This is a genomic window from Flavobacteriales bacterium, assembly GCA_020635395.1.
Lineage (GTDB): Bacteria > Bacteroidota > Bacteroidia > NS11-12g > UBA9320 > UBA987.
Genome location: JACJZV010000004.1, coordinates 172,212 through 229,882 on the forward strand (window position 1 = coordinate 172,212; position 57,671 = coordinate 229,882).

Annotated in this window: 50 protein-coding genes (2 of these 50 cut by a window edge); 27 read left to right on the forward strand and 23 right to left on the reverse strand. The window is 39.6% G+C overall.

All coding sequences use genetic code 11. From position 1 onward, the window contains the following. The 8 genes in view from H6607_11940 to mraZ are tightly spaced (at most 36 nt apart) and all read right to left on the reverse strand, a layout consistent with a single transcriptional unit that may run on beyond the window. Nucleotides 1-797, reverse strand: partial view of an FtsW/RodA/SpoVE family cell cycle protein gene (locus H6607_11940; protein ID MCB9263076.1) — the 5' portion only. It extends 346 nt beyond the left edge of the window; 797 of the gene's 1,143 nt are visible here — the first part of the coding sequence; its start codon is at nt 795-797; the stop codon falls past the left edge of the window. A 36-nt stretch (nt 798-833) separates the two neighbouring features. Then, entirely contained in the window at nt 834-2,174 is a 1,341-nt protein-coding gene (gene murD, locus H6607_11945; GenBank protein ID MCB9263077.1) for a UDP-N-acetylmuramoyl-L-alanine--D-glutamate ligase, read from the reverse strand. After that, nucleotides 2,174-3,433, reverse strand: a complete 1,260-nt coding sequence (locus H6607_11950) for a phospho-N-acetylmuramoyl-pentapeptide-transferase (GenBank protein MCB9263078.1) — start codon at nt 3,431-3,433, stop codon at nt 2,174-2,176. The genes murD and H6607_11950 overlap by 1 nt, the downstream gene beginning before the upstream one ends. A 4-nt stretch (nt 3,434-3,437) precedes the next feature. Then, a complete protein-coding gene (locus H6607_11955; GenBank protein ID MCB9263079.1) occupies nt 3,438-4,898 on the reverse strand; it encodes a UDP-N-acetylmuramoyl-L-alanyl-D-glutamate--2,6-diaminopimelate ligase in 1,461 nt (486 codons plus the stop codon). Next, the gene (locus H6607_11960; protein MCB9263080.1) at nt 4,895-6,988 is read right to left on the reverse strand and encodes a transpeptidase family protein; all 2,094 of its coding nucleotides are present in this window, start codon (nt 6,986-6,988) and stop codon (nt 4,895-4,897) included. Before H6607_11960 ends, H6607_11955 begins: the two co-directional genes overlap by 4 nt. Beyond that, nucleotides 6,985-7,317 carry a hypothetical protein gene (locus tag H6607_11965; GenBank protein ID MCB9263081.1) on the reverse strand — a complete coding sequence of 111 codons (333 nt, stop codon included), beginning with the start codon at nt 7,315-7,317 and terminating at the stop codon, nt 6,985-6,987. The genes H6607_11960 and H6607_11965 overlap by 4 nt, the downstream gene beginning before the upstream one ends. Next, nucleotides 7,314-8,213 (reverse strand): 16S rRNA (cytosine(1402)-N(4))-methyltransferase RsmH, encoded by a 900-nt coding sequence (gene rsmH / locus H6607_11970; protein ID MCB9263082.1) that lies wholly within the window; start codon nt 8,211-8,213, stop codon nt 7,314-7,316. Before rsmH ends, H6607_11965 begins: the two co-directional genes overlap by 4 nt. Further along, the gene (gene mraZ, locus H6607_11975; protein ID MCB9263083.1) at nt 8,206-8,667 is read right to left on the reverse strand and encodes a division/cell wall cluster transcriptional repressor MraZ; all 462 of its coding nucleotides are present in this window, start codon (nt 8,665-8,667) and stop codon (nt 8,206-8,208) included. The genes rsmH and mraZ overlap by 8 nt, the downstream gene beginning before the upstream one ends. 276 nt (nt 8,668-8,943) lie before the next feature. On the opposite strand from mraZ, the gene H6607_11980 reads away from it, so the two are divergent. Further along, entirely contained in the window at nt 8,944-9,447 is a 504-nt protein-coding gene (locus H6607_11980; GenBank protein MCB9263084.1) for a UpxY family transcription antiterminator, read from the forward strand. 49 nt (nt 9,448-9,496) lie between these two features. Here the strand turns inward: H6607_11980 and H6607_11985 are convergent, their stop codons facing one another. The 5 genes from H6607_11985 to H6607_12005 all read right to left on the reverse strand — a co-directional run bounded on the left by H6607_11985 (nt 9,497) and on the right by H6607_12005 (nt 13,380). Further along, nucleotides 9,497-10,630, reverse strand: a complete 1,134-nt coding sequence (locus H6607_11985; GenBank protein MCB9263085.1) for an OmpA family protein — start codon at nt 10,628-10,630, stop codon at nt 9,497-9,499. Between the two features lie 24 nt (nt 10,631-10,654). Continuing rightward, nucleotides 10,655-11,338: a hypothetical protein gene (locus tag H6607_11990; protein ID MCB9263086.1), complete on the reverse strand. Its 684-nt coding sequence runs from the start codon at nt 11,336-11,338 to the stop codon at nt 10,655-10,657. 68 nt (nt 11,339-11,406) lie between these two features. Beyond that, nucleotides 11,407-11,733, reverse strand: coding sequence for an iron-sulfur cluster assembly accessory protein (locus tag H6607_11995; GenBank protein ID MCB9263087.1), 327 nt, complete (start codon nt 11,731-11,733; stop codon nt 11,407-11,409). A 3-nt stretch (nt 11,734-11,736) separates the two neighbouring features. Beyond that, complete coding sequence (iscU, locus tag H6607_12000) at nt 11,737-12,135, reverse strand: Fe-S cluster assembly scaffold IscU (protein MCB9263088.1); 399 nt, start codon at nt 12,133-12,135, stop codon at nt 11,737-11,739. A gap of 27 nt (nt 12,136-12,162) precedes the next feature. Next, complete coding sequence (locus tag H6607_12005) at nt 12,163-13,380, reverse strand: IscS subfamily cysteine desulfurase (GenBank protein MCB9263089.1); 1,218 nt, start codon at nt 13,378-13,380, stop codon at nt 12,163-12,165. 162 nt (nt 13,381-13,542) lie between these two features. Between H6607_12005 and mce the strand changes: the two genes are divergently transcribed. The 14 genes from mce to H6607_12075 all read left to right on the forward strand — a co-directional run bounded on the left by mce (nt 13,543) and on the right by H6607_12075 (nt 34,755). After that, nucleotides 13,543-13,956, forward strand: a complete 414-nt coding sequence (gene mce, locus H6607_12010; GenBank protein MCB9263090.1) for a methylmalonyl-CoA epimerase — start codon at nt 13,543-13,545, stop codon at nt 13,954-13,956. Between the two features lie 15 nt (nt 13,957-13,971). Beyond that, nucleotides 13,972-15,159, forward strand: a complete 1,188-nt coding sequence (locus H6607_12015; protein ID MCB9263091.1) for an amidohydrolase — start codon at nt 13,972-13,974, stop codon at nt 15,157-15,159. Next, a complete protein-coding gene (locus tag H6607_12020) occupies nt 15,156-15,524 on the forward strand; it encodes a YraN family protein (GenBank protein MCB9263092.1) in 369 nt (122 codons plus the stop codon). Before H6607_12015 ends, H6607_12020 begins: the two co-directional genes overlap by 4 nt. 576 nt (nt 15,525-16,100) lie before the next feature. After that, on the forward strand, nt 16,101-20,960 hold the full coding sequence (locus tag H6607_12025; protein ID MCB9263093.1) for a DUF2341 domain-containing protein: 4,860 nt from the start codon (nt 16,101-16,103) through the stop codon (nt 20,958-20,960). A gap of 18 nt (nt 20,961-20,978) precedes the next feature. Next, entirely contained in the window at nt 20,979-22,976 is a 1,998-nt protein-coding gene (locus tag H6607_12030) for a PorP/SprF family type IX secretion system membrane protein (GenBank protein ID MCB9263094.1), read from the forward strand. Nucleotides 22,977-23,155: 179 nt separating this feature from the next. Further along, nucleotides 23,156-25,417: an aconitate hydratase gene (locus tag H6607_12035; protein ID MCB9263095.1), complete on the forward strand. Its 2,262-nt coding sequence runs from the start codon at nt 23,156-23,158 to the stop codon at nt 25,415-25,417. Between the two features lie 443 nt (nt 25,418-25,860). Next, nucleotides 25,861-26,283, forward strand: coding sequence for a hypothetical protein (locus tag H6607_12040; GenBank protein ID MCB9263096.1), 423 nt, complete (start codon nt 25,861-25,863; stop codon nt 26,281-26,283). Between the two features lie 152 nt (nt 26,284-26,435). After that, the gene (locus H6607_12045; GenBank protein MCB9263097.1) at nt 26,436-27,953 is read left to right on the forward strand and encodes a peptidylprolyl isomerase; all 1,518 of its coding nucleotides are present in this window, start codon (nt 26,436-26,438) and stop codon (nt 27,951-27,953) included. Between the two features lie 78 nt (nt 27,954-28,031). Next, nucleotides 28,032-28,784 (forward strand): hypothetical protein, encoded by a 753-nt coding sequence (locus tag H6607_12050; protein MCB9263098.1) that lies wholly within the window; start codon nt 28,032-28,034, stop codon nt 28,782-28,784. Nucleotides 28,785-28,896: 112 nt separating this feature from the next. Beyond that, nucleotides 28,897-30,135: an ABC transporter permease gene (locus H6607_12055; GenBank protein MCB9263099.1), complete on the forward strand. Its 1,239-nt coding sequence runs from the start codon at nt 28,897-28,899 to the stop codon at nt 30,133-30,135. A 136-nt stretch (nt 30,136-30,271) separates the two neighbouring features. Then, on the forward strand, nt 30,272-31,504 hold the full coding sequence (locus H6607_12060; protein ID MCB9263100.1) for a DUF5103 domain-containing protein: 1,233 nt from the start codon (nt 30,272-30,274) through the stop codon (nt 31,502-31,504). Between the two features lie 40 nt (nt 31,505-31,544). After that, on the forward strand, nt 31,545-32,648 hold the full coding sequence (gene dprA / locus H6607_12065) for a DNA-protecting protein DprA (GenBank protein MCB9263101.1): 1,104 nt from the start codon (nt 31,545-31,547) through the stop codon (nt 32,646-32,648). Nucleotides 32,649-32,668: 20 nt separating this feature from the next. Continuing rightward, on the forward strand, nt 32,669-33,850 hold the full coding sequence (locus H6607_12070) for an S-adenosylmethionine:tRNA ribosyltransferase-isomerase (GenBank protein MCB9263102.1): 1,182 nt from the start codon (nt 32,669-32,671) through the stop codon (nt 33,848-33,850). Between the two features lie 35 nt (nt 33,851-33,885). Next, nucleotides 33,886-34,755 (forward strand): pirin family protein, encoded by an 870-nt coding sequence (locus H6607_12075; protein MCB9263103.1) that lies wholly within the window; start codon nt 33,886-33,888, stop codon nt 34,753-34,755. A gap of 1 nt (nt 34,756) precedes the next feature. On the opposite strand, the gene H6607_12080 is transcribed toward H6607_12075, so the two are convergent. Continuing rightward, nucleotides 34,757-35,143 carry a type II toxin-antitoxin system VapC family toxin gene (locus H6607_12080; GenBank protein MCB9263104.1) on the reverse strand — a complete coding sequence of 129 codons (387 nt, stop codon included), beginning with the start codon at nt 35,141-35,143 and terminating at the stop codon, nt 34,757-34,759. Next, on the reverse strand, nt 35,143-35,349 hold the full coding sequence (locus tag H6607_12085) for a DUF2281 domain-containing protein (GenBank protein ID MCB9263105.1): 207 nt from the start codon (nt 35,347-35,349) through the stop codon (nt 35,143-35,145). The genes H6607_12080 and H6607_12085 overlap by 1 nt, the downstream gene beginning before the upstream one ends. Before the next feature lie 161 nt (nt 35,350-35,510). Between H6607_12085 and H6607_12090 the strand changes: the two genes are divergently transcribed. Together H6607_12090 and H6607_12095 are read left to right on the forward strand one after the other, a co-directional pair. Further along, the gene (locus tag H6607_12090; protein ID MCB9263106.1) at nt 35,511-35,828 is read left to right on the forward strand and encodes a thioredoxin family protein; all 318 of its coding nucleotides are present in this window, start codon (nt 35,511-35,513) and stop codon (nt 35,826-35,828) included. Further along, on the forward strand, nt 35,828-36,070 hold the full coding sequence (locus H6607_12095; protein MCB9263107.1) for a hypothetical protein: 243 nt from the start codon (nt 35,828-35,830) through the stop codon (nt 36,068-36,070). The genes H6607_12090 and H6607_12095 overlap by 1 nt, the downstream gene beginning before the upstream one ends. A 48-nt stretch (nt 36,071-36,118) precedes the next feature. Here the strand turns inward: H6607_12095 and H6607_12100 are convergent, their stop codons facing one another. The 4 genes from H6607_12100 to H6607_12115 form a co-directional block, all read right to left on the reverse strand. Continuing rightward, nucleotides 36,119-37,099, reverse strand: a complete 981-nt coding sequence (locus tag H6607_12100) for a CPBP family intramembrane metalloprotease (protein MCB9263108.1) — start codon at nt 37,097-37,099, stop codon at nt 36,119-36,121. Nucleotides 37,100-37,111: 12 nt separating this feature from the next. Then, nucleotides 37,112-37,555: a GatB/YqeY domain-containing protein gene (locus H6607_12105; protein ID MCB9263109.1), complete on the reverse strand. Its 444-nt coding sequence runs from the start codon at nt 37,553-37,555 to the stop codon at nt 37,112-37,114. Between the two features lie 91 nt (nt 37,556-37,646). After that, nucleotides 37,647-38,249, reverse strand: coding sequence for a hypothetical protein (locus H6607_12110; GenBank protein MCB9263110.1), 603 nt, complete (start codon nt 38,247-38,249; stop codon nt 37,647-37,649). Nucleotides 38,250-38,259: 10 nt separating this feature from the next. Then, the gene (locus H6607_12115) at nt 38,260-38,769 is read right to left on the reverse strand and encodes a hypothetical protein (GenBank protein ID MCB9263111.1); all 510 of its coding nucleotides are present in this window, start codon (nt 38,767-38,769) and stop codon (nt 38,260-38,262) included. 118 nt (nt 38,770-38,887) lie between these two features. On the opposite strand from H6607_12115, the gene dnaE reads away from it, so the two are divergent. Together dnaE and H6607_12125 are read left to right on the forward strand one after the other, a co-directional pair. Continuing rightward, nucleotides 38,888-42,427 (forward strand): DNA polymerase III subunit alpha, encoded by a 3,540-nt coding sequence (gene dnaE, locus H6607_12120; protein ID MCB9263112.1) that lies wholly within the window; start codon nt 38,888-38,890, stop codon nt 42,425-42,427. A 470-nt stretch (nt 42,428-42,897) separates the two neighbouring features. Beyond that, nucleotides 42,898-43,809, forward strand: a complete 912-nt coding sequence (locus H6607_12125; protein MCB9263113.1) for a hypothetical protein — start codon at nt 42,898-42,900, stop codon at nt 43,807-43,809. 175 nt (nt 43,810-43,984) lie between these two features. Here the strand turns inward: H6607_12125 and H6607_12130 are convergent, their stop codons facing one another. Continuing rightward, nucleotides 43,985-45,394, reverse strand: coding sequence for a flotillin family protein (locus H6607_12130; protein ID MCB9263114.1), 1,410 nt, complete (start codon nt 45,392-45,394; stop codon nt 43,985-43,987). A 21-nt stretch (nt 45,395-45,415) separates the two neighbouring features. Then, a complete protein-coding gene (locus H6607_12135) occupies nt 45,416-45,994 on the reverse strand; it encodes a hypothetical protein (GenBank protein ID MCB9263115.1) in 579 nt (192 codons plus the stop codon). A gap of 254 nt (nt 45,995-46,248) precedes the next feature. Here H6607_12135 and rpsO point away from each other — a divergent pair, with 254 nt between their 5' ends. The 6 genes from rpsO to H6607_12165 all read left to right on the forward strand — a co-directional run bounded on the left by rpsO (nt 46,249) and on the right by H6607_12165 (nt 53,675). After that, a complete protein-coding gene (gene rpsO, locus H6607_12140; GenBank protein MCB9263116.1) occupies nt 46,249-46,518 on the forward strand; it encodes a 30S ribosomal protein S15 in 270 nt (89 codons plus the stop codon). Nucleotides 46,519-46,620: 102 nt separating this feature from the next. Then, on the forward strand, nt 46,621-48,939 hold the full coding sequence (locus H6607_12145; protein ID MCB9263117.1) for a polyribonucleotide nucleotidyltransferase: 2,319 nt from the start codon (nt 46,621-46,623) through the stop codon (nt 48,937-48,939). A 72-nt stretch (nt 48,940-49,011) separates the two neighbouring features. Continuing rightward, complete coding sequence (gene murQ, locus H6607_12150; protein MCB9263118.1) at nt 49,012-49,815, forward strand: N-acetylmuramic acid 6-phosphate etherase; 804 nt, start codon at nt 49,012-49,014, stop codon at nt 49,813-49,815. A gap of 34 nt (nt 49,816-49,849) precedes the next feature. Further along, nucleotides 49,850-50,542 (forward strand): methyltransferase, encoded by a 693-nt coding sequence (locus tag H6607_12155; protein MCB9263119.1) that lies wholly within the window; start codon nt 49,850-49,852, stop codon nt 50,540-50,542. Nucleotides 50,543-50,631: 89 nt separating this feature from the next. After that, on the forward strand, nt 50,632-53,022 hold the full coding sequence (locus H6607_12160) for a hypothetical protein (GenBank protein MCB9263120.1): 2,391 nt from the start codon (nt 50,632-50,634) through the stop codon (nt 53,020-53,022). Then, on the forward strand, nt 53,019-53,675 hold the full coding sequence (locus tag H6607_12165; GenBank protein ID MCB9263121.1) for a phospholipase: 657 nt from the start codon (nt 53,019-53,021) through the stop codon (nt 53,673-53,675). Before H6607_12160 ends, H6607_12165 begins: the two co-directional genes overlap by 4 nt. Here the strand turns inward: H6607_12165 and nadC are convergent. Together nadC and H6607_12175 are read right to left on the reverse strand one after the other, a co-directional pair. Further along, nucleotides 53,653-54,504: a carboxylating nicotinate-nucleotide diphosphorylase gene (gene nadC, locus H6607_12170; protein ID MCB9263122.1), complete on the reverse strand. Its 852-nt coding sequence runs from the start codon at nt 54,502-54,504 to the stop codon at nt 53,653-53,655. The genes H6607_12165 and nadC overlap by 23 nt on opposite strands. An 18-nt stretch (nt 54,505-54,522) precedes the next feature. Beyond that, a complete protein-coding gene (locus H6607_12175; GenBank protein ID MCB9263123.1) occupies nt 54,523-55,281 on the reverse strand; it encodes an SDR family NAD(P)-dependent oxidoreductase in 759 nt (252 codons plus the stop codon). Nucleotides 55,282-55,376: 95 nt separating this feature from the next. Between H6607_12175 and H6607_12180 the strand changes: the two genes are divergently transcribed. Together H6607_12180 and H6607_12185 are read left to right on the forward strand one after the other, a co-directional pair. Further along, nucleotides 55,377-56,288 carry a ribonuclease Z gene (locus H6607_12180; protein ID MCB9263124.1) on the forward strand — a complete coding sequence of 304 codons (912 nt, stop codon included), beginning with the start codon at nt 55,377-55,379 and terminating at the stop codon, nt 56,286-56,288. Nucleotides 56,289-56,371: 83 nt separating this feature from the next. Next, on the forward strand, nt 56,372-57,671 hold the 5' portion of the coding sequence (locus H6607_12185) for a DNA translocase FtsK (protein MCB9263125.1). 1,124 nt of this gene lie beyond the right edge of the window; the window shows 1,300 of its 2,424 coding nt (coding positions 1-1,300); its start codon is at nt 56,372-56,374; the stop codon falls past the right edge of the window.

The window sequence follows — 57,671 nt, forward strand, 5'->3', positions numbered from 1 at the left end:
AATGCCAATGGCAAAAAGTTACGTTGATCGCTTTTGCCCGAGCCTTTGCCGATAAGTTTTCCTTTGGCAATGGCAATATTGGCTTGCTCGTTTTGATAACTCAGGGTTTTATCCTTTCCCTGAGCAAAATCAACGTAGTTTTCAATTCTCGATTTCCAAGTGGCAATCCGACCACCCTCGTATTTTGTATTGAGCAACACCACAATTATTAATGCGAGCACCACCGACCCCACACCAAACAACGCCCCAAGATATTTCATAGGTATTCTTCCTATAAAAAGTAGCAACAAGGAGGTGGCAAACAAAACTACTGCAGTGGACAAGTTGGCCACACCAATAAATCCGCATACCAACACAATTACAATGAGTACGGGCAAAAATGTTTTCTTAAAACTACCAATATTCTCTTGCCGTTTTGACAGAAAATGAGCGATGTACATTATTAGAGTAAGCTTTGCGAAATCGGATGATTGAAAGGTAAGGCCAACACCCGGAATGGTTATCCAACGTTTTGCCGAATTGACACCAACTCCAAAAACTAATGTATATATGAGCAGCAAAATGGCAGGATAAACCAAAAACTGAGCCGGACGTGAGTAATACTGAAAATCGACCAAATGTGTGAGCCACATCAAAAAGAAACCCATAAATAAAATGCCGCAATGCTTTATCAGAAAATACTCTGTATTGCCTCCCTGTTTGATGTATGCCAATGCACTGGTAGAGCTATAAATAGCCAACACACCCCACAAAGAAAGGGCAGTAACGACCAACCAAATTATTCGGTCGCCTTTGATATTTTCTTTAAACCATTGAAACACTTTTTATGGTTCTTAAAGATTTCTAACTTCGTATTTAAACTGACGGCCACGGTCTTCGTAGCTCTCAAACAAATCGAAACTGGCACAGGCTGGAGATAGCAGAACAACTTCATCGCGTTTTGCCAAACCGTTGGCCATTTGTACCGCTTCTTTGGCTGACAGGGTGTTTACTACCATATCCACATGTTTTGAAAAGGCCTGATGCAAAGCAATGTTATTTTTGCCCAAACAAATCAAAATGCGAACCTTGTCTTTTACCAATGGCAAAAGCAAATCATAATCATTCCCTTTGTCGATGCCACCGGCAATCCAAACAACAGATTTTTTCATGCTCTCCAAAGCATACCATGCCGAATTAACGTTGGTGGCCTTGCTGTCGTTGATATAATCAACGCCTTTTACCGTTGCCACATACTCCAAACGATGTTCAACGTTTTTAAAATCCATCAGACTCTCCCGAATCACTTCGTTTCTGATGAGTAAAGAGTTGGCAACAATAGAAGCCGCCATTGAGTTGTAGGTGTTGTGCTTACCACTAATTGTAAGTTGATTCAAATCCATACTAAAACTAATTTTTGGTTGATATAAATTGATGTGAAATGCTATGTCGTCGGCCCATGCTCCCGGATTGTGCTGTGTGTTGAGCGAAAAAGGAATGCATTGTGCCTTTAGGTTTGTTTTGGAGAAATAATTCATCAAATCTTCTGAATCAGAACAATAGATAAATCGGTCATCTTCCGTTTGATTTTGGGTAATTCTAAATTTGGATTTTATGTAATCATCATACGTAGCGTATCGGTCGAGATGGTCAGGCGTAATATTCAGCAACACTGCATAGTTTATGCGGGTTTCGAACATTAAATCAAGCTGAAAACTGCTTAATTCAATAACATAATGGGTAAAATCATTTTGAGCTACCTGTCTGGCCATGCTTTGTCCTACGTTTCCGGCCAATCCCACTTTTAATCCGGCTTTTTTCAGCAAATGGTAGGTCAACATGGTGGTGGTCGTTTTCCCGTTTGTTCCAGTAATACCAATAAGTATCGCGTTGGTGTTTTTGGCTGCAAACTCTATTTCCGAAATCATCGGGATTCCTTTGGAGATAATAGATTGAATTATTGGAGCTTTTGGCGGAATACCGGGGCTAACAATAACCACATCTGCGTTTAATATTTTTTCTTCGGTATGCGTTCCAGACTCAAACTCGATGTTGTTTTGGTTTAACTCGGAAGTATACTTATCTTTGATTTTCCCAAAATCAGAAACAAAAACCGAATGTCTCAAATGCTTGGCCAAAATCGCTGCTCCTGTTCCGCTTTCGCCTGCTCCCAATATGACGGTTCTTGTGGTCATTATCTTAGCTTAAAAGTTATGATGGTTAATGCCGCCAGCATAATGCCCACAATCCAAAATCGGGTAACAATCTTGGGTTCGGCATAGCCTTTTTTCTGAAAATGATGATGAAGCGGAGACATCAGGAAAATGCGTTTTCCTTCCCCGTATTTTTTCTTGGTATATTTAAAATAGCCCACTTGTAGCACCACGCTCAAATTTTCGGCTAAAAAGATTCCGCAAAGAATAGGGATGAGCAATTCTTTGCGAAGCATGATGGCAAAAACAGCAATGATACCTCCCAATGCAAGGCTACCCGTATCGCCCATAAAAACTTGTGCCGGATAGGAATTGTACCACAAAAAACCGATGCACGCCCCAACAAATGCCGCCCCAAAGATGACAAGCTCGCTTTGGAATGGAATGAACATTACTTTTAGATAATCGGCAAAAATGGCATTGCCCGATATGTAGGCCAGCACCACCAGAGTCAGCCCAATAATAGCACTGGTTCCCGCTGCCAAGCCGTCTATTCCGTCGGTTAAATTTGCCGCATTGCTAACAGCAATAATGATGAAGGTGACAATGAGTACATAGACAATCCATGCGTATTTTTTTGCTGTTTCTTTGTCAAGAAAAAACAGTATTTCGGCATAATCGAATTGATGGGTTTTAATAAATGGAATGGTCGTGGCAGTTGATTTTTGATCGAGCACATAAATGGTTTGACCGAGCTCGTTTTGTGTGGTATGGCTTGCATTTTCAATTATTTGAGGGGTAGCATTTCGCTGATTGACAAATTCACGCACCACCACCTCGTCATTGAAATAAAGCGTTAACCCAATAATCAACCCCAACCCAAGTTGGCCTATAATTTTAAACCTTCCGGCTAAGCCTTCTTTATCTTTTTTAAATACCTTTATATAATCATCTAAAAACCCAATAAGACCCAACCAAACAGTGGAAACAAGCATAAGAATGATGTAAATATTCCTGAATCGGGCAAAAAGTAGGGTTGGAATAATGATGGCCGCCAAAATGATTAGCCCGCCCATTGTGGGTGTACCTTTTTTAGTATTTTCTCCCTCAAGACCCAACTGTCTGATGGTTTCACCAACTTGTTTTTTATGCAAAAGGGCAATCAGCCTTTTGCCGTAAACCAAACTAATGGTTAAAGAAAGCAGTATAGCCAAAATGGCTCTAAAAGAACTGTATTCAAAGGCTCCGGCACCGGGAATATGAAATGAATTTTCGAGGTATCTAAACAAATAATACAGCATATTTTTAAGACATTAGGGTTGCATTTTTTATGAAAATCTGACGGTCGTCGAAAGGGTATTTCACACCTTTTATTTCCTGATAGGTTTCGTGCCCTTTCCCAGCTAATAGAATGATGTCTCCAGCTTTGGCAAGACTTATGGCCGTTTTTATGGCTTCCTCCCTATCCGTTATTTTAAGTGTTTTTTTATAGTGTTGAGGTTCTACCCCGGTTTGCATATCGGCCAAAATTGCCTCGGGGTTTTCATTTCGGGGATTGTCGGAGGTTAGAATGACCTTATCTCCCAATTCGCAAGCCACTTTGGCCATTATAGGTCTTTTTTCATGGTCGCGATTTCCCCCACAACCAACTACAGTAATCAGTTGTTCGTTTTTGCTTCGAATGGCATTTATGGTTTCCAACACATTTTGCAAAGCATCGGGTGTATGGGCATAATCCACCACTCCAATTATTCCTTGAGGAGTTTTGATGTATTCAAACCTACCAGAAACAGCATGCAACAAGGTAAGTGTGGTTATGATTTCTTCCGAAGATTTGCCTAACAAAAAGGCAACACTGTACACCAACAACAAGTTGTACGCATTAAATTTTCCCACCAAATGATACCACGCCTCTTTGTTGTCGATTTCTAACAACATTCCATTAAAGTCATGTTCTATAATTCGAGCCTTAAAATCGCTGGCAGAGTGTAAAGAGTAACTGTATTTAGCAGCCCGACAATTTTGAAGCATGAATAATCCATTTTTGTCGTCCTTATTGGTAATGGCAATGCTATCGGCGGCCAAACCATCAAACAACTGCTTTTTGACATTTCGGTAGTTTGCAAAATTTTCGTGATAATCAAGGTGGTCGTGGGTAATGTTTGTAAAGGCTGCCAACTTAAACTTTAGCCCTCCTACCCTATGCTGATGAATGGCGTGCGAACTAACCTCCATAAACACATATTGGCAACCCTGCGAAACCATTTCAGCCAAAAGCCGATTGAGTGTTATGGCATCAGGCGTGGTATGCGTTGCCGGAATTGTTTGTTCGTTTATTTTATTCTCGACCGTGCTTAGCAAGCCCACCGAGTGTCCAAAAGTTTTAAATAAATTAAATAAAAGGGTAGCCACAGTTGTTTTTCCGTTCGTGCCAGTTACCCCCACCAATTCTATTTTCTCGCTCGGATTGTCAAAATAATTGGCAGCCAACTTGCCAAGAAACAACCCAGAATCTGCACAAACAATATAGGTAACCCCTTTCTCAATGTTTTCAGGCAACTGCTGACAAACAATGGCTTTTGCCCCCTTTTCTACGGCTGTTTTTATGTAGCCGTGTCCGTCGGTAAGGCTACCAACCACAGCCACAAAAACATCTCCTGCAGAAATCTTTCGCGAATCAAGCTCGAGGTTATTAATTTCTATATCGCTGTTTCCAACAATGTCAAAATCAATTTCTTTGGGCAATATTTGTATTAACTTTTTCATGGCTTCACTCTAAGTTTTACATAAACATTTTGCCCTTTTATGAGTGCTGTACCTTCATTAGGCCATTGCTCATAAACCTTTCCGTAGCCTGAAAAATTTAGCTTAAAACCCTCATTTTCAAACAAAACGAGGCAGTCTCGCAAACTCATTCCTTCTATATTTGGCATCTTATTGCCGTTAAACTGAATGGCTCGTTCTATCAATTCATCCGTATCGGGTTTAAGAATGATAAACTCTCTATTTTTTGAATCAAAATCGGCATCCAAATCAAATAGGGAGGTCACTTCTTTTAGCTCCCTTACCGTTCCGCAAAGCATTTTGGGCAAAGCCCCTGTGTCTGCCTTTGGCAATGGTTCGCGAACAGCATTTGCATAAATATTTTTAGCTATTTCCTTAAAAACCGGAAGTGCCACAGCAGCACCATAGTATCTGCCTTTAGTGGGCCGGCTTACCAAAACCAACAGAGTATATTGAGGCTTATCGGCAGGAAAATACCCAATAAAACTACTGTTGTATGCATTTTTTTCATAACCTGCAGCTCCCGAAATTCGGGCTGTTCCGGTTTTGCCTGCCACGGTAAAGGGCAGATTTTTGAGGTCGGTTGCTGTTCCATTTTGAACAACGCCCTCCAACAAAGCTCTCAAATCCTTTAGGGTAGATGACTTACATATTTTTGATTCAATAACGGTTGGTTCAAAGGTGGCATCCACCATACCCAATGAGCCGATTTTTGAAATGAGGTAGGGTTTCATCATTTTGCCATTGTTGGCCACGGCATTGTAAAGCATTGCCACATGCAGCGGACTCATTGCCACGGAATAGCCAATGGAGGTTGACGGCACTCCCATGCCAGACCACCCAGGTTTGCCGGGTCGCAATATTTTGGGATGGGCCTCGCCATTCATGCCGGTTTCAAGAGGGGTGGTTAGATGCAACTCATCAAAATATTCTATAAATTTTTCTGGCGATTTACCAAAAACATCGTACGCTGTTCGAGAAATACCCACGTTTGACGATTTCTCAAATACTTGGCGATAGGTCAATTTTTTGAAGCTACCATGTCCCACATCCTCTATTTCATCTCTACCAAAAAACTTATACTTTCCGTAGTTTACTTCAACAGAATCTTCCAGTTCTACCCCACCATTATCTAAACAGGCCAATGCAGAAACTAATTTTATAGTACTTCCAGGTTCGTAGTTTGTGCCAATAGCATGATTAAACCGTTCAAAAAGTCCTTCGGGTGTCTGATTTATATTGCTTATTGCCTTTATTTTTCCAGTAGAAACTTCCAACAATATGGCGGTTCCAAATTCGGCACCGTTGGCCAAAATACTGTTCGATAAATTTTCGGAAACAATATCCTGCAAGTGAATATCAATGGTTGTGTATATATCCTTCCCATTCTCAGGTTTTATGCTGAATTCATCCTCCACCGGCTCGTATCCTCCAACAATTCTTCGCACGTATTGCTCGCCATCTACACCCGAAAGAACCGAATCAAAACTGGCTTCTATACCCGCCCCATGATGATTTTCATTTACAAAACCTATGGTTCGAGCCATCAAATCGAGATACGGTTTTTTTCGTTTGGTTTCTTCTTGCACAATAAGTCCACCTTTATTTTTTCCATTTAAAAAAATAGGCCAGCCCCGCATTTCCTTTACCTGAATGAAACTGGCATTTCTGATGATGGTTTTATAGCGAGTGGTAGCTCGATAGCCTTTGGTTAAAATATCTAAATATTCTTCATAAGTCCTGTTTTTCAGCGTGTTGCAAAGATTTTTTGCCAAAAGTGGTTTGTATTGTTCAAATGAGTCTTTGTGAAATTCTTTGATTACCCCGAAATCAATAGACACCTGATAAATAGGAACAGAAGTGGCCAACAGGCTTCCATCTTCTGAATAAATACTGCCTCTTATGGCTGGCACTTTTAGCATCTTTTGATGCAGGCTATCATCTAAATCGAGCCAATAATCTCCTTTGCCATACTGAATTTTAACTGTTGAATACAAAATGGCAGCAGCCAAAAAGACAAGCATAAAAATGCTGACCAACACACGCCACAATATGTCTTTCTTTACATTCACCTTTTCTTATCATTCAAGTCTATGGGCGATTTTGAAAGCGGCTCTATTTGCCGGTCTTTTAACCTTTTTGCTACATCCGATTGTTTATTTTGCCCAACCAATTCTGATTTTAGGGTTATAAATTCCGCTCGTAGCTCTTTCAACTCTTCCTTTAGTGCCTCCACTCTTCTCAACTTTTTGTCCGATTGATGCGATATGTAGATATAGGGAAGCCCCATCAAGAGCAAAACCAACAACACCTGAAAGACATTAGATAGAGTTAACTCTTGTTTTTCAGCATTGGCAGCCCCCTCAGTCGCGGTGTTTATATTCTCTTCTTCCTCTTTCATAATCTTTCGGCTATTCTTAATTTGGCACTCCTCGACCTCGGATTTTCGGCCTGTTCCTGTTCGTCTGCCACAATGGGTTTTCGGTTCACAGCGGCGAATGGCTTATCAACATTTCCAAAACTATCAGAAACCACATCACCCTCAATGTTTCCACAATTGATGAAGTTCTTCACCATTCTATCTTCCAAGCTGTGATATGACATCACCACCAACCTCCCTCCGGGTTTTAAAACTTCTGCCGACTTTTCAAGCAAAATTTTCAGACTATTCAATTCACCGTTTACCTCAATGCGAATGGCCTGAAACAATTGAGCTAACTCTTTATTTCGTTGTTTGGCAGGTATAAACTCTTCGGCCATAGAGGCAAGTTCTCCAGTAGTCTCAATAGGCATTTGCCCCCTCCGCGAAACAATTTTTGCAGCCAGTTTTCGGGCAAACTTTACCTCGCCATACACCTTAAATATCCTATACAGCTCGGCCTCTTGATATGTATTAATAACAGATTTTGCACTAACCGTTTGCTCTTGATTCATTCGCATATCAAGCGGTGCATCGGCTCGAAAAGAAAAACCTCTGCCGCCTTCATCTATTTGGTGTGATGAAATACCCAAATCAGCCAAAATGCCATTGACCTTTTCAATTTCATAGAATTTCAGAAAATTCTTGATATACTGAAAATTATGATCAACAAAAATCAAATTTGGGTGATCCTGCACCCTTTTTACGGCATCATTATCCTGATCAAAAGCAATGAGTTTGCCGGTAGTTAATTGTTTTAAAATTTCTGCCGAATGGCCACCACCACCATACGTAGCATCCACATACACCCCATCGGGCACAATGCACAAGCCATCAAGACACTGCGTAAGCATAACCGGAATATGATATTTAGTCATCGCCACCATCGTCACCTCCCATTACTTCTTCGGCTAAGTCAGCATAATCATCCGGATCAATTTCCATCTGCTGATCGTAAACCTTTTTAGACCATATTTCGATTTTGTTTTCGTAGGCATAAAAAATCAAGTCAGACTCAATTTCTGCATACGCACACAACTTTTTGGGTATCAAAATCCGCGATGCTGCATCAATCTTTACCTCTGTTGCACCGCTATTAAACAGCCGCTTAAATCTCCTATCGTTTCGCTTGAAGTCGCTTAGCTTATTCAGCTTTTTGGTTTCCTCATCCCAATCGTTACGGGTATAAAGCGTCAAACATTTATCAAAGCCCCTATTTATCACCATTCGATCGAGGGCATCAGGAGGTATCTGCCGTTTTAAACCGGCAGGCACAATGGTCCGACCCTTGTCGTCCATTTTACACTCAAATTCTCCTAAATACCCTGACATGCATGATAAAAAAATCGAGGTAAAATTACGACACACTCTCCCACTTTTTACCACTATTTCCCACTTTTTGACAGATTTAATATCCACACAATTGTTAAAACACTAATAATGAATGAATTAAAATGTGGGGGATTTTGAAATATTTTATCTCAATTCTAATCAATGGGCTTCCAAAACGAATAAAATTTGACTAAAAAATAAATTTGGTAGAGCAAAGTGGGGAACCATTTAAAGAGATTAAAAATGTAAGTTTGCCATTGCTTTTTTCATAACTCAATGGAAGAAAACAGTTGGAAAGTGATATACGTGGGTGCCAGGCAGGAAAAAAAAGTTGCCAAGAAATTATCTGAATTAGGTATAGAAAATTATTTGCCCCTTGCCAAAAGATTGAGCCAATGGAGTGACCGAAAAAAATGGGTCGAGTTCCCAATGTTCAATGGCTATTTGTTTGTTCGTCCCACACCAAAAGAACGAGAAATTGTTTTGCATCAACATGGGGTTATAAACTATTTGCGATTTGAGCAGGCTGACGCTATTGTAAAAAAACACGAAATCGAAATAATTCAAATAATAGAAAAAGAGGGTTATTACGCAGAAACCATTTTTACCTCGGATGATTTTGAAGTGGGTGACAAAGTGTTGGTAACAGAAGGTCCTTTAAAAGGGCAGGTTGTTGATTTATTGCGAAAAAACAACGAAAAAATGTTTCTAATTGCTTTTGATAGTATTGGCCAAAGCATAAAACTAAATATTCCCATGGAATTTTTGGCAAGAAGTTAAAAAAAAGGCCGCTCAAGCGGCCTTAAAATTTCCTATTAAACTGAATTGATTAGAGCGTAAGGTGTAATTCCACCCTTCTGTTAAGAGCTCTTCCTTCGGCTGTATTGTTTGTAGCCACCGGATTTGCTTCGCCAAACCCATTTGAGGTCATGCGAGAAGCTGCTATTCCTTTGCCCTCAAGATACGCTTTAACTGATGCAGCTCTTCGTTTTGACAAATCCAAATTATGATCTGCACCGCCAGTATTGTCGGTATAGCCTTGAATATCCAATGTTGATTTTGGATAGTCATTCATAATTTTAACTACTTTGTCCAATGATTCGTACGATTCGGCTTTCAAAACATCGCTATCTGTTTCAAAATAGATATTTTTAGCCAAAATCATTACCGTTTCTGCAACCTCAGAACAACCTGATTTAGTCACTTTCACTCCTTTAGGTGTATTCGGACATTTGTCGTCCTTATCCGGTACTCCGTCATTATCAGAATCCATGTCAACCATTGCTCCAGCATTCTTGCCAGTCAAATTATAACCAACTCTTATAAATGGCGTTATACCTTGTCCAAAACCATTTACCGAACCTCCAGGAAAAATTTCCTTAACGCCATCTGATATAGATGTTGCATCTCCGGTTTTAAACATGCCGTAGGCAAGGTTCAATTCCATCCCCACATAGAAGCTTTGATTAATCCAATAATCTGCTCCGATGAAAGGTGCAATTGTGATACCACTAAAATTAAAATCAAAGGTTTCATTATGATTAGCGACATAACCGCTATCAATCGCATTTGTACCTGTCAATCCAATCTTTCCGGTCCTAAATCCAAGACTTCCACCCCAAAAAGGCGAAAATCTTGAGTTTCCATTCCAGTGTTTTTCAACACCCAATCCGATACCAAAACTTGATATTTTTGTTACATAATCTCCTTTAATGTTTACACTATCAGGTGCAGCAATAAAGTTTTGGGTGATATTAGCATTATTAAAGCTAAAATCTGCTCTCAACCCAAGCGTAGGAGATAAAAAATATCTTGCTCTTAAATTGGGTAATATAAAATTGGGACCTATGGAATTTAAGTTTCCACCGGCCTCAATCAATACATCACCATCTGTTTGTTTTTGAGCAAAACCATTTGCACCAAACACACCAAGTATCAGTAATATTATACTGAATCTTTTCATAATTGAAAATCCTTGTGTGTTCAATTATTTCAAAAGAAAACCTACTCTGAAAGAAGGGTTAATGAATTCGCCTAAAGTAGAAACCTTGCCACCCGGAGTAACAGTGGTAGAAGTACTTGGAGTTGTTCCACTTGTTACTGTCATTTCTTCATCACCAACAGTGGCCGCGGTAAAACCGAATCCTAATTGGGTACCAAGGTAGAATGAATTTCCAACCCAATAATCAGCACCAAGCAAGGCTGCAATGCCAAATGAAGAAACTTTCATTGAACTTGTAGAGCTGTAGTTTGCCATATACGTGCTACCATCAGAGTTTGAACCTTCTGTAGAAAAACTTCCACTTGAAAATCCTAATTGAGCACCAACAAATGGAGAAAAACGATTGTTTCCTGAAAAATGATTTTCAATACCCAACCCTACACCAAAACCAGAAGCCTTTGCCATGTATGAACCAGCAGTACCTGTTCCATCCGGAAATTCTTTAAAATTGGAAGTAGCACTTGTACTGTTAATAGACAAATCTAAACGGGCTACCATGTTGTCAGACAAGAAATATCTGAAACGAAGACTTGACAAACCGAAGTTGTCATTTAAAGTAGATAAATTGAATTGTGCCTCAGTGGCCAAATCACCTTGAACCGGTTTTTGAGCCAATACAAAAATTGAAGACAACAAAAGAATCGAAGTTGTGATAAATGCTTTTTTCATATCTTAAAACTTTTTGCACAAACTTATGATTATTTTTTTTTGATAAACAAATGATTTTTAAACAACTATTAAACCGCGAAGCTCTCACCGCAGCCACAAGTTCTTGTTGCGTTTGGGTTAATGAAGTTAAATCCGCGTCCGTTCAGCCCGTCTGTAAAGTCTAATTCGGTGCCACACAAATACAAAAATGATTTCATATCGCACACAATTTTGGCACCGTTTGATTCAAATACCTGATCACCTTCTTTCTCCTCATTATCGAAGTCAAGGTTGTAACTCAAACCGCTGCAGCCTCCGCCAATTACCGAAACTCGAATAAAATAGTCTGCTGTAAGATGTTCTTCAGCCATCAATTGGTTTATTTTTGTCAGAGCCGGTGGTGTTATTGTTATCATAACTTATGCAATCTCTTCCAACCCTTGTTTTTTGCGATAATCGTTGATGGCGGTTTTTATGGCATCTTCTGCCAAAACAGAGCAGTGAATTTTAACCGGCGGCAGTGCCAATTCTTCCACAATTGCCATGTTGTCTATTTGCATGGCCTCATCGATGGATTTTCCTTTTAACCATTCTGTGGCCAATGATGAGGAGGCAATGGCCGAACCACAGCCAAATGTCTTGAATTTCGCATCTTCGATTATTCCGGTGGCATCATTTACCTGAATTTGAAGACGCATTACATCACCACATTCGGGTGCCCCAACAAGGCCAGTGCCAACGTTTTTCGACTCTTTATCCAAGGTTCCTATGTTTCTTGGATTGTTGTAATGATCAATAACTTTTTGTGAGTATGCCATTTTTTGTCTTTTTCAATTGTTGTTATATCAGTGTTCTTGCCACTGAACAGATTTTAAATCAATACCTTCTTTAAACATTTCCCAGAGTGGACTCATGTCTCTCAACTTATTAACTGCTGTTTTAACATGGTCTATGGCAAAATCTATTTCCTCTTCGGTGGTAAACCTGCCCAATCCAAATCTAAGTGAGCTGTGAGCCAGTTCATCATCCAATCCTAAATTTTTGAGAACATAACTTGGCTCTAATGAAGCCGATGTGCATGCCGACCCTGATGAAACGGCGATATCTTTTACCCCCATCATCAAGCCCTCCCCTTCAACATATTTAAAGGAAATGTTGGTTACATGAGGCAACCGATTTTCTTTGTTTCCATTTACATAGGCTTCTTCAATGGTCAACAATTCGGCCTCCAATCTGTCTCTCATTCTCGATAATCGGGCAGCCTCATCAGCCATTTCATTTTTGCACAATTCGCATGCTTTGCCAAACCCCACAATGCCGGGAACATTTAGCGTACCGCTTCTCATGCCTCGCTCATGGCCGCCACCACTCATTTGTGCCGTTACTTTTACCCGTGGGTTTTTTCTCCTCACATACAACGCCCCAACACCTTTTGGCCCATACATTTTGTGAGCCGAGAACGACATCAAATCAATTTTCATCGCCTCCACATCTACCGGAATTTTACCAACGGCTTGGGTTGCATCGGTATGAAAAAGCACGTTGTTTCTGCGGGCTATATCCGCTATTTTTTCAATGGGTTGAATTACTCCAATTTCGTTATTCCCCAACATTACCGAAATAAGTATTGTTTTGGGTGTAATAGCCGCTTCCAGCTCATTTAAATTTATCAAACCATCGGCATTCGGTGCGAGGTAGGTTACTTCAGCCCCGCTTTTCTCCACTTCTTTGCACGAATCCAAAATGGCTTTGTGTTCTGTATTGACCGTTATGATATGGTTACCTTTGGCCGCATACATTTCAAAAACACCTTTGATTGCCAAATTATCAGACTCTGTTGCACCCGAGGTAAAAATAATTTCTTTTGAAGAAGCATTAATAAGTGCTGCGATTTGCTCGCGAGCATAGTCAACAGCCTCCTCTGCATCCCAACCAAAAGGATGATTTCGGCTGGCCGCATTTCCAAATTTTGAAGTAAAATAAGGCATCATTGCTTCCAAAACCCTCGGATCCATTGGGGTTGTAGCATTGTTGTCGAGATAAATCGGTAACGATAACGTCATTATTTTTATTTAGATTAATTCTACACTGCAAATATAACTGCATAAATCAGAAATTGTTTACAACTCTTGGAGAATTTAGTTGTGCCGGCCACTTTGAGCCAAAGACCCAATCGAATCAATCCAACTTTTATTTTTACTTTGCCCAAAATTCATAAAACATTGATACGTAAAATCGAACATTTGGGGATTGCAGTTAAATCATTGATTGATTCGGATGATTTATTTTCAAAATTGCTAAACATAGAACCCTACAAAAAGGAAGTGGTGGAGTCGGAGGCCGTTTCAACATCCTTTTTTTTGTTGGGACAGACAAAAGTGGAACTTTTGGAGTCGAAAAATGAAACCAGTGCCATTGCAAAATATATTGACAAACGGGGCGAAGGCATACATCATATTGCCTTAGATGTAATTGACATGGACTTTGAAATTGACCGACTAAAAAAACTCGGATTCCTTTTTATTAATGAAAATGCCAAGGCAGGTGCCGACGGCAAAAAAATTGTTTTTCTTCATCCTAAGTCCACCAATGGTGTGTTGGTAGAACTATGCGAAGACATAAACAACCCAACTGTTTAATACTACTTTTGCACTATGCTTGCTCAAACAATAAAACAACTTTGCAACCAACATTTTAGCGAAATTCAAGCGTTTCGACAAGAAATGCATGCCAACCCCGAACTTTCGTTTCAAGAATTTGAAACACAAAAACGGGTAAAAGCGTACCTCGAAAAAATTGGCATTCAAAACATTCAAACATGTGCTACCACAGGTTTGGTAGCGTTGATTGAGGGGAAAAAACCTACGAAGAAAACCATTGCTCTTCGAGCAGATATTGATGCCTTACCGATTAATGAACTAAACAACTGCTCGTACAAATCTCAAAACGAAGGAGTTATGCACGCCTGTGGACACGATGTGCATACGGCCAGTCTTTTGGGGGCGGCACAAATTCTCCAACAACTAAAAAATGAATTTGAAGGAACGATAAAACTGGTTTTTCAACCTGGAGAAGAAAAATTGCCCGGCGGTGCCTCTATTATGATACAAGAGGGTGTGCTGCGAAACCCCACCGTTGAAAAAATGGTTGGCCAACATGTGATGCCTCTGATAGATGCAGGGAAAGTGGGATTTAGAAAAGGTTTATATATGGCCAGTGCCGACGAAATTTACATTACCATTCACGGCAAAGGTGGCCACGCCGCACATCCGCATCAAAACATTGACCCGGTAGCCATTTCTGCACAGGTTATAACGGCCTTGCAGCAAGTGGTTAGCCGACAGGCAAAACCTTCAATACCCAGTGTGCTGAGCATTGGTAAAATTGTTGGCCTGGGAGCCACCAACATCATTCCGGACAAGGTAGAAATGGAAGGCACTTTTCGCACGTTTAATGAGGAGTGGCGGGCAGAAGCTCACCAAAAAATAGTCAAAATAACCCGCGAAATTACCGAAGCACTTGGTGGCACATGCGATGTGGAAGTAAAAAAAGGGTATCCGTATTTAGAGAACAACCCTGAGGTGACAGAGCAGGCAAAAAAATCTGCAATCGAGTATTTGGGAGAAGAAAATGTATTGGATTTGGACATTTGGCCTGCCGGAGAAGATTTTGCTTTTTACTCGCAGGTTGTGCCAAGCACTTTTTATAGATTGGGAATACGAAACCAACAGAAAGGAATAACCTCAATGCTACATACGCCCACTTTTGATATTGACGAAGAGGCACTTCGGGTGGGTGCTGGGTTGATGGCCTATATTGCCCTAAAACAATTAGCCGAATGACCAAAAACGCCAAAAAAGAATTGGGCGAAAAAGGAGAAGAACTTGCCGCAAAACACCTGCAATCAAAAGGTTATGAGATAATTCACAAAAACTACCGAAGCGGTCGAGCCGAAATAGACATTATTGCTCAAATAGGCAACGACACTGTTTTTGTAGAGGTTAAAACCAGAAACACACACTATTTCGGTAATCCTGAAGAATTTGTCTCGACCAACAAAGAACAGCTATATTTTGCGGCAGCCGATGAATACTGCTCAAAAAATGAAATTGAACATGGTATTCGCTTCGATATAATCTCCGTAGTTATAGAAAAAAACAACACCGAAATAACGCACTTTGAAGATGCGTTCTGGCCCATGGCGTAACTGTACCATTTTGGGTTGTGCATAAAGCCTATTGAGAATTCCTCATTTCTGCAATGTGAGACCTCTTCCCGAAGCCCACAAACAACCGACTGATTATAAAAGGTTTATCAAAATCGCACATCTTTATTATAGTTGACAATTTACGGCAATAGGTTAGAAAAGGTGCTATTATACCCAATGTACCAATTAAGTTTCAATCTATTTTCCTATGCACATATTCTAATCAAATAGAAAATACTGGGCGTTATTCTTTCGTAAAAATCTGATTTAATTTGGGGTATAACTGTGTATTCAAACTTATTTGTAACATAAGAATAGTTCGATTGTACTAAATTTAGAACACATCTCAATTTTCCTTTTTTCTTAAATATAATGCATTAATAATCAAATAATTAACATCAATTATCCACCTTTCATTTTTACTTAAGAGTTTCTCATATCCCAAGTCTATTTCCAAAATTGAGAGATATAAACAACCTCTCGATTTGTTCGATATTTCAGATACATCTTGGTTTGCAAAAGTGATAATGGCTCATAATGCCATTAATTAAGTTGTTATTCAAAAAAAATAGAAATATGCAAAAATTATCTTTTACCCGCTTAAAGGTAGTTCTGTTGGCTGTTGTGGGAGTTATTTTGTTCAGCTCAAACAAAGTTCTTTCACAGCCCTGTTACTCAGGTTATCAGTACAGAGTACCAATTATTATAGACAACAGTAAAAATTCATCCCTCTCCGATTTTCAATTAATGATAACCATCAACAGTTATTCATTAATTACAAATGGTAAGATGCAAAGTTTAGGTCAGGATTTAAGATTCTTGAACAGTAAGGGCACGTATTTACCGTTTTGGATTGAAGATAATACGATTAATACCTCCACAACCAATGTTTGGATAAGGGTAGATACATTGCATAATTACACCAACGATACAATTTATATGTATTATGGTAATTCGACTGCATCCGCAGCGAGCAATTCACAAACCACTTTTCAGTTGATGGATGATTTTAATGGCTCCTCTCTTTCTGGTTCGTGGTCGAGCTGCGGAAGTGGAAGTGCCTCTGTAACCGGAGGAAAATTAAACCTATCTTCAACTGGCGGGAGTATTGCCATAAAATCTTCAACAGGTTTTACCGGCTCTCTTTTGGTGGAATTGTTGGGCGTAAACTATGCCTCCGGAAATTTAATTGCGGGCCAAATAAACACCTCAGATTATGGCTACGGGATTTTGCACAACGGTAGTACAGTGCAGATGAACACTCTTGCACCCAATTCGGGTTGTTATGCATGGTCAGGTTTTGGCTCTACAAACTCCACAAGTATTGGTTCAAAACTGAGCTTTGTTTGGAGCGGAAGCACTCAAATTGCAAATTGGAGTACTTCAGGAATGACAACTACAAATTCAACCAACAGCAGTACAACATACCAACGCGGTTTTGTTAGTCTAAGCGGCTCTGCGGGTTCTGTGCAAATTGATCAAATTAGGATTAGGAAATATGCAGTGAACACACCAAGCTATTCCATTAGCAATGAGCAAAACATGAACTACACCATTAGTGCTACCTATTCTACACCTCTTTGCGAGGGAGGGAACTTGTTTCTTCAAGTAAACAGCATTACCGGTGCAAAATATAGTTGGACGGGGCCTAATGGATTTACGTCCAAACTACAAAACCCACAAATTACAGGTGTAAAACAAACCGATGGCGGGCGATATGATTTAACCGTTGAAATACCGAATGGGTGTGCCAGCAAATCATCATCAGTTAACGTAAACGTATCCGCTAAAGCAGTGGGTGGAACGATAAGCGGAACACAAACGGTATGCCCCAATTCAAATGCAGGACAGCTTTCATTAAGCGGTCATACGGGTAACGTGCAGCGTTGGGATTCGGCTCATTCATCTACCGGCCCATGGTATCCTATAAAGAATACAGGATTAAACCAAGCATACCTTAATTTAAGTGCAACGACCTATTATAGAGCCATAGTTGCCAACGGAAATTGTTCTGTGGATAGTTCGTCTATTGCCACCATTACCGTGACACCTCCTTCTGATGGCGGTTATATTGATGGAGCCGCAACGGTGTGTGCCTCCGCCAATTCAGGTATTGTTACAGTAAAAAGCTATGTTGGCAATATTTTGAGATGGCAAAGTAGCTTAAACGGAAATTTGTGGACGGATATAGTTAATAAAGGAGCAAACCATAGCTACAACAACCTTGCACAATCTACCCATTTTAGAGCTGTTGTTCAAAACGGCAATTGTGATGTGGCCTTTTCTACGCCCGCACTTATTACGGTTGATCAACCTACATTAGGCGGATATGTTGACGGCAGTGCCTCCGTTTGTAGTGGTAGCAACAGTGGCTGGTTGGTGCTAAAAAATTATCGAGGTAGTGTACTTTCTTGGGAGTATTCTTTAACCGGTTCTACTATATGGTATGCGGTTTCTAACACAACCGACAGCTTAAAATATCAAAACATAACCCTTTCAACTCAATACAGAGCGGTGTTAAAAAACAACACGTGCAACGTAGAAGTTTCTACACCCGCCACATTGGCTATTGTTGGTCAGTCGGCATCCGGCACCCTAAGTGGTGGAAAAGAAGTGTGTGCATCTGGAAATTCAGGAGTTATGAATTTGGCCAACTACACCGGAAAAATTGTTAAATGGCAATATAACACGCCCAATGCAACATGGACAGATATTTCGCATACTGCCGATGTGTATTATTTTTCAAGTCTTTCAGACACTACAAATTATAGGGTAATTGTAGCCAACGGAAGTTGCCAGGCAGATACCTCAAACGTTCAAACCATTCTTGTAAATCCAGTTTCGAACGGAGGTTACATTGATGGCGATGATTTGATATGTGTGAGCAGTGGCAAAGCCTCGATTGAACTAAAATCGTGGGTGGGTGATATTGAAGATTGGCAAACATCTACCAGCGGTTATGCACCCTGGATTTCAACAAACAAAACTTCTTCTACCATCACCCTTGATACTATTAAAGCCAACTGCTATGTGCGGGCAATAGTGAAAAGCGGGGTTTGCCAGAGCCAAAATTCAACCATTTACAAAATTACCGTAAGCTCTTTGAGCGATGCAGGAAAAATTTCTAACGATATAAACCTATGTAAAGGCAGCAATTACGGAGTAATAAAAATAAGCAACTACAGCGGAGATGTTGTAAAATGGCAAACCAGCACATCTACTACTGGTGGATGGTCGGATGTATTTAGAAATACAGACCGATATGATGTGCAGAATATCGACACAAGCGAATATGTGAGAGCCATAGTTCAAAACGGAGTATGTCCATCCGACACAAGTGATGTAGCCGCCATTATTGTTCATGAATATAGCGATGGTGGAAATATTTTTGGTGACACCATATTCTGTTCATCCACAAACAATGGAATTGTAACCCTTGCCAACATTACCGGGGTAGTAAACCATTGGGAGTATAGCACCAATTTGGGTGGAAAATGGGCTCAAATAAACAGCACATCGGACAGTCTAACATTCAACAACGTTGCGGGTACAACGCAGTATAGAGCTGTCATAAAAAATGGTGCCTGCCAATCAGTTTATTCACCCATAGCTACAATAACAATTCAAAGTGCTTCCAATGCCGGTGTGCTTACCGCCGACCAATCGGAAGTGTGTGAGGGTTCTAACTTTGGAAACATCATTTTGGATAAATATTTGGGTCAAATAAAAGGATGGCAGATTTATAAAACTGGCACAGGATGGATTGATGATAACTATACTACCGCTCAGAGAAGTTACACTAACTTAAACGAAACAACGCGTTATAGAGTGGTTGTTCAAAACAGCATTTGTGCCGTGGATACTTCAAACGAAGTGGAAATTAAAGTTTCATTGAACACCTTATCAGGCAAAATATCGGGCGTTGCAGAAGTTTGTAAAGATGGTGGTATAACCACGCTTAAAATAAACGGACAAACCGGCCAAGTACTTGATTGGGAAACAACGGAAAATCTATACTACAATTGGACTTCGTTGGGAAGCGATACTTTAAATTTACCTGTTTCAAACAATGCCACATCTGCCTACTACCGAGCAATAATTAAAAGCGGCGTTTGCAACCTTGTACATACCGAACCATTTCAGGTTACCTCATTCGAAAAGTCGGATGCCGGAACATTAATGGGAGGCCGAGAGCTGTGCAATGGGCAAAATGAGGGCTACTTGGAACTTACCAATTATACCGGAAAAATTGTTGATTGGCAAATCGATACTTCGTCAACTTGGAAGCCACTCGGATTTACTGGAGAATTGTATTGGTACGAAAACTTGGGCAAAAACACACACTATAGAGCCATTGTAAAAAATGGCGTTTGCCCTGCTGATACAGGCAATTTGGTTCAAATGACTATTAACCCATTGCCAAAATTAGATTTTGTTACCAAAAATTTGTGCCACAATCAAGTCGCTTCCTTTGTGGATATGAGCACTATTTCGAGTGGCAAAATAGCAAAAAGAAATTGGCAGGTTTCGGATGGTTTTATCGGTAGAGATTCAGCTTTCAGCAAACTGTTTACCACACCCGGAATTTACACTGTTTTCTTAACTGCCACCACCGACAAGGGTTGTGTGGAAACGCTTGAAAAAAGCATTGTAGTGGGCGAAACTCCAGTAGCGTTCTTCTCATTAGAAAACGGGGTAAGCCTAAATGCTGCATGTTTAGGAGTAAGCACCAAATTTGTTGACAATACAAATTATTCTTCAAAATCAGAATTAGATTATTTCTGGGATTTTGGCAACGGAAAAACCTCAACTGCCCAAACTCCTTCTAATTATTATGACACCGCGGGACACTATCCTGTTACGTTGATAACTACTACCCGTCAGGGCTGTTCAGACACTTTTACCTATAACTTAGAAATCTTGAAACAAAATCCTCCGCAAGTTAAAAACAGCAGCGTGCAAGCCAGCGTAGGTGTAGGTATGCAGCTACAAGCCAGCGGAAGCGAAAAATACAAGTGGTATCCAGCCCAATTCTTGGATGACCCCACTAGTGCAAAACCTGTTGCCACCGTTACCCAAAACACTCTTTTTGTGGTAGAGGGCACTGATTACTATGGTTGTAAAAGTATAGATTCTGTATGGGTATATGTTACTGAAGATTTCTTGGTTTTCCCAAACAATGTTATTACACCAGATCGCAACAATCAAAACGATTATTGGATTGTAAACAACATTGAAAATTATCCAGAAAACAAGGTATCTGTTTTTGACAGATGGGGAAGAGAAGTGTTTAGCACAAAACATTATCAAAACGATTGGGACGGCACAAACAAAAAAGGCCAATATTTGATGGATGGAACCTATTATTATGTAATAGAATTCGACAATTCAGATAAGGTATATAAAGGAGCGATAACCGTAGTAAATAATCAATAAAATATTAAAATTAAGAAAATGAAAACAAGACTTATAACACTCATATTTGTTGGTTTATCTACCTTTAGCATAGGTTTAGCCCAACAAACCGCTTTGGTCAATCATTACAACATCAACCGATTTTTGATAAATCCGGCAAATGCTGGAACCAACGGTAACAGTCTATTTATTTTAAACAGAAATCAGTGGGTGGATGTGGAAGGTGCACCCGAAACTTTTATTGGCACATTTGATGGCTCGGTGGGCAGCACCAACATAGCCTACGGTGTAACGGTAATGAACGATATTGTTAACATTGTTGGCAAAACCGGAGTTTTTGGAACATACGCCTATAAATTGCCAATCAAAGAATCCATGAGTCTTCGATTTGGCTTGTCTGTAGGTTTTGAGCAAAACAAACTGCTATTTGACCGAGTTAATGCACAAAATCCATTAGAAGTTACTTTGATAAACAACATTGAGCAGCAATCAAATTTTGATGCAAACAGCGGAATAGCGTTCAATGCAAAAAATCTAAACTTGGGCATTGCTGCCTATCAATTGTTCGCCAATCAAGATATGTTTTCAGATGAATTGCGACATGCCGATTACAGTTTCAGCTTTGTTAAACACTACACAGGCAGTGCCTCATATAAGTTCTTTTTAGAAGAAAACAAGCTTAGCCTCGACCCAACCGTGGTGGTTCGATTTGCAAAACAGGTAAATCCTCAAATGGATTATAATCTGTTGTTAAATTGGAAAGATATGGCATGGATTGGCGGTGGATACAGAACCGGATATGGTGCCAATTTTATGGCTGGTGGGGTTTTTGGAAGTCGCTTGTTGGGTAGCTACTCGTATGGACGGTCAATTGGTCCGATACAACGTTTAAGTGTCAATTCACATGAAATTATGTTGGGTTACAAATTTAACGGCATCGTTTCGCGAGATGGCGACAAGGACGGAGTAAGCGATGAATTGGATAAAGAACCCAACACTCCTGAAGGCTGCCCTGTGAATATTTATGGTATTGCATTGGATGATGATATTGACGGTGTGCCTAACTGCAAAGATTTAGAACTCGACACCCGTTTTGGAGCCCCAGTTGACGAAAATGGTATTGCCCTTGACGGAGACAAAGACGGAGTGATAGACCTTTTAGACCACGAGTTGAACACACCCGAAGGCTGCCCAGTTGACAAACTTGGGGTATCTACAGATACAGACCATGATGGTGTACCTGATTGCCGAGACAAACAAATAAACTCACCTTTTGGGGCAAAAGTGGATGCCGATGGTGTGGCCTTAGATAGTGACAATGATGGAGTGTATGACATTTATGATTTAGAACCACTTACGCCACATCAAAAACATATAAATTCTGCTGAACCGGTTGATGCCAGTCAATGTATTGTTGATGAACACGGTATTGCCAAAGACACAGACCTTGATGGAGTACCAGATTGCATTGATCTTGAAATGAACACTCCAAAAGGTGCAATGGTGGATGCTTATGGCCGTGCACTAGATACTGATGGAGATGGCTATCCAGATGGAATTGACCACGAGATAAACTCTCCAAAAGGGGCAAAAGTAGATAACTATGGTGTGGCACTTCCCAGTCCAAATATGCTTGATGACGATGGTGATGGAATACCTAACGCTATCGACCTTGAGCCAAATACGCCCAAAGGAACACCAGTTGATGACCAAGGCCGAGCACTAATCAATCCTGCAATGGTTAATAGGTTAGACATAAAAGATATGGATGACAATTCAACCGAATGGGATTATTACATGGTGGTTGGTGTGTTTCAATTTGAAAGCAACTTAAAAGGATACCGTGCCAAATTAGAAACAAAATATGGTGTAAAAACACAAGTGCTTCAAACCGAGGCCGGATATTATTATGTATGGACCAAAATTGTTGTTACCAAAGAACAGGCCTACGCAGAAAACGACAGGTTGTTGGCCACCAATCTTTCTGAGTATATTGTGGGCAACCCATGGCTTTGGAAAGAGCCAAAAAAGAAATGATGAAACAATACAAAACACTACAAAATTGATGCAAAGGCGAGGTTAATAACCTCGCCTTTTTTTTGCAACCTTGCGTAAGGTATATCGCATGGGTTAATTGATTTAAAGCTAAAAACCTATCTATAAAATTAATAAACTAAAAACCAAATTATTAACTTTGCCACCCTAATAAAAAAGACATGGCATTCGACATAAACCTCATCAAAGAAGTATATTCAAACATCGCCGAAAGAGTTACTGCTGCCCGCCACTTGGTTGGCCGACCATTGACCCTTAGCGAAAAAATACTTTACGCTCACCTGTGGGATAAACTGCCCGAAAAGGCTTTTGAACGAGGCAAGTCGTATGTTGACTTTGCCCCCGACCGCGTGGCCTGTCAAGACGCAACCGCTCAAATGGCTTTGCTACAATTTATGCAGGCCGGAAAAAAGAAAGTGGCAGTGCCAACCACTGTGCATTGCGACCACCTTATTCAGGCAAAAATTGGAGCAACCGAAGATTTGCAAGCGGCTTTAAATTCGAGTAACGAGGTTTTCAATTTCTTGGAATCTGTTTCTAACAAATACGGCATCGGTTTTTGGAAACCCGGAGCAGGAATTATTCATCAGGTTGTGTTGGAAAACTACGCTTTTCCGGGCGGTATGATGATTGGAACCGACTCTCACACGGTTAATGCCGGAGGTTTAGGCATGGTGGCAATAGGTGTTGGTGGTGCCGATGCGGTGGATGTGATGGCCGGAATGGCTTGGGAGCTAAAATTTCCAAAACTTATAGGTGTAAAACTTACCGGAAAACTGAGTGGTTGGACTTCACCTAAAGATGTGATTTTAAAAGTGGCTGGAATTCTTACTGTGAAAGGTGGCACAGGCTGCATTGTTGAATATTTTGGGGAAGGTGCAAAATCGTTGTCTTGTACCGGAAAAGGCACTATCTGCAACATGGGAGCCGAAATTGGGGCAACAACTTCCACCTTTGGGTATGATGAAAGTATGGAACGATACCTTCGAGCCACCGACCGAGCCGATGTGGCCGATGCCGCAAATCAGGTAAAAGAACATTTAACCGGAGATGTCGAAGTTTATGCCACCCCTGAACAATATTTCGACCAAGTGATTGAGATAAATTTATCCGAACTAAAACCACATTTGAATGGCCCTTTCACCCCCGACTTGGCAACTCCGGTTGGCGAAATGACCGAAAAAGCCATTGCCAACGGCTGGCCACTAAATGTTGAGTGGGGTTTGATTGGTTCTTGCACAAACTCTTCTTATGAAGATTTGTCGCGTGCAGCCTCTATTGCAAAACAAGCAATAGACAAAGGCTTGGTTACAAAAGCCGAATTCGGCATAAACCCGGGTTCAGAACAGGTTCGTTTTACCGCAGAGCGAGACGGCCTTTTAAAAATATTTGAAGATTTGAATGCCCGCATTTTTACCAATGCCTGTGGCCCGTGTATTGGCCAATGGGAACGTGCCGGAGCAGATAAAAAAGAGAAAAACACCATCGTTCACTCGTTCAACAGAAACTTTAGCAAACGTGCCGACGGAAACCCCAACACACATGCCTTTGTAACTTCACCAGAAATGGTGGCAGCCTTAGCCATTGCCGGAAAACTTGATTTTAATCCGATGACCGACAAATTGACAAACGCCAATGGTGAAGAAGTGATGTTGGATGAGCCAACCGGATGGGAATTACCTCCAAAAGGTTTTGACGTAAAAGACAACGGCTATTTAGAACCGATGGCCGATGGCTCGGGTGTGGAGGTAGTTGTTGCCCCTGACTCAAAACGATTGCAGTTGTTGGAACCATTTGCAGCTTGGGATGGAAAAAATATAAACGGAGCAAAACTTTTAATAAAGGTAAAAGGCAAATGCACCACCGATCATATTTCAATGGCCGGCCCGTGGTTGACCTATCGTGGACACTTAGATAATATTTCGAACAACTGTTTGATTGGGGCAGTAAATGCTTTCAACGACAAAACGGATGAGGTTTACAACCCTCTTAGTGGCAATTACGAAAGTGTTCCAAAAGTGGCACGAATGATTAAAGCCGCCGGAGAATACTCTGTCGTGGTGGGCGAAGAAAACTACGGCGAAGGCTCATCTCGGGAACATGCGGCCATGGAACCTCGACACTTGGCTGTACGTGCTGTTATTGTAAAGTCTTTTGCACGTATTCACGAAACAAACCTTAAAAAACAAGGTATGCTGGCGTTGACTTTTGCCAACCCCGCCGACTATGACAAAATACAGGAAAAAGACACGTTTGACATTGCCTTAAACGAATTTGCCCCCGGCAAACAAATGACTATCACTTTGCATCACACCGATGGAGCATCGGAAAGTTTTATGGTAAATCATACCTACAACGATTCTCAAATTGAATGGTTTAAAGCCGGTAGTGCATTGAATTTGATAAAACTGATGGAGAAGTAGGGAAATAGTTCATAGACTAATTTTCTGCTGATAATAGTTCTCACTTAGTTTTTACTTCTACCAAAAAATTCATTTTGTCATGGTACAAAATGAGGTAACTTTTCCATACATGGTCAAAGTTGTTTATCATTTTAATGAATTAAATTGGCATTTAATTAAAAACCAACATAATCAAAAAATTAACAACATGACAATCAAGCACTTACACAAAAAATTAACAAAATTTTACCGTGTATTTCCCAAATCCAAAAGGTATTTACGAGAGCATCAAAGATTTGGCAACAGACAAAAACTTTGTCATTACCCCAAGCTCAAGAACCTTTTCTTTGGATGAAAAATTGACGGTTGCAAGCCTTCAAAACGTTGTTAGCGATTTTTTAAAAGACATCTAATTAAAAAGACTTTGTAAAAATGGTCTAATTTTACAGCCAAAATTCAGAATTATGGGACTTAGAGAAATAATGCTTATTCTTCATTTCATTGGTTTGGCCATGGGTGTAGGAACCAGCTTTGCTATGTTATTTTCAAACATTTCATCAAAGAAAATGGATAAAACCACCGCCAATGATTTTATGCTAAAAATGGGTGGAGCGTTGAGCAAAATGGGGCTTATCGGCATCTTTATATTGATTGGATCCGGCTCCATTTTAATGATGGAGACCGCCGCTTGGAAAGGCGACCACTGGTTTTACACAAAACTTCTGTTAGTCTTAATTCTTACCGGTTTAGCTCACGTTATTCCTGCAAACATCAAAAAAGCCCAAAAAGGAGATGAAAAGGCATTGGCCAAAGCCGAAAAAATTGGTAAAATTTCATTTTCGCTGGCTCTGCTGATTATCATTTTGGCTGTAAGCATCTTTAAATAAGCATTTTGCAAACTCGACTTTTACTTCTTGCTCTCCCCCTTTTATTTTTGGTTGGATGCAAACATGGCAACCAGGAGAAACCTTTAAACCGTTTTTCCGACCCAAAACTTAAAAAAATATACCAGTTGCAAGATAAAAGGGATACAAAATCTTTGATTCCATTATTAATTGCCAAAAACCCTGCCCACCGAGAGGCGGCAGCCTTGGCCTTTGCATCGTTTAAAGATTCTACGGCAGCCGGATTTTTAAAACGGTCACTTTTGACGGATAGTGAATGGATTGTGCGTAGAGCAGCGGCCTATTCTATTGGCCAGCAATATGATTCGGCCAACGCCAATTTGCTTTTTGAAGCTTTAAAAATAGAACAAAATCCGGTGGTGATTGGCTATATTGTGGAGGCATTGGGCAAATCAGCTAATGAAAAAGCACTCGATTATATCTCTAAAATAAAATCGGACAACGAACAAATAAAACTGGGACAGGCAAAGGCACTATGTCGTGCAATATGGATGGGTAAAAAACCAACAACATTTGTACAAATTGGTATTTCGTTTTTTGAAAAAGAAACATCAAATGAGGCAAGGCTTTATGCTGCAACGGCTCTTTCGCGAATGCGAAAAGAAATTACACCCTCCGATTCAATAAAAATTAAAAACATACTAACCTCTGCTCAATTAGAACCCGAAACAGAAAGATTACTGAAAACGATTGTTGAACCTAAAAAAGCATCTGAAGAAATAACCTGGTTTGATTTTAAACGTCAATTGCCTGAGCTTCAAAAAAATCCATATAAACTGGCTAAATCGTTAAACGACTTGGTTACTAATTTGCCAAATCTTCGATATAAGGAAATGGCATTTAATCCACAATCAGCAGTGGCGGACACACTGTATAACTGGACATTCCACCACCGATATCAAATTGTGCGAACCACGGCTTGCGAATATTACATCAATCATTTTTTGATGAATGGCAACATTCCATCTACCCAATATTTAACCGAATGTATTGCCAGTCGTGATATGGCCTTGCAAAGTTTGGCCGTAAATCAAATTGCAAAAGATTCGTTGGCAGAATTTGCAGGTTTTTTAAAAAAATACCAAGATTCGCTTTCAATGCCCGCCCAAATAGAAACATTCATTGATTTTGAAAAAGCCATTTGCAAGCTCGAAAACAGAAAATACAAAGCCCCTAACCCAGCTCCAACCCACAAAATTGATTGGAACTATGTAAAGCAAATTCCCGATAGTCAGCGGGTTGAAATAAAAACTACAAAAGGAGATATTGAGCTTTTGCTTTTTGTAAACGATGCACCGGGAACGGTTTACAATTTCTTAAAAGCAGCAGAGGATGGTTTTTACAACGACAAGTTTTTTCATCGGGTTGTTCCGAATTTTGTCATTCAAGCCGGATGCCAGCGAGGTGACGGATGGGGCTCGCCCGACTGGACGCAACGCAGTGAATTTTCAAACTATTTGCACTATGAAACCGGCATGGTGGGAATGGCAAGTGCCGGAAATGACACCGAAGGTTTGCAATTTTTTATTACCCACAACCCTACCCCACTTTTAGAAGGAAGATACTCCATATTTGGAAAAGTAGTTAATGGAATGAACGTGGTAAACTCCATAGAGGTAGGTGATAAGATTTTAAGCATCAAAAAAATATAGATTTTGAAAAAAACAGTTGCATTACTTTTTTTTAGCCTTTCAACAATAGTTGCAATCTCCCAAACAAAATCTACCGACATGAAAGGAAAGTTTTATGCACATTGGGGATGGAATGAAGATTGGTACACAAAATCCGACATACGGTTGCATGGTTCGGATTATGATTTCACCCTTTATGATGTAAAGGCAAACGACAGGCAAACCCCTTTTTCGTGGGCTTCCTATTTTTTGATTAATCAAATTTCAATACCACAAACCAATCTTGATCTTGGTTATTATTTCAAAGAAAACTACAGCATTTCGGCAGGTTTCGACCACATGAAATATGTTATGCCGCAGGATCAAACCGTTGCAATAACAGGGAATATAAGCCGAGCTGGAAGCGAATATTCAGGCATATACAACAACGACAGCATCCAACTTACGCGGGAGTTTTTACGCTACGAACACACAAATGGTTTAAACTATGTCTTTCTTGAAATAAACCGACACGACCAATGGCTCAATCTGTTCAATTCAAATCTCAAAATTGGCACTTCAATGGGCATTAGCCCTGCTTTGCTGCGACCTCGAACCGATGTTTGGTTTTTAAGAACACACGGCCCCAATGTGTTTCACAATGCAGGATACGGCATTAATGCAAAACTCGGCTTGAATGTTATTCTTTGGAAACATTTTAATCTAACTACCGAAATTAAAGGTGGCTATATCAATATGCCCAACATTCGAGCCACGGCAGATAAAGAAGATTTAGCTCAACAACATTTTGGTTTTTTGCAGGCCAATTTTCTTATTGGCGGAACGTTTGACTTAATAAAACTTTTCAAATAGCAGGATGCGAATAGACCGGAAATCACTTCCGACCAGACATAATACAACCAATTTTCTATTTCATTTATCGGAAAAAATAAATAAGCCGAATTAGGTAGTTAATTTCGAGGCTTTGGAACTTCTCAAAGAAATATACTCCACCTTGATTCGCAATCCATTGCGTTCTTTTCTTACTGCTTTTGGAGTAAGTTGGGGCATTTTTATGCTCATTATTTGTTTGGGATTGGGCCAGGGTTTAGAAAACGGCGTTAGACAAATGTTCGCCGGTTTTTCGGGCAACAACATGTTTGTTTGGGGGCAATCCACCTCTTTGCCCTATGCCGGATTTACTGAAGGCAGGCGGGTTCAGCTAAAAATGGATGATGTTGATTTAATTAGGGCAAAAATAAAAGGCCTAAAAATTGTGGCACCCCGCACCCAGCTTGGAGGCTATGGCGAAGGCAACAACGTAAAATACAACAATGAATCGGGGGCATTTTCTATACACGGCGATATTCCGGATGTACGAAAAATATATATGTGGGAACAAATGCAGGGTAGGTTTATCAATGAAATTGACTACAAATATGCCCGCAAAGTATGCACCATTGGCAAACGCGTAAAAGAAGTTTTGTTTAAAGATGAAAACCCCATTGGCAAATACATTTCAGCCAACGGTATTTCGTTTATGGTGGTGGGTGTCCACAAATCGCCAAGTTCGGGTGAAATGGCTGAAAGAGACGAGCAACAAATCATTGTACCCATCAGCACCTATCAAAAGGCGTTTGATGGCTCCAACAACATAAACTGGATGGCCATACAGTGTGAAGACGATGTTAATTCTCAAAAAATTCAGGAAGAGATAATTAATTTGTTACGCCCAAAACACAAAGTGCATCCCGATGACCCAAGAGGCTTTGGCTCGTTTAACACCCAAGAACGATTTGGCCCTATGCAAATGACGTTTCTAACGGTGCGTGCATTGGCTTGGTTTGTGGGCATTATGACCCTTTTTGCTGGAATAATAGGTGTGAGCAACATCATGTTGGTAACGGTAAAAGAGCGAACAAAAGAAATTGGAATTAGAAGAGCCATTGGTGCAAGACCAAGAAACATTTTAATCCAAATTTTGTTGGAGGCAGTTGCCCTTACTTTTTTTGCCGGATATATTGGACTGATGGCCGGAATTTGGTTGGTAGAAATTTTGGGAAGATCTGGAGCAAGTGGTCAAATGTTCAAAAACCCAGAAGTGCCTTTTTATGTGGCGGTTACGGCCCTTTTTGTACTTATTTTTTCGGGTGCTATTGCCGGATTATTGCCTGCAAGTAAGGCATTAAAAATCAAACCTGTGGAGGCTTTGAGATATGAGTAAACCTATTTTGGAAGTCAAAATTCCACTCAACAAGACTTTAAAAAACTTTGGTTCGTTATTTGTAAGTAGCTTTGCAATTCACTTTTATTCGATGAACATAAAAAAATTCCTTTTCGTTTTGGCCTTCGCTGCTTTTATGTCGCAGAAATCTAAGGCTGAACTTATATACAATAATTTTATTTACGACTCACTTGTAGAAACCGTGATATTTGGGCAAAACACCTCGGTTTACAGCCCATTGGCCATTATGGAATTGGGCAAAACCAACGCCATGCGGTTGAAATTTGACAAACTAAAAGCCGATAATGAGTTCTACCAATACACCATTGTTCATTGCAGCCACGATTGGAAACCAAGCAATTTGCAAAAAACAGAATACATCGAAGGTTCGTTTATGGGTGATATTATGGATTTTGAATATTCAACAAATACCTTCCAACAATATGTTCAATACGAATTAATTTTCCCTACATTGGATATGCAGATAACCAAATCGGGCAACTATCTTTTAAAAATTTACCGCAATTTTGACGAAAATGATTTGGTGCTAACCCGCCGATTTATGGTTGTAGAAAGCGTGACATCTATAACCGGAACAGCCCGGCCAGCCACCAATGCTACCGACAGATTTAGTAAACAGGAAGTAGATTTTGAAATAAACTATGAAAATTTTGATTTGCAAAACCCCTTTACCAATATCAACACAGTAATTATTCAAAACAATAGTTGGAACAATTCTATCCAGAACTTGAAGCCTATGTTTATGAGTAACAATATGTTACAATTCAACTATGAAAATGAAAACGTGATGGTTGGCACCAACGAGTTCCGATATTTCGACATCCGTTCATTGCGTTCATTCAGCACCAATGTGGTTGATAAATACACTGATTCATTGAGAAATGCCGTGTTGAAAGGCGAAGAAATAAAAGCTCATCTGAATTATATCAAAACAATTGACTACAACGGAAAAAGAGTAATTCAAAACACCGATGGTCAAGATGCAACCGAAAATGGCGACTACGTTTTGGTACATTTCAGCTTGCGAAGCGATAATGAGCTTAATGTGGGCGATGTGTATGTATATGGCGAATTGAGCGACTGGAGATTGCAGGATAAATTCAAAATGACATACTACCCAAACGAAAAAATTTATTACTTGGCCGTAAAATTAAAACAGAGTTATTACAACTACCATTTTGTAACCAAAGACCCTGAAACGGGCAAAGTGACCTACGATTTTACAGAAGGAAATCATTCGGAAACAGAAAATGATTATACCGTTTTGGCCTACTACTACGACAACTATTATGGTTACGACAGGCTTATTGGTTACACCACCATAAATACAATGACTGACAGGAAATAATTCAGTTCGACCAAACTATTTTTGCATCACTTTTTATTAAATGACTGAATCAACGCTGTTGTATCAACTTGCACTGAGCCAAATACCCATGGTAGGCTCTGTTTTAGCTAAAAATTTGGTTGGTTATTGTGGCAGTGTTGAAGCCATTTTTTCAGAATCTTTAAACGGCTTAAAAAAAATTCCCGGCATTGGTGAGGCAATTGCCAAATCAGTTTATAATTTTAAAGATTTTGAGCCATTGCAAAAAGAGGTTGAATTTATAAGTAGGCACCATATCAAAACACATTTTTTTACCGAAAAAACATACCCTTATAAGCTAAAACAGATTGCAGATGCCCCCATTCTATTGTTTCAAAAGGGCGATTTTGCAGATTTTGAAAACCGCTCGTTGGCTATTGTTGGCACTCGCAAATGCAGTGCTTTTGGCAGAGACATTACCCATCAAATCGTTGCTGATTTAAAAACATACAACCCCACAATATACAGCGGATTGGCATACGGGGTAGATGCTTTTGCACATAAAGCTGCGGTAAACAACAACCTCAAAACAATTGGTGTGTTGGCACATGGGTTGGATAGAATTTATCCGGCCACGCACTCGAATTTGGCCAATGAAATGATTGAAAATGGTGGTGCACTTATCACAGAATACAAAAGCGAGACAAATCCGGATAGAGAGAATTTTCCGACACGAAACAGAATTGTGGCGGGCTTGGTAGATGCCGTTTTGGTAGTAGAAACAGCCATTAAAGGTGGCTCAATGATAACGGCTAATCTTGCATTTGGATATGACCGAGATGTTTTTGCCATACCAAACCGCCCGGGCGATGATAAAACGGCCGGTTGCAATTATCTGATAAAAAACAACAAAGCTACATTGGTAGAAAGTGCCGCCGATATTGCCTTTGCATTGGGATGGGACATCGAAACCAAGAAAACGACCAAACAAACGACTTTGTTTGTAGAACTTACAACCGACGAACAAATAATAGTGGATAGCTTGAAAACAAATGGGGTACTCAGCATTGATTCGCTGTCGAACCGAACCGATTTTTCTGCCAGCAAATTGGCTTTTCTTTTATTGGAACTCGAATTTAAAAATGTTGTCCGAAATTTGCCCGGAAAACAATTTGAATTGGCGTGAGTATTGAGCACTTTCAAAACATAAAAATATCCGACTTTGACTATGATTTGCCCACCGATTTGGTGGCACAGCATCCGCTTAAAAACCGCAGCGATTCAAAGCTTTTGATTTATAAAGACAATCAAATAAGTCATTATCATTTTCATGATTTGCCCCATTTTTTGCCCGAAAACTCATGGATTATTTTCAACAATACCAAAGTTATTCCGGCACGAATATTTGCCAAAAAAGCTACAGGGGCGGTTATTCAATTGTTTTTACTAAATCCTGTTACGCCCTCCACCGATGTGGAGCGTGTGCTAAAAATTAAAGACTCCAAAATTGCTTGGCAATGTCTTGTTGGAAATGCCAAAAAGTGGAAAGATGGTGAAGTTTTGGTTGTTCAAATGGAAAATTTTGGGTTATCTGCCAAACTTTTGGATAGAGCTAAAATGATTGTCGAATTTGATTGGGATGCGGAAATAAGTTTTTCGGAAGTGATTGAAAAAATTGGCAATATGCCGCTGCCCCCATATATAAAAAGAGCTGAAGAGGTTGAGGACAAAGGCAGGTATCAAACCGTTTTTGCGAAAAACGATGGAGCAGTGGCCGCCCCAACAGCCGGGCTTCATTTTACTCAAAATATCATTGACCAGCTCAACCAAAAACACATTAACACCGCTGAAGTTACCTTACATGTAGGAGCAGGAACTTTTAAACCTGTTGATGAAGAATTGGTTTGGAAACATCCAATGCACAATGAATTTTTTAGTGTATCGATAGAGCAACTACAAAAAATAGCCAATTCAAACTATAGAATTGCTACTGGAACTACCACCTTGCGAACATTGGAATCTCTTTATTGGTGTGGTGTTAAACTATCAAAAGGAGAAGCGGAACCTTTTTTTGTGGAACAACACTATCCTTATCGAAAGGATAGTACCATTTCGTTTGAAGAATCTATAAAACAAGTAATAGATTACGCCTTCAAAAATGATTTATCATCAATACATGGCAGCAGCGAATTAATGATTATGCCTGGTTATACAATCCGTTCGATAAACGCTTTGATAACGAATTTTCATTTACCCAAGTCAACCTTGCTTCTGCTGGTATCGGCCTTGGTTGGCAGTGATTGGAAAAATATTTATGACGAAGCAAAGAACAATCAATATCGTTTTTTGAGTTATGGCGACAGTAGCTTACTCTTTGCTAAAACCTAAAAGCCACACACTTGTTTATCACTAAAAACAGAAAAATGCGAGAGATTAGTACCATTATTCCAGCAGAAAAAGTAAATATGGGAGGCAATATTATCGACCAACCTCTTCCAGTGAGCGAATTAGAAATGCACGATCCGTTTTTGCTTATTCACCATTGGAAACACGAGCTTCTTGGCAATCGGAAACAACAAGATTTGGGTGTTGGGCCTCATCCGCATCGGGGCTTTTCTCCGGTTACTATCATTTTTGATGGAGCTGTGCATCATAGAGACAGTCGAGGAAACGATTCGGTGGTTCAATCGGGCGGTACGCAGTGGATGAATGCGGGCATGGGCATTACCCATAGCGAACGCCCCAGCAAGGAATTGGCCGAAAATGGCGGTATGTTTGAATTTATTCAGTTTTGGGTTAATTCCCCTGCGAATTTAAAAATGAAACAACCTGAATATCAAGCATTAGATGAGTCTAAAATTCCTGTTTTCTGTTCTGATGACGAAAGAGCATCTATCCAAATAATAGCTGGCGAGCAGTTTGGAATGAAGGGGCCTACAAAAGTGGATTGGCCGCTTCTCATTTTAAGGCTGGATTTAAAAAAAGGTGGAAAAATTTTATTGGATATTCCGTCAGATTTCAATGCCTTATTTTACAATTTGGATGGAAATGTTACGATAAACAGTGGTAAACGCGTATTTATGAAAGATATGGCCGTATTTGAGAAAAGTGAAGAAACCGAAATTTTGATAGAGGCCAACGACGTAACAAGGGCTATTTTGTTGGCCGGAAAACCTATTAACGAACCAGTGGCAAGCTATGGACCGTTTGTAATGAACAATGAAACCCAGCTTATGCAGGCACTTCGAGATGCTCAAATGGGCAAGATGGGCATTTTAATTGAGGAGTTTTAGTTTAACTCCATACCACTTCTACATCATATTTTTCGAAATTTTCATCTTTGGTTATTATCGGAATATTTTCTATAATTCCTTGTGCAACAATGATTCGATCAAATGGGTCTCTGTGATAAAAATCAAGGTCAATAATTCCAGCAATATGCTCTATCGTAATGGGTAATAGTTCAAAGTCGTATTTGGTAATTATCTTGGCTATTTCTCCAAATCCACCGTTCAAGTACAACTTATTGAGTGATATTTTAATAGCAATTTCCCATATTGAAGCAATACTAACATAGCACTTATTATCAAGTTTTTTGATTATGTTTTTTGATTTTGTAGGTAGCTGATTGTCTCCATTTAGAAACCAAATTAAGGCATGCGTATCTAACAAATAATTCATTATTGCATATACTCTTTAAAATCTTCTAAAGCATCATCAAAATTATCAGGCATGTTGAACATTCCCTTGGCACAACCAAATTCTCGTTGTTTTACTTCAATTTTTGACTTGCCTTTTGATTTTAAAAAATCCACAAAATCCTTTACTTCCTGCTTTAGTGCCGCTGGAAGTTTACTAATTTCAGTGTAAAGTTGGATATTATCCATAACAATCTTTTCTTCAAAGATACCTCATTTATAAAAATTTATCAAAACCGACTTATGTAAAATCGAAGAATTTACATAATAATCAAAAACTATACAGTTATAAAATCATATAATTTTTATTGACAAATAGAGTTCTTAACTTTGTCAGAAAAAACAGAGAAATGAGTGTACAGATAAGCACCGATAGCGATTTTAAGGATTTGTTGCAATCAAACGAGAAAGTAGTAGTAAAATATTTTGCCAACTGGTGTGGCAGTTGCAAGTTATTTGCCCCAAAATTTCGACGATTATCGGATGATGAACGATTTAAGGATGTCCTTTTCCTTGATGTAAATGCCGAAGAAAATTTAGATGCACGCAAAATGGCCGGAGTGAATAACCTACCCTATTTTGCCATTTTTAAAAATGGAGAACTAGTGAGTGGGGCGGCCACGAATAAAGAAGAAAATGTTGTTGAACTAATAAATCAGCTTGGATAATGCATTTACCAACAGTAAAACATTTGGTTGAGAATTTTGAAAAAACTCAATTAGAAGCTGCGGAGGCGGCTATTTTAGAGGAACAAACTCCGGAAATAGAAATTGGTGGTGCAGACGAAGGCGAACAGTTGACTCATGTTATAGCGGCCATTTGGATAAAAAACGACATGATTGAAAACCACCGCGATTTGCGGGATTCTATGAGAGAATACACCAAAAAAGTACGAAAAAGTATCGATTAATTTTCTTTTTTTTAAAACCATTTAGAAATTAAGGGGCATTTGGATTTGTTAAAAACTTCCCAAGTAGGCTCCCAGCTCCATAAGCCACGCAATACCCATGTGTACCACAATGCCCCCCCAAATAGAACGGCTGTAGTATGATAAAACCCCTAAAATAGCTCCGCCGAAAAAAGAACTAATTGTTTCTATCATCGGTTTTCCGAAATGTATAAAGACATAAAAAGAAGCCATTGGCAAAATAACTCCTGGCCCGGCAAAGCGGATGAAAGCGATGATTAAAAAACCCCGAAAAAAATACTCAATCGAAACAAAGTCGAGTCCGTAAATGAGTTCATAAAGCAACAAATGACCCTGCGGTGGTTTCACACCATTACCAAAATAATAATCTAGATTTTTTAATCCCCGCGGATAATACCCGCCAAAATGATCGGTGAGCCCGAAACCAATAACAAAGGGCAGCATTACCCCGAGTATAAGAAAGTATGGTCTTAAATCGAAATTTTTGACCGTAAACCCATAAGGCGTTTCCGAAGATTTTCTATCAAATAGCCAATAGATGGTAATAGGTATCATTACGGCCAACATTCTGGCAATATCAAAAATGAGTCTTTTCCAAAAATTGGGATAGGTTTCAAACACTAATTTACCAACAACATCATTGACTTTCCATTGCAAAGCCCCACGAAAGGCAAACATCGAAACTGCAAAAGCAAACAAAAGCCAAAACCGGATATCCGTGAGAAGTTTAAATTTTCCTTTAAAGAAAATGTAGCTCAGGTAGGCCACCAAAAACGGCACGGCATACTGCACAACATAGAAAGTAAAACTTCCCCACCTCCTCAAGTACGTATATCGGAATCGAATAAAATTTGGCTCGCCATGAGCGTTTGGCGAATACGCCCAATAAATGGAAGCCCCAAGAAAAACAATCAAAAATAAGAGATACTTCCAGTCAAACTCCTCCTTATAGAATTTGACCAAATAACTCCAAAACTTTCCGAAGTATTTTTTTAAAAAACCGCTTATCAAAATAGGCAGAAATTATCCGGCTAACAATGCCTTTACCTTATCGGCAATAGCTTTTCCATCGGCTTTGCCTTTTAATTTTTGTGAAGCCATGCCCATTACCTTGCCCATATCAGCCATGCCAGAAGCCCCTGTTTGAGCTATAATGGTTTTTATTTCGGCAGCCAACTCCTCGTCAGTAAGTTGTTTTGGTAAAAAAGTTTCGATAACGGCCAACTCTTCTTCTTCAATAACGGCCAAATCTTCTCGGTTTTGCTGTCTAAAAATTTCGATAGAATCGCGGCGTTGTTTGGCCATTTTAACCAATGCCGCCACTTCATCGGCTTCTGTTGGCTCGCTTCCCGAAGTTTTTAACAAAAGTAAAGCCGCTTTTATGGCTCTAAGCGAACGCAAGGTGGCCTGATCTTTGGCCTTCATGGCCGCTTTTAGTTGTTCCGAAATTTGCTCTGAAAGATTCATGCTGCGAATTTAGGTGCATTTAGGAGAATAGTCCATCCAATTATGTAATAATAGACAATTGGTTCAAACTAAACACAATTGTATTGGTCATTCATCCCGACTTTCTTAATTCAAACAGCCGATTTTCCCGATAGAACTTTTCTTGCCTTTTTAACATGTAATGTTCGCCTGTTTGTCTTAGTGTTACTTTTTTACTGAGCTGCCGAGTTAACATTATATGTGTTTCCCAAGAGTATTCGGGGCTTAGTTCAATCATCTGCCCATACGTCTTCAAAGATTCTACGATAATTTTCCCACCCCAATAATTTAGAACAACGACCCCTGCAGAATCTAAGGAATACATTGAATCATTATATTCCATAGAGATTCTCTCGTCGTGTCGTCTTAAACACCAATCCAAAATCTCAATAGTTATGCGATTTGTATCTAGTTCATAATCAAAATCCGCTTGCCTATCTAAAGGTTGAAATTGAAAAATGAATGAATCATTAATCTGTTTATAGATTCCACGACCAATTACCTCGGTAGTACAATCACTCTGCAAAAACAAGAAATTTCGGTTGGTTGTATCCAAATAGTATTGACTGTAGGTTATAGTAGAATCAAACGCCTGTTCCAAAATGATTTGAGCCCGGGTTTGGAATGCCAACACGTTTGGAAAAATAAGTATCAAAATTTGTTTCCACTTTCTCATTAAAATCTAGCTAATCCGTAATTTCAACCTTATCAAGATTTGAATCAACTAATATCTTGTTTGACCAAATTTCTTTGCCCTTGTGAGAAATGCCTAACCTAAACCCCGATTCTGCATCAGAGTCTGTTGCTGCCAAACGCCTCACCGTCAAATGATAGATTTTCGTTTCCAGTGGTTTGATAGCCTCAGTCAGTAAACTTGAACAATAGCATATTTCCCGATTCTCAAAATACATTTCAAAATGCTCTTTGTTGTCCAGCATAAAACTGCTTTCCACATTACATGAGTGCGGATTGAAATGTTGGTCTGAATGACCCGAATTAAAAACACGCAACTCAATAAAAAAGAGGTCGTTTTCTATTTTTTCTATTTCAGCGTAAATTTCTAGAAAAGAATATGGAGAAACTTCTTCTTTTGATTTTTCCAATTTTGCTATTTGAGATTCTGTTTTTTGACATCCAACAAAAGCCACACATGAAAGCAGAAAGAGCAATAGATGAGAGGCGATTCGTTTATGCATTATGTCAAAGATAGGTTTTTTAACTTCTAATCAACAATACCCATAAAAAATCCACAATTCACTGTAACTTTTTTGATGCTTTGCTACCTTGCGGCTCAAACAAAAAAAACAGTAACGCATGCCCGATTTTTGTCACCTTCATTGTCATTCTCAATTTTCGTTGTTAGACGGGGCTGCCAGCATTCCGGGCATGATGGCCAAGGCAAAAGCCGACGGCATGAAAGCCGTGGCCCTTACCGACCACGGCAATATGTTTGGTGTTTTTAAGTTTGTTACCGAAGCCGAAAAACATGGCATAAAACCCATTGTGGGCTGCGAATTTTACGTGGTGGAAGACCGACATAGACGCTCATTTACGGGTGGCGACCGCGACAATAGATACCACCAACTTATGTTGGCCAAAAACCAAGAGGGGTATAAAAATCTATCAAAACTTTGCTCTCTGGGTTTTATTGAAGGGCTATACGGAAAATACCCTCGTATTGATAAAGAACTAATCAAAAAATATAAAGATGGCATTATTGCCACCACCTGCTGCATTGGGGCGGAGGTGCCACAAGCCATTTTGCACAAAAGCGAAGAAGAGGCAGAAAAGGTATTTTTAGAATGGCTCGACATTTTTGGCGAAGATTATTACATAGAGCTGCAACGCCACGATTTGAAAGACCTTGACCGAACAGGCAAAAGCCAAGAAGATGTAAATCAGGTGCTTTTAAAATGGAGCAAAAAATACAATGTTCCAGTTATTGCCACCAACGACTCTCACTATGTAAACGAGGAAGATTGGAACGCTCATGACATTTTGCTGTGCATAAACACCGGCGACTCGAAAGCTACACCAATTGGAGACGGAAGAAATGAGCGATTTGGCTTTCCCAACAACCAGTTTTATTTTAAAACTCAGGCAGAGATGCTGCAAAAATTCAGCGATGTGCCTCATGCGTTGGATAACACCAACCTTATCATTGATAAAATAACTCCGCCACAATTGCAACGAGATGTACTTCTCCCGCACTTTGTGCTGCCCCCGGGTTTTAAAACACAAGATGAATATCTTCGATATTTGACTTATGAAGGAGCCAAAAAAAGATATGGAGAAATAACTGAAGAAATTAGAGAACGATTGGATTTTGAGCTTTCTGTTATCCAAAATACCGGATACCCTGGCTATTTCCTTATTGTGCAAGATTTTACCTCAGTTGCCCGCCAACTGGGAGTTTCTGTCGGTCCCGGTAGAGGCTCTGCCGCCGGTTCGGCGGTGGCCTATTGTGTGGGTATTACTAATGTGGACCCCATCAAATACGACCTTCTGTTTGAGCGTTTTTTAAATCCTGAGCGGGTTTCATTGCCCGATATTGATATTGACTTTGACGATGTTGGACGGGGCAAAGTAATTGACTATGTGGTTGACAAATACGGAAAACAGAATGTAGCACAGATTATAACGTATGGCTCTATGGCCGCCAAATCTTCTATTAGAGATGTAGGACGAGTATTGGATTTGCCGCTTCCCATCGTGGACAAAATAGCCAAAAAGATTCCTGATATTTCTTTAAAAAGCATTTTTAATGACGATATAAAAGTGCTGAAAGAAAGACTAAACTCCGACCAAATGCTGAATGTGGAGGAGTTAAGAACACTTTCGTCCGAAAAATCATTAGAGGGAGAAGTATTGCGGGAAGCCCAATTGCTGGAGGGTTCGGTCAGAAATACTGGCATACACGCTTGTGGTGTTATTATCACCCCCGAGGAGATTACCAATCTTATTCCGGTAACAACAGCCAAAGATTCGGATTTATTGGTAACCCAATTTGACAACAGTGTGGTGGAAAGTGCCGGATTGCTCAAAATGGACTTTTTAGGATTGAGGACTCTATCCATTATTAAAGATGCCATTGCACTTATAAAACAACGCTTTGGCATAGACATAGACCCTGACGAAATACCATTAGAAGATGAAAAAACCTACGAACTGTTTCAAAAAGGCCAAACCATTGGCATTTTCCAGTTTGAAAGTGATGGTATGCAAAAACATTTGCGTGCTTTAAAACCCACCAAATTTGAAGATTTGATTGCCATGAACGCCCTTTATAGACCGGGGCCAATGGAATACATACCCAACTTTGTTGACCGAAAACACGGCAGAGAGGAAATTGTGTATGACGACCCCGACATGAAAGAGTTTTTGGAGGAGACTTATGGCATTACGGTTTATCAAGAGCAGGTAATGCTACTCTCGCAAAAGCTGGCCGGATTTAGCAAAGGCGAGGCCGACAACCTTCGGAAAGCCATGGGTAAAAAGAAGAAAGACATCATCGATAAGATGAAACCCGACTTCATAAAAGGTGCGGAAGAACGGGGCCACCAACCCACCGTGATGGAAAAAGTTTGGAAAGACTGGGAGGCCTTTGCGGCATACGCGTTCAACAAAAGCCACGCCACGTGCTACTCAGTTGTGGCTTTCCAAACGGCCTATTTAAAAGCCCATTATCCGGCAGAATATATGGCGGCGGTGCTAACGCACAACATGAGCGATATAAAAAAACTTTCGATGTTTATGGAAGAATGCAAAAACATGAAAATCGAAGTTTTGAGTCCGGATATAAACGAAAGCCTTTTGTCGTTTTCGGTTAATAATGAGGGAAACATACGGGTTGGAATGGCCGCAATAAAAGGCGTTGGCGAGGCTGCCGCTGAAGAAATTGTGCGAGAACGAAATGATAAAGGAGCTTTCGACTCCATTTTTGACCTTACCAAACGGGTAAATTTAAGAACAGTAAACAAAAAATCACTCGAAGCATTGGCTCTTGCGGGTGCCTTCGACCGTTTTGAAGGTTGCTACCGCTCCATGTTGGTAAGCGACAATAGCGAAACAAGCGGCATCGAACTCGCCCTAAAATTTGGCAACCAATATCAAGCCGAGCAATTGACATCGCAAGCCAGTTTGTTTGGTGGCGATTCAGGCGTTTCGCTGAGCGAGCCAAAACTTCCGGAAATTCCTCCATGGAATAAAATGGAAATGCTGAATCGCGAAAAAGAAGTAATAGGCATGTACATTTCAGGTCACCCATTGGATGCACATAAGACCGATATTGAGATTTTCTGTAATATGCAATTAGCAGATTTGACGGATGAAAACATTCAGAAAATAAACAGACCCATAAAACTTGCTGGAATCGTTACGGTACACAACAGTCGCATAAACAAGTCCGGCAAAGCCTTTGGCATTTTCACCGTAGAAGATTACTCCGGGACATACGAATTTGCACTTTTTGGAGATGATTACGCCAAGTTTAGAGGATATCTTGCCCCAAATTCGATGCTGTATTTGACCGCAAAAACACAAGACAGTTTTCGCGACCCTGGAAGAAAAGAAATTCGCCTGGTATCGATTGACTATTTGGAGGACATACGCGAAAAATATCTCGAAAAACTTACCTTAACTATTGATTTAGAAAAACTTGACGACAAAATGGTGACCGATTTGCACACCATTAATTCAGACAACAAGGGTACCACCAGTTTGGTGTTTGAAATACGAGACAAAGAGCTTCGCTACAAAATTGACCTGCTCAGTACCGGTCAAAAAATCAACGTCACCAACGAGTATATCTCCGAATTGCGGCGAATGGATTTGATGCCCAGGTTTAATGGGTGATTGAACCAAAAAATTATTTCGCAGCTATTGAGTCTGATAAATTTATGCTATGGTATTAAAAATTGACGTACCAAAAAAAGAGAATACTTTTGTGTAAACATAGAACGTTCTATTAATCAATTCCTTCGGATTGTTAAAATTTATCAAAATTTAAGAATGAGAAAATTAGGAAGAATAAGGAGTGCAAATAACAAGTCTAATATATTACCTCGCAATCAATCAACCCAAAATATTATTTAATGCAGAACCTGTATCCAAAAAAATTGATGAAAAACTTCTTGGTAATAAGACAAGAGTCCGATGAGCGTAGATGCCTAACAAATCGTACCCTCAAAAAATCCACAATTCTCGGTATTTTTTTGTTTCATTCTCTTCTCATTCAAGCTTTTAGCATTGATTCCTTGTTAAATGCCCCCATTAATTTAGATTCAAACGTACAGGTCTATTACGAGCATTTTAATAAGGGTCGGATGCAAGTTTTTCATAAGAACTACGATTCGGCATCCTATTATTTCTATGAGGCATTCAAAGTTCATAAGGAGTTTGGGTTACATATTCAGTACTTTGTAAATGTTGAAATTTATTTTGCTCCAAATCCAGACGAGAAAAAACTAAAAGACTATATCCAAGAATACTTAACCTATTTCATTGATTACAAAACAAGCACATTTTTAAATGCTGAGCGAAGAGCCAAATTACCACTTTCGGTTCTCGAATATGTTGATTCGAATAAAGACAACTGGAGAATGACTTTTTTAATGAATCATGATGTAAATGCAGCTCGAAGTGTTCGGTATTACGATATTATCGACCAATTTCTTAGAATAAATGTTTACAAACATATCGATAGTACTACGCGAGTTGAAATATTAAAAAATCCAACTCAAGATATAATGACCTTAAATACTGCCCTATACACTTCCTTTGACAAAACCTCGCAAAAATACATTTTGAATTACGTTGAGGAATTTGGTTATCCCAAAGAAAGGAGAGAATTTGGCAGTATAGCTTATGCTGATTTTTACTTGCTTATGCGTCATTGTTTTTCAAAAAGAAGTGACACCGCCGTATTAAACATGATACTGACTGCCATGATCAAAGGTGTGGAGAAAGGATATCTCTCCAATGATTATTTTGCATCTTGCGTTGACTATGATTTTGGGTTTGACCCGGCAACTGGGTACAGAAAACATTACTATGGTTCATTGCCTTTTGTTGGATATGGGTTATCCGAGAAAAGACAATACTACAATCTTGCAAAAGTGGACGAAATGCGAAAAAAAATTGGCTTACTAACTTTGTATGAGGAAGCCATGCTTCAAAACGAATTGGATGACTTACCTGCCGAATATATAGCTCAATACGGTGACACTAATCGGTAAAGATAAGATGTTTGTTATTATTAAAACTATACAAAGAGCTTCGCTATAAAATTGACCTACTCAGTACCGGTCAAAAAATCAACGTCACCAACGAGTATATCTCCGAATTGCGGCGAATGGATTTGATGCCCAGGTTTAATGGGTAATCCTTAACTGTGAATTGTTAAGGTAACTCCTATTCCGTTTTCGGCGGATTCTTTTTAGAAGCTGATTTTGGAGTTTTTTCCTCTAAATCTTTGCCTTTTAAATATTCAGGCAACTGCATTCCGGCCATATTCAACAAGTCTTGAAGTGGTGGCACAGATTTATACATACCCGACAGAAAGTTACTCGTAGAGTTTGTTCCATCTTCATTTTTGCCACTATCCCATACAGTAACCTTGTCAATTTTAATATTGCTAATGGCTTTTGCCTGAAGCTCAACCAATTCATGCAATTTGTCGGCAATGAGCAGCAAAACAGCATCTTTTGGATCTTTGCCTGCCGCACTTACAAGTTGCTCAAATCCTTTTGCCTGTTTTGTAAGCATTTCAAAATTACCCTTTGCTTCGGCTTCCAACTTCATAAATATGGCATCAGAGTCACCTTTCGCCACACGCCTTATCTGCTCCGCTTGAGCCTCAGCCGAAATTTCAATTTTCTCTTTATCAATTTGTGCAGGAACCACCACATTGGCATACTGGGTTGCCTTTTCTCTTTGTGCACGGGCATTTTCGGCCTCCTTCTCAGCCGCATACGCCTCCTCTAATGCTTTGGCCGCCTGCACTTTTTCGGTGGCAATGGCCATTTTCTCGGCTTCTGCTTCTCTCTGTCTTCTCAATGCATCCGAGTTGGCCACTTTAATTTTTGCAAGGTTCTCCCCTTCTACAGCCATCGCATTTGCATCCGACACCTTTATTCTTTGCTCTTGCAGGGCAACCGCTTCACCGATAGAACCATCTCTATTTTTTTCGGCTACACTTTTCTTTGCATCGTTTATAGCTTTGGCCGCGGCTTCTTTACCCAACGCCTCAATATACCCCGACTCATCTCGAATGTCGGTTAGGTTCACGTTTATCAATTTTAGTCCAACTTTTTTTAGCTCTGCCTCCACATTTGAACTGACATTGGCCAAGAATTTATCCCTATTGTTATTTATTTCTTCAATATCCATGGTGGCAACCACCAAACGCAATTGGCCAAAAATTATATCTAAAGCCAAGTTGTGAATGCTATCTTTTGTCAATCCTAACAAACGTTCGGCAGCATTTTCCATTACCCCCGGTTCGTTTGATATACCTATGGTAAACCGAGAAGGTACATCCACCCGAATATTCTGCTTACTCAATGCATTGGTAAGGTTTACTTCGATGGATAAAGGGGTCAAATCAAGAAACGCATAATCCTGTATTACCGGCCAAATAAATGCTGCCCCACCATGAATACATTTTGCGGTACGGTTTAGTTTATCTCCATCTTTTCCCACCTTTCCATATACCACCAAAATTCTGTCAGAAGGGCAGCGTTTATATCGTCTCAGAAGAGAAAAAATGAGGATAAATACAAATAAAACAGCTGCTACAATTGCTATTGCTATAGTCTCCATGTTATTATTTTATAGTTAAAATTAAAATTGTTTTGTTACAGTTAGAATGTTGTTATTGCTCACCTCAACCACCTTTACAAGAGAGCCAGTCGCCGCATCTTCCTCATCATTGGTCATGGCTTCCAACTCACGCAGAGAACCTTGAATTTTTATATGAATCTTTCCAAAACCGCCTTTTGATTTGGGAATGGTAAGATAAACTTCCCCCTGAGCACCCAGGGCATTTTTCAAATCAAGACTACCATCTTCTGCCAATTTGCTGGTATAGTAGAATATGGCCGCCATAATCGTCATCATCAACAACCCGGCCACCACCGACACCAAAACCGAAAGCCCGTCGCCAAGGCCATTGCCCAAGCAAGCAATGCCTACCCAGCCAAATATCGTAAAAAAAGCAATAAGGTTTTTTAGCGTAAAAAATTGAAAGCCCATGCCGTGGTCGCCATCTACCTCGCTATCCACATCCAAATGAGAATCCTCCAAATCTCCACCACCAAAAAAGGTTAAAACCATTTGAAACAAAAAGAATAAACTGGCTGTTGCGGCAATAATCCAATATATTTGCTCAAGTTTAGTTAGTTCCGACCACCATACATTCATATTAAATTCGCTTTAGTAATTGCACAAATATAACCGAAATAAAGTATCAAAAGTTACAAAAATCAAATCTTCCATTGGGTAACACAGTCTGAACCCATAGTGTAACTACGACCAAACAACAACGACTAAACAAAAGGTAAAACCAATTCAGTAGCATTCCAAAAAAACTCATAAAAACTATGGGAATAATACTAAAAAAACTATTTTTGCCGACTTATTTACACAAGAGACGAAAAAGAATTAGTTACGTTAACATGAGATTAACAGCAGAAATTAAAAAAGAAATGTTTACCGAGCACGGTGGAGATAATAAAAACACCGGAAATTCGGAAGCTCAAGTTGCGATGTTTACCCACCGCATTAAGCACCTAACCGAACACTTAAAGGTGAACAAAAAAGATTATTCAGCCGAAAAAAGTTTGATTGCTCTGGTTGGTAAAAGAAGAGCCTTGCTCAATTACATTGCCAAAAAAGACATTTTCCGTTACAGAGAAATTGTTCAAAAACTTGGTTTAAGAAAATAAAACACGCTATGTGTTAAACTCAAAAAAAGACCTTCGCAGCACTTGCCAAAGGTCTTTTTTTGTTGTTATGCAATCAGATTTTTTATCCTTATTTAATTTATTATGAATTTACAAGCAATTAGAAAAACAATTGATTTCGGCGATGGCCGAGCTATAACCTTAGAGACAGGAAGAATGGCCAGACAGGCCGATGGCTCAATTGTACTGAGCATGGGAAACACCATGATTTTGGCCACCGTGGTTTCTTTAAAAGAAGCCCGAGAAGGCATTGATTTTTTACCACTTTCTGTTGATTACCAAGAAAAATTTGCGGCAGTTGGCCGCGTACCAGGTTCTTTTTTACGAAGAGAGGGCCGATTGAGTGATTATGAGGTTTTAATCTCTCGTTTGGTTGACCGTGCTTTGCGACCATTATTCCCAAACGATTATCATTCTGAAACGCAGGTTTATATCCAACTTATCTCTAATGATGAGAATATAAATCCAGATTGTTTGGTTGGTTTGGCGGCATCAGCGGCCATTACCATTACCGACATTCCGTTTGAAGGCCCTATTTCTGAGGTGCGGGTGGGCAGAGTTGATGGAAAATTTATCATCAACCCATTTCGCGATGAAATGGAGAAAAGTGATATTGACCTAATGGTAGCCGGAACCGCCCACGACATAAACATGGTGGAAGGCGAAATGAACGGCATTTCAGAAAAAGAAATGGTAGAAGCCTTGAAAGTGGCTCACGACTACATCAAAAAACAATGTGCTGCACAGTTAGAATTGTGCGAACTATTGGGTGGCCGTCCTGCTCCAAGAGAATACAATCACGAGGACAACGATGAAGAATTGGCTGCCAAAGTAAAAGCCGATTTATATCAAAAATTGTATGATGTGGCTGTGACACCATCCGATAAAAATGCCCGCAGTGAAGCGTTTGCAACTGTATTTAACTCATACACCGAAGAACTTGGCGAAGAGTTTATGGCCGAAAAAGGTCATTTGGTAAAGAAATATTTCGGAAAAGTTAAAAAAGCTGCCGTTAGAAATATGGTGTTAGAAACCCGTCAGCGGTTGGATGGGCGAAAACTTGATGAAGTACGCCCAATCTGGACAGAAATTGGTCCATTACCATCACCTCATGGCTCAGCGTTGTTCACAAGAGGAGAAACGCAATCATTAACCACCGTGACTCTTGGTTCAAAACTTGACGAGCAATTGTTGGACAGTCCAAATCTATCGGGCTACAACAAATTTATGCTTCATTACAACTTCCCGGCATTTTCTACCGGAGAAGCAAGACCAAACAGAGGACCTGGCAGAAGAGAAATTGGTCATGGCAATTTGGCCATGAGAGGCTTAAAGAAAATGTTGCCAGACGATGTAGGCTATACAGTTCGTGTGGTTTCTGATATTTTAGAATCGAACGGATCAAGCTCTATGGCAACTGTTTGTGCAGGATCTATGGCCTTGATGGATGCCGGAATAAAAATGAAAGCAGGACTCAGCGGTGTGGCTATGGGAATGATTAGCGATGAGGATTCAGGAAAATATGCCATCCTAACAGACATCTTAGGAGATGAAGACCATCTTGGAGACATGGATTTTAAGGTGGTTGGAAACGAAAACGGTATCTATGCTTGTCAAATGGATATGAAAGTCAACGGACTTTCTTATGATGTTTTGGAAGAGGCTTTGATGCAAGCAAAAGAAGGTAGAATGCATATTCTGAAAGAAATGCAAAAAACCATTTCTACTGCCGCCGAAGATTTGAAGCCACATGCACCTCGATTGGTTAAATTTAAAGTAGAGAAAGACAAAATTGGGGCGATTATTGGTTCTGGAGGAAAGGTTATTCAAGATATTCAAGAAAGAACTAAAACAACTGTTACTATTGAAGAAATTGATGGTTTTGGTTGGGTTGAAATATTGTCGAGTAACAGAGACGGATTGGAGCAAGCCAAGAAAATTATTGATGGCATTTGCGAAGAACCAGAAGTTGGCAAAGTGTATGAGGGTGTTGTTAAAGGAATTATGGAGTTTGGTGCATTTGTTGAATTCCTTCCGGGAAAACAAGGTTTGCTGCATATTTCTGAAATAAAATGGGAGCGTCTTGAAACCATGGATGGTGTGCTTGAAGATGGCGAAGAAGTGAAAGTAAAACTTCTCGACGTTGACAAAAAAACCGGAAAATTCAAACTTTCAAGAAAGGTATTGCTTGAGAAACCCGAAGGATACGTTGAACCTCAAAGACGCGAAAACCGCGACGGCGACAGGGGAGACAGAAATGACAGAAACCGTGGTGACCGCGGCGACCGAAGAGGCGGCAACGGAAACAACAACCGAAACGGAGGAAGAGGTGGCAACTTTAAAGGAAATAATAAAGGAAACCACAACCGTCCGCGACCTGCGGAAAATGACTCAGTTGGATAGTCGTCTGATTTATGTGAACATATTTTTAAACAAAATAATTAAAAAGTGGCCTCGAGCCACTTTTTTTGTGCCATGCAACGCACTACAGAAACCGATTCTTTATACGACAATCTTGAGCAAATGGAGATTGTGGATTTAATAAAATCCATCAACGAACTTGACCAATCTGTGGCCGTGAGCGTGTCAAAACAAATTGACTCCATTTCTAAATTAGCCAAAGCCATTTTTGAAAAAATGACGCACGGTGGCCGACTGTTTTACATAGGTTCGGGCACCAGTGGCAGGTTGGGCGTTGTTGATGCCAGTGAGTGTCCTCCCACTTTTGGGGTTGCCCATGGAAGAGTTATAGGCATTATCGCCGGAGGTGATTCGGCCATTAGGAAAGCAGTTGAAAATGCTGAAGACGACAGGCATCAGGCTTGGATTGATTTAAAATCTCACGACATTACTGAAAATGATTTTGTGGTGGGTATTAGTGCCAGCGGCACAACACCTTATGTTATTGGCGGACTAAAAATGTGTACCGAAAACCATATCAAAACAGGTTCTATAGCTTGCAATGAAAATAGCGAGATGGGCAAAATAGCCGACTTTGCCGTTGATTGTCCGGTAGGGCCTGAATTTGTTACGGGCAGCACACGAATGAAAAGCGGAACAGCCCAAAAAATGATTTTAAATATGCTCACCACCTCCGTAATGATTAAACTTGGGCATGTGAAAGGCAACAAAATGGTGGATATGCAGCTTACCAATGCCAAATTAATTGATCGAGGAACAAGAATGATTATGCAAAAAAGCACATTGAGTTATGAACAGGCTAAAGAAGCCCTATTGAAATGGGGAAGCGTGCGAAAAGTGCTGGAAAATTTAACTTAGTCCCATTCAAACTTGTCGGGTGTCAACAAAAAGCATTTTCAGATTTAAACAGTTTAAAATAAATCAAACACATTCTGCCATGAAAATTGGCACAGATGGAGTGCTTTTGGGGGCTTGGGCAACGCACAGAAATCCGAAACATATTTTAGACATTGGCACCGGCACCGGATTGATTGCGTTGATGTTGGCTCAGCGATTTTCGCATGCGAAAATCGCAGCAGTAGAAATTGATAAAACAGCTTTTTGTGAGGCAAAGGAAAATTTTAAAAACTCAAATTTTGCAGATAGAATATTAATTAAACACACAGATATTCAGCATTATAACACCGAGTCAATGTTCGACTTGATAGTGAGCAACCCCCCCTTTTTTGAACATAGTTTGCCTGCCGGAAGCACAGAAAGAACCACTGCTCGGCACGAAACGTTGAGTTTGCAAGAACTTCTTTTTTATGCCAAAAAACTTCTTAACCCAAACGGAAATTTTTGTTTGATTTTTCCGGCCAACCGCCAAAAAGAATTGATTGAAAAAGCCGAAAACATTGGTTTATTTTTCGAAAAAATTGTTCATGTAAGAGGCAGAAAAACCTCCGAAGTCAAACGAATATTGGTGTGTTTAGGATTGACCCCAAGCCACACTTTGACCGATGAGTTAACCATAGAAACTGCCCGACACGAATACACCGAAGAATACATTGAGTTAACCAAAGATTTTTATTTAAAAATGTGATGGATGATGAGACTTAATAAACCATTTGCTTATTTTTCCACCAGAAATAAAAATTGCATACCTAATCAATAAATAAGCAATTGCCCATAATGAAATATAAGAACATACGAGAAGAAGAACTTAAAAACAAAATTGCTCAGGACTTTTTTTGGATGTATGACAGCACCAAAATAATTGGCAATGTGGACTTCTGTGTTTGTATGCACCACAGCCAAACGGAACAATTTAACCAAGAGTCTCTTCTTTGGGCGGAGGCCAAAAAGGGGTCTTCTGATATACATAAATCCATTGTTCAACTCATATTAACCATCGGCAAAGCACGAACTTTTGACAAGTTTTTACCACCGGCTATGTTGGGAGCATTTGATGGAGAAAAAATTGCTTTTGTTCCATACGATGCCATTCATGACGTTTTTTATTTGAATGATTTTAACTGGAACGTTACTCCCTCAAACCACGAAACAAGAGAGTTTAAACTTATTTTGGAGAAGGTAACCCAGGTTATTGAGAAAGAAGCATTACTTTTCAACTATCTCCACGATGAAAAAGAATTAATTCGTTTTATTAAGGCAAATTTTAAGGTTGGAAAATTTGGTTTGACCAAGACCAGAATTGACAAAAACAACTTTATGATAATTTACAACAAATGGTTGCAAACCGTGAAACCAACAATTGCCGTAAATTGGGATGCTGCTAAAAAGAATGGGATTATTGATGGCGATTTTTATTTAGCCGACTTATTATCGCACGAAAACAATACCCTAAAGGAGAAACTGTTTGTGTTGCTTCATCACGATCACTACGAACTTGACCGAAAAATTGATGACATGGGAATGTTCAGTAGCAGAAGGACAGACTTTACCGACAAACAAATAGCTCACACGCAATTTGGGAATAAATATGAACGACCGCCGAACGAAGAATATTGGGACTACATTGTAGAACGAAGGGATTTGCTTGTTCCTCAAGATGTGAGAGAGCGTAAAGGCAGTTTTTTTACTCCACAAATTTGGGTAGAGCTTTCACAAAAATATTTGACCGACGTTTTAGGCGAGGATTGGCAAGACGAATATTATGTGTGGGATTGTGCCGCAGGCACCGGCAATTTATTAGCCGGATTAACCAACAAATACAATATTTGGGCGAGTACCTTAGACCAAGCAGATGTTGAGGTAATGCACGACCGAATAAAAAACGGTGCAAACCTATTAGACGACCACGTTTTTCAGTTTGATTTTTTGAATGATGATTTCAGCAAACTACCAAAACCACTTCAAGACATAATCAACAATGAAAAGAAACGTAAAAAATTGGTGGTTTATATTAATCCGCCGTATAAAAGAGGTTTGGGAGTGGCCAATACCAAATGGCATTGTGATGAGTTAGGAGAAGCAAAGGACGAATTATATATTCAATTTTTGTACAGGATTTACATACAAATAAATGGATGTAAAATTGGTTGTTTTTCAAAACTAAAAATGCTCAATGCACCAGACTTTTTGTCAATGAGGCAATTATTCCGTGCAAAACTCGAGAAACTTTTTGTTGTTCCTGCAAGTACATTTGACAATGTAAAAGGCCAATTTCCAATTGGCTTTCAGCTATTCGACTCAGGTAGAGAAGAGCCTTTTAGTTCAATAATTTCAGATGTTTACGATGGAGATAAATGCCTGACAGGAACAAAAGAATTTTCCACCTATGACAATTCTACACTGCTCAACAAATGGCTTGTTTCTTTTAAGGATAAAAACAATCCATTAGCTAAACTAATATTTAACAGCAACGATTTTCAACATCAAAACAGAATCCGTTTTACAAATTTTGAAACTATAGTTTTAGGAGGAGATGGAAAATTCATAATTACGCCGGTAAATCTTATCGTTTCATGCATTTATCTCTCAATAAGACATTGCATTCCCGCCACTTGGCTCAATGACCGTGACCAATTTTTATTTCCAAACGATGGCTGGGAAACGGACAAAGAATTTCAAAATAATTGCCTGGCTTTTAGTTTATTTCATAACCAAAATTACGTTGGTTCAAAATACGGCACAAACCACTGGATACCATTTACAGAAATAGAGGTCAATTCGAGAGAAAAGTTCGAGAGCAATTTTATGACCCAGTTTATAAAGGGGAAAATCAAACCCAAAGAAGATACACCAAACATTTTTTCCATTTTGTTAGAGCCGAAACCGCACTACGAAGTACCACTAAAATTTTCGCAAGAGGCAACTGCGGTTTTTGATGCGGGTAGAGAGCTTTGGAAATATTATCACACCCAGCCCCATTGCAATGTAAATGCATCCCTTTACGACATCAGAGAGCATTTTCAAGGTAGAAATGAAAAAGGAAAAATGAACAACAAAAGTTCGGACGAAACCTATATGAGCCTCATTGGAGAATTGAGGGAAAATCTCAAAATACTCGCATCCAAAATTGAACCGAAGGTTTACGAATATGGTTTCTTAAAAAAATGACCACACACCACTTTACCACCCAAAAAACAGCACGATATTTTACGCTCGGCAATATTGAAACTGCCGCCGAAATTTGGATTGTTTTGCATGGATATGCCCAGTTGGCAATTGATTTTATTCAAAACTTTGAAGATTTATTGAGTCCACAAACGGCTATAGTAGCTCCAGAGGGTATGCATCGGTTTTATAAAAAAGGTTTTTATGGCGATGTGGCTGCGAGCTGGATGACACGGGAGGATAGATTAAGTGATATTTCGGACAACGCAATGTTTCTTTCCAACTTATACCAAACCCTCATAAAACCCAATCAAACCGTGCAAATTTTTGGGTTCTCGCAAGGTGTGGCCACCGCCTGTCGTTGGTTGGCTATGGCAGACATTACTCCAAAAAATATTGTTTTATGGTCGGGTACTTTTCCGGATGATTTGGAGCTAAAAAAAGGAAATTCTGTTTTTTCAAAATCAAATGTATATTTGGCTTATGACGAAAACGACCCTTTTAGAACAGACAAATCTTGGCAAAAACAATTGGATTTTTTTGAAGAAAATGGCATTACCCCTATTCATTTTAGGTTTGAAGGCGGACATTCTATTCCAAAAGATGTACTCAAAAAGTTTGTAGAAACCTATATCAATCCGTCTCTTTCAAGCTGATGTCGAGACTTTTTACAGAGTGGGTCAATGCACCAATACTGATAAAATCAACATTCGTGGCGGCATATTCGGCCAAATTTGTTTCGTTTATTCCTCCACTGGCTTCGGTTTCTACCTTACCATTAATCACTTTCAATGCATCCACAATTTGTGCCGGAGTAAAATTATCCAACATGATCCGGTCAACACCTACACAGTTTAAGGCTTCTTTTACCTCGTCTAAATTTCGAGTTTCCACCTCCACTTTTAAGTCAAGATTCTTTTCTTTCAAATAATTTCGTGTCTGCTCCACGGCTTTGGTTATGCCTCCCGCATAATCAACATGATTATCTTTCAACATAATCATATCATACAAGCCAATGCGGTGGTTGTAACCTCCACCAACAGTTACCGCCCATTTTTCTAAAAATCGAAGGTTGGGTGTTGTTTTTCGAGTATCCAAAAGTTTGGAGGTAGAATTGCCCATCAGTTTCACCAAACGTTGCGTATAGGTAGCAATGCCGCTAAGACGTTGCATACAATTGAGCAACAATCGTTCACCAGCCAAAATAGCGTGAACATTGGCCTCTACCACAAACCCTAAGTCGCCATATTTTACCTCATCGCCATCTTTTTTAAAAATTTGGAAAGAGGCCGCGGGGTCAAGCTCTGTAATAATTACCTGAGCCAAATTAATTCCGGCCACAATGCCATTATCTTTAAACAAAAGCTTGGCCTTGCCACGCGTACCTTGTGGTATGGCCGCTAACGATGAATGGTCACCGTCTTTAATGTCCTCATCAAATGCCTGATGAATAAATGCTAAAACCTCTTTGCTTCGAAAATCCATATCAAAAAATATAGTTTGTCAATATCCTTTATCTCTAATAATTTGTCCTGCCGCCGGTTGTGCTTTAGGCATAATTACCAAGTCATTTATGTTTACCCGTTCCGGCCGAGAAATGATGTAGTAGATGGCATCGGCAATATCTTCGGCTACCAAATTTTCGAAGCCTTCATAAACCTTTTTTGCCTTTTCTGCATCGCCATGCAGCCGCACTAAGGAAAACTCCGTTTCCACCGCTCCGGGGTTTACCGCTGACACCTTAATGCCATGCTCGGCCAGTTCGCGACGCATACTCAAATTTAGGGCATCTACCATGTGTTTTGTGCCGCAATATACATTGCCATTTGGGTAAATTTCTTTTCCGGCAATAGAGCCAATATTTACAATATGTCCATGGCCTTGTGCAATCATTTTTGGTATGATTTGACGACTCACAAAAAGCAAACCTTTCACATTTGTATCTATCATTTTATCCCAATCCTCCACATCGCCGTCCTGCAATTTGTCGAGCCCACTGGCCAATCCGGCATTATTTACCAGCACATCTATGGTTTCAATTAAAGGTTGCAAATTCGTTACCACCTCGTTGTTATTTCTAACATCAAAACACAAGGTTGTCACAACTATACCATATTTCTCAATTAATTCCTTTTTAAACTCCTCTAATCGTTCCTTTCTTCTTCCGGTCAAAATTAGGTTGAAGGCATTTTGTGCCAACAAATTGGCCGTTGCCTTACCAATGCCTGATGTTGCTCCGGTTATTAAAGCTGTTTTTGTCATTTTCGATAATTTTAAAAAAAATAAATTTCGCGTTGCGAAAATAAAGTTTTAAGGTGGGCTTGGTAGTTCTCCATCCTTTTTTATAATCTTGCTACATGGAAATTAGCCTTACCATTTTAGGTAATAATTCGGCAACGCCAACAAAATTGCGAAACCCCAGCGGGCAATATTTGCATTGTGGCAGCGACCATTTTTTGATTGATTGTAGCGAAGGTATTCAACAACGAATGTTGAAATATGCCATTAATTTTCAGAAAATTGGATACATTTTCATTTCACATCTGCACGGCGATCATTTTTTAGGATTGCCTGGTTTGCTCAACACCATGTCATTAAACAATAGAACCAAAAAATTGATTATTGTTTCGCCAATTGGCTTAAAAAGTATTCACGATACTTTATCCCAAATTTCAGAATCGCATTTTCCGTATGAAATAGAGTTTATTGAACTGATTCCTGAAAAAGAAGTTACCCTCCAAACCACGGAGTTCATGGTTCAAATGATTCCTGTTTCGCATCGTTTGCCGTGTTTTTCGTTTCTATTCAATCAAAAAAAAGAGGAAAGAAAGCTAAACATAGAAGCCTGCATGCGTTATCAAATTCCGATTCAGGAATATAAAAACATCAAAGCCGGAGCGGATTTTCAGGTCAATAAATGTCTGATTGTCTCCAACTCAGAACTCACACTTCCACCAACTCCAAAAGCAAGTTACGGATACATAACAGATACTTTTTATAGGCCTGATTTGGCTGAAAAATTTAAAGGTACAACGGCACTTTACCACGAAGCCACCTACTTGCATAATTTTTTAGACAGAGCAAAAGCCACCCACCACTCTACCGCTTTAGAGGCCGGCCAATTTGCCACAAAAGCATCTGTAAATCAACTAATTATCGGTCATTTCTCTGCCCGATACGATGATTTGACAGAGCTTTTGGATGAGGCCAAAACTGTATTTGCCAACACAAATTTGGCCATTGAAGGTGAAACGTTTGTGTTTGGTTGATTTTCCACAGTCCGTTTGATTAAGCATATCAGTAAAAGCTTGTTTCTGCGTTTAATTTTGTGGGTTGCGGCTCAAAAAATTAAATGGCAAAAACAAATTCAAAAACAGCAAAAAAAACAGATTCCGGCTCATGGAAAACCCATGTGCTGCTAAAAGATGAACGTACTCGAAAAATTGTTGGAGGCATTATTTGCCTGTTCTCCATTTTTATGTTTTTGTCATTTTTATCCTTTCTGTTTACCTGGAAAATAGATGAAAGTGCCGTAACCAGTAGCCAGTATTTTGAGAAATATCCGGAGGCCACCGCCAATTGGATGCGATTAATGGGTGCTAAATTGGCATTTCAATTAGTGCATAATGGTTTCGGGCTAACGGCCTTTTCCATTGTATTTTTGACTGCCTTTGTCGGGTTAAGAATCTATACCAACTCAAAAGTATTCAACATCTACTTTGCTCTAAAATACGCCATACTTACCGTTACCTTTTTTGGTTTGTTGTTAGGTTTAATTTTCCACAACACGTACCCTTACATTGCTGGATTTTTTGGATACGAATTATATCATTGGTTGGATTCTATGGTGGGAGTTTTAGGAGTAATTCTTATTCTAACCGCCTATTTGGCCAGCATACTTATTTGGAACTTCAACATAGACCTATACCATTGGTTTGCAATGGTTTACAAAAAAATTAATACTCGTTTTTTTAGTTCTAAACCATCAACTGTTAATTTTGAAGAGGAAGAATTAGACGAACGGCACGACACTTTATTTGAAGAAAACAATATAAAATTAGAATACAAAACAGAACCCGAATTAGAACCTGATAACATTATTAAACCCAATCCAGTCTTAATCAAAAAAACACTCGAAGAGCATCCATTAGAAATTGTTAAACCAAAGGAAAATCCAATTATCATTGATGACGAACTCGATTTTTCTATCGAGGAAATCATTGAAGAAGAAGAAGTTGACGAAAATCAACCTGAACACTACACCATCGACACCGAATACGACCCAACATTGGATTTGAGAGATTACAAATTTCCGAATCTCACCTTTTTGAATGAGTATAACGACAAAAAAACTGAGGTAACCGAAGAAGAACTCAAACGTAGCAAGGACTTAATTGTAGAGACACTCCGCAACTACAAAATTGAAATATCACAAATAAAAGCAACCATAGGCCCAACTGTTACTCTGTTTGAAATCGTGCCTGCACCCGGCATTAAAATTTCTAAAATTAAAAACCTCGAGGATGATATTGCTCTGAGTTTGGCCGCCTTGGGCATTCGTATAATTGCACCTATTCCAGGCAAAGGTACCATTGGCATTGAGGTACCGAACAAAGAATCGGAGATTGTTTCGATGCGTTCCGGCATTGCCA

Excerpts from the sequence above, each read along its gene's own strand:
- H6607_12175 (MCB9263123.1), bottom strand. The coding sequence starts at position 55,281 with ATGACAAAAACAGCTTTAATAACCGGAGCAACATCAGGCATTGGTAAG.
- H6607_12135 (MCB9263115.1), bottom strand. The coding sequence starts at position 45,994 with ATGAATGTATGGTGGTCGGAACTAACTAAACTTGAGCAAATATATTGG.
- H6607_12080 (MCB9263104.1), bottom strand. The coding sequence starts at position 35,143 with ATGAATTATTTGTTAGATACGCATGCCTTAATTTGGTTTCTAAATGGA.
- dnaE (MCB9263112.1), top strand. The coding sequence starts at position 38,888 with ATGCCCGATTTTTGTCACCTTCATTGTCATTCTCAATTTTCGTTGTTA.
- H6607_12085 (MCB9263105.1), bottom strand. The coding sequence starts at position 35,349 with ATGGATAATATCCAACTTTACACTGAAATTAGTAAACTTCCAGCGGCA.
- iscU (MCB9263088.1), bottom strand. The coding sequence starts at position 12,135 with ATGGCATACTCACAAAAAGTTATTGATCATTACAACAATCCAAGAAAC.
- murQ (MCB9263118.1), top strand. The coding sequence starts at position 49,012 with ATGCAACGCACTACAGAAACCGATTCTTTATACGACAATCTTGAGCAA.
- H6607_12125 (MCB9263113.1), top strand. The coding sequence starts at position 42,898 with ATGCAAGTTTTTCATAAGAACTACGATTCGGCATCCTATTATTTCTAT.
- H6607_12025 (MCB9263093.1), top strand. The coding sequence starts at position 16,101 with ATGCAAAAATTATCTTTTACCCGCTTAAAGGTAGTTCTGTTGGCTGTT.
- nadC (MCB9263122.1), bottom strand. The coding sequence starts at position 54,504 with ATGGATTTTCGAAGCAAAGAGGTTTTAGCATTTATTCATCAGGCATTT.
- H6607_12020 (MCB9263092.1), top strand. The coding sequence starts at position 15,156 with ATGACCAAAAACGCCAAAAAAGAATTGGGCGAAAAAGGAGAAGAACTT.
- H6607_12110 (MCB9263110.1), bottom strand. The coding sequence starts at position 38,249 with ATGAGAAAGTGGAAACAAATTTTGATACTTATTTTTCCAAACGTGTTG.
- rsmH (MCB9263082.1), bottom strand. The coding sequence starts at position 8,213 with ATGACTAAATATCATATTCCGGTTATGCTTACGCAGTGTCTTGATGGC.
- H6607_12015 (MCB9263091.1), top strand. The coding sequence starts at position 13,972 with ATGCTTGCTCAAACAATAAAACAACTTTGCAACCAACATTTTAGCGAA.
- H6607_11980 (MCB9263084.1), top strand. The coding sequence starts at position 8,944 with ATGGAAGAAAACAGTTGGAAAGTGATATACGTGGGTGCCAGGCAGGAA.
- H6607_12030 (MCB9263094.1), top strand. The coding sequence starts at position 20,979 with ATGAAAACAAGACTTATAACACTCATATTTGTTGGTTTATCTACCTTT.
- H6607_12050 (MCB9263098.1), top strand. The coding sequence starts at position 28,032 with ATGAAAGGAAAGTTTTATGCACATTGGGGATGGAATGAAGATTGGTAC.
- dprA (MCB9263101.1), top strand. The coding sequence starts at position 31,545 with ATGACTGAATCAACGCTGTTGTATCAACTTGCACTGAGCCAAATACCC.
- H6607_12090 (MCB9263106.1), top strand. The coding sequence starts at position 35,511 with ATGAGTGTACAGATAAGCACCGATAGCGATTTTAAGGATTTGTTGCAA.
- H6607_12115 (MCB9263111.1), bottom strand. The coding sequence starts at position 38,769 with ATGCATAAACGAATCGCCTCTCATCTATTGCTCTTTCTGCTTTCATGT.
- H6607_12035 (MCB9263095.1), top strand. The coding sequence starts at position 23,156 with ATGGCATTCGACATAAACCTCATCAAAGAAGTATATTCAAACATCGCC.
- H6607_12130 (MCB9263114.1), bottom strand. The coding sequence starts at position 45,394 with ATGGAGACTATAGCAATAGCAATTGTAGCAGCTGTTTTATTTGTATTT.
- H6607_11995 (MCB9263087.1), bottom strand. The coding sequence starts at position 11,733 with ATGATAACAATAACACCACCGGCTCTGACAAAAATAAACCAATTGATG.
- H6607_12040 (MCB9263096.1), top strand. The coding sequence starts at position 25,861 with ATGGGACTTAGAGAAATAATGCTTATTCTTCATTTCATTGGTTTGGCC.
- H6607_11985 (MCB9263085.1), bottom strand. The coding sequence starts at position 10,630 with ATGAAAAGATTCAGTATAATATTACTGATACTTGGTGTGTTTGGTGCA.
- H6607_12180 (MCB9263124.1), top strand. The coding sequence starts at position 55,377 with ATGGAAATTAGCCTTACCATTTTAGGTAATAATTCGGCAACGCCAACA.
- H6607_11965 (MCB9263081.1), bottom strand. The coding sequence starts at position 7,317 with ATGAAAGAGGAAGAAGAGAATATAAACACCGCGACTGAGGGGGCTGCC.
- H6607_11955 (MCB9263079.1), bottom strand. The coding sequence starts at position 4,898 with ATGAAAAAGTTAATACAAATATTGCCCAAAGAAATTGATTTTGACATT.
- H6607_12160 (MCB9263120.1), top strand. The coding sequence starts at position 50,632 with ATGAAATATAAGAACATACGAGAAGAAGAACTTAAAAACAAAATTGCT.
- mraZ (MCB9263083.1), bottom strand. The coding sequence starts at position 8,667 with ATGTCAGGGTATTTAGGAGAATTTGAGTGTAAAATGGACGACAAGGGT.
- H6607_12095 (MCB9263107.1), top strand. The coding sequence starts at position 35,828 with ATGCATTTACCAACAGTAAAACATTTGGTTGAGAATTTTGAAAAAACT.
- H6607_12105 (MCB9263109.1), bottom strand. The coding sequence starts at position 37,555 with ATGAATCTTTCAGAGCAAATTTCGGAACAACTAAAAGCGGCCATGAAG.
- rpsO (MCB9263116.1), top strand. The coding sequence starts at position 46,249 with ATGAGATTAACAGCAGAAATTAAAAAAGAAATGTTTACCGAGCACGGT.
- H6607_11950 (MCB9263078.1), bottom strand. The coding sequence starts at position 3,433 with ATGCTGTATTATTTGTTTAGATACCTCGAAAATTCATTTCATATTCCC.
- H6607_12075 (MCB9263103.1), top strand. The coding sequence starts at position 33,886 with ATGCGAGAGATTAGTACCATTATTCCAGCAGAAAAAGTAAATATGGGA.
- H6607_11990 (MCB9263086.1), bottom strand. The coding sequence starts at position 11,338 with ATGAAAAAAGCATTTATCACAACTTCGATTCTTTTGTTGTCTTCAATT.
- H6607_12145 (MCB9263117.1), top strand. The coding sequence starts at position 46,621 with ATGAATTTACAAGCAATTAGAAAAACAATTGATTTCGGCGATGGCCGA.
- murD (MCB9263077.1), bottom strand. The coding sequence starts at position 2,174 with ATGACCACAAGAACCGTCATATTGGGAGCAGGCGAAAGCGGAACAGGA.
- H6607_12005 (MCB9263089.1), bottom strand. The coding sequence starts at position 13,380 with ATGACGTTATCGTTACCGATTTATCTCGACAACAATGCTACAACCCCA.
- H6607_12165 (MCB9263121.1), top strand. The coding sequence starts at position 53,019 with ATGACCACACACCACTTTACCACCCAAAAAACAGCACGATATTTTACG.
- H6607_12060 (MCB9263100.1), top strand. The coding sequence starts at position 30,272 with ATGTCGCAGAAATCTAAGGCTGAACTTATATACAATAATTTTATTTAC.